The following is a 56,104-nucleotide window of genomic DNA, read 5'->3' as shown; positions in this document are numbered from 1 at the left end:
GACGGCGTGGGAGCGGTACACGCTGTTCCTGCGGACCGTCCTCTTCCCCGTCGTCAACGTCACCTTCGTGACGATCCTCGGCTCGGTGCTGCTGATCGGCGGCTACTGCGTGCTGCAGGGCTGGATGTCGGTGGGTCAGCTGACCACGGGCGCGCTGCTGGCGCAGATGCTGGTCGATCCGATCGGCCTGATCCTGCGCTGGTACGACGAGCTGCAGATCGCCCAGGTGTCGCTGGGCCGCCTGGTGGGTGTGCGGGAGATCGAACCGGACGCGGGGGACGCGAAGGTGGCGCCCGACGGCCGGGACGTTCGGGCCCAGGAGGTCCGCTTCGGCTACCGGGAAGGCGTGGACGTCCTGCACCAGGTGTCGATGGCGGTGCCGTCGGGCACCCGGATGGCGCTCGTCGGTCCTTCGGGCGCGGGCAAGTCCACCCTCGGGCGGCTGCTCGCGGGCATCTACGAGCCCCGTGCCGGCGAGGTCACCCTGGGCGGGGCCCGGCTGTCGCGGATGCCGGCGGAACGGGTGCGTGAGCACGTGGCCCTGGTCAACCAGGAGCACCACGTGTTCGTGGGGTCGCTGCGCGACAACCTCCGTCTGGCACGGACGGGTGCCGAGGACGCCGAGCTGTGGGCGGCGCTGGGCGCGGTGGACGCGGACGGCTGGGCACGGGCGCTGGAGGACGGCCTGGACACCGAGGTCGGCTCCGGCGGTACGGCGCTCACCCCGGCGCAGGCTCAGCAGGTGGCGCTGGCCCGGCTGGTGCTGGCGGATCCGCACACGCTGGTGCTGGACGAGGCCACCTCGCTGCTGGACCCGCGGGCCGCACGGCATCTGGAACGCTCACTGGCCCGGGTGCTGGACGGCCGTACGGTCATCGCGATCGCCCACCGGCTCCACACGGCCCACGACGCGGATGTGATCGCGGTGGTCGAGGGCGGCCGGATCAGCGAACTCGGCTCGCACGACGAGCTGGTCGCGGCGGACGGGGCGTACGCGGCCCTGTGGCGGTCCTGGCACGGCTGAGCCGACGTCGCAGGGCCGTCAGCTGGTCCAGGCACGTCGTACGGCCTCGATCATCGGGTCACGGAGCAGTGCTTCGGCCAGGTGCTCGGGGCCGACGACGTCGTCGCCCACAGGCCGTAGTCGGTGCACAGGTTCCACGAGCGGGCCTCGGGCCACAGGTTCGACGGGCCGAAGCCCACGTCCCGGGGCGTCGCACACGGCGTGGGCGTCGGTCGCGGAACCCTAGATGAAGCCGAGCGCTGAGGCGCCGCCGAAGCCGCCCAGCAGGATGAAGACCGGCATCAGGACCTTCAGCTCCACCCAGCTGCCGGCGCGGAAGCGCATCGGCTTCGGCGGGCCGATCGGGTACCAGCGCTTGCCGGCGATCGGCAGGGGCCACAGGACCGGGCAGCCGGAGACCGTCAGGGCGTCGCCGATGTCGTGGACCAGGGCGCCGAGCACGATGGGCAGACCGAGCCAGAGGTACTCCTGTCCGGGCCCGGTGAACAGCCAGTTCGCACCGTTTCCGGGCTGGTCCAGCACCCCGGCCATGATCCACGCGCTGGTCGCGCCGAGCAGCCAGACCAGGACGTCGCTGGACATGCGGGCGGCTCGCCACAGGAGGCCCTCGACCGCGAGCACCAGGTGCACGAAGAGCAGCGCGAGCACACCCCAGCGGTCGGCGGTGACGGCGAGCGCGGAGGCGCCACCGCCGATCAGGACGGCCCAGAGCCAGGTGTGCGTCAGGGTGCGGTGGCCGCCGGAGCGGCGGGCGTCCTTCGTGGAGCGGGTGGCCTTGTAGACGGCGTAGGAGATCTTGTCGACCACCTCGCACAGGCCCTTGGACAGCGGGCCGAAGGCGCGGGAGATCGTCGCCGACTTGTGGTCGAGGTCCGGGGCGAGGGCGGCGCCGGCGCAGATCAGCGCGCCGACGACGAGGACCGGCCAGGGCATGGGATGGCCGGCGGCCGTAGTGGCCGCTCCCACCCCCAGCCAGGCCGCCGCCCCGGACAGTGAGTGCGCCGGACCCATCATTGTCGTTCCCCGCCCCGCTGATGTGTATCGGGCCCTGTTGACCGGTTCGTTCGGGCCGCATCGACGGCACAGCGTACAGTCGGTGATCTTCGTTGCGTCCTCCGGTTCCCGGATCCGGGGGGAAGCCAGGCAAGATGGGGGCGTGACCCTCATTGATCAGCTCCCGCCGACCGCCGACCCCGACGCCCTCTTCGAGGCTTTCTCCTCGTGGGCGGAGGACCAGGGCATCACCCTGTACCCGGCACAGGAGGAGGCGCTGATCGAGGTCGTCTCCGGGGCGAACGTGATCCTGTCCACCCCGACCGGCTCCGGCAAGAGCCTGGTCGCGGCGGGTGCGCACTTCACTGCCCTGGCCCAGGACAAGGTGACCTTCTACACCGCCCCGATCAAGGCGCTGGTGTCGGAGAAGTTCTTCGACCTGTGCAAGCTCTTCGGCACCGAGAACGTCGGCATGCTGACCGGCGACGCCTCGGTGAACGCGGACGCGCCGGTGATCTGCTGCACCGCCGAGGTGCTGGCCTCCATCGCGCTGCGTGACGGCAGGCACGCCGACATCGGCCAGGTCGTGATGGACGAGTTCCACTTCTATGCCGAGCCGGATCGCGGCTGGGCCTGGCAGATCCCGCTGCTGGAGCTGCCGCAGGCGCAGTTCGTCCTGATGTCGGCGACGCTCGGCGACGTGAAGCGTTTCGAGGACGACCTCACCCGGCGCACCGGCCGGCCCACCTCGGTGGTCCGCTCCGCGACCCGGCCCGTACCGCTGTCGTACGAGTACGTGACCACGCCGATCACCGACACGATCACCGAGCTGCTGGAGACCCGGCAGGCCCCCGTCTACATCGTGCACTTCACGCAGGCCCAGGCGGTCGAGCGGGCGCAGTCGCTGATGAGCATCAACATGTGCACCCGCGAGGAGAAGGACAAGATCCAGGAGCTGATCGGCAACTTCCGCTTCACCACCAAGTTCGGCCAGAACCTCTCGCGCTACGTGCGGCACGGCATCGGCGTCCACCACGCCGGCATGCTGCCCAAGTACCGGCGCCTGGTGGAGAAGCTCGCGCAGGCCGGTCTGCTGAAGGTCATCTGCGGCACGGACACGCTCGGGGTCGGCGTCAACGTCCCCATCCGCACCGTGCTCTTCACCGCGCTCACCAAGTACGACGGCAACCGGGTCCGCACGCTGCGCGCCCGGGAGTTCCACCAGATCGCCGGCCGGGCCGGCCGGGCCGGCTTCGACACGGCGGGCTTCGTGGTCGCCCAGGCGCCCGAGCACGTCATCGAGAACGAGAAGGCGCTGGCGAAGGCGGGCGACGATCCGAAGAAGCGCCGCAAGGTGGTCCGCAAGAAGGCGCCCGAGGGCTTCGTCGCCTGGTCGGACACCACCTTCGAGAAGCTCATCGCCGCCGACCCGGAGCCGCTGACCTCGCGCTTCAAGGTCACCAACATCATGCTGCTGTCGGTGATCGCCCGGCCGGGCGACGCCTTCCAGGCGATGCGCCACCTCCTGGAGGACAACCACGAGCCGCGCAAGGCCCAGCTGCGGCACATCCGGCGGGCCATCGCGATCTACCGCTCGCTGCTGGACGGCGGCGTGGTGGAGAAGCTCGACACCCCGGACGCGGACGGCCGCACCATCCGGCTCACCGTCGACCTCCAGCAGGACTTCGCGCTCAACCAGCCGCTGTCCACCTTCGCGCTGGCCTCCTTCGACCTGCTGGACCCGGAGTCCCCCTCCTACGCGCTGGACATGGTTTCGGTCGTGGAGTCCACGCTGGACGACCCGCGCCAGATCCTGGCCGCCCAGCAGAACAAGGAGCGCGGCATCCAGGTCGGCCAGATGAAGGCCGACGGGATCGAGTACGAGGAGCGGATGGAGCGGCTCCAGGACGTCACCTATCCCAAGCCGCTGGAAGAGCTCCTCTCCCACGCGTACGACGTCTACGCCAAGAGCCACCCATGGGTGCGCGACCACCCCGTCTCCCCGAAGTCGATCATCCGCGACATGTACGAACGCGCGATGACCTTCACCGAGTTCACCTCCTTCTACGAGCTGGCCCGCACCGAGGGCATCGTGCTGCGCTACCTCGCCGGCGCGTTCAAGGCGCTGGACCACACCATCCCCGACGACCTCAAGTCCGAGGACCTCGAGGACCTGATCGCCTGGCTCGGCGAGCTGGTCCGCCAGGTCGACTCGAGCCTGCTGGACGAATGGGAGCAGCTGGCGAACCCGGAGGTGGAGACGGCGGAGCAGGCCCAGGAGAAGGCCGACCAGGTCAAGCCGGTCACCGCGAACGCGCGCGCTTTCCGCGTCCTGGTCCGCAACGCCATGTTCCGCCGGGTGGAGCTGGCCGCCCTCGACAACGTCGACGCGCTGGGCGAGCTGGACGCCGAGTCGGGCTGGGACGCCGACGCCTGGGGCGAGGCCATGGACGCGTACTGGGACGAGTACGACGACCTGGGCACCGGCCCGGACGCCCGCGGCCCGAAGCTGCTGCAGATCGAGGAGGACCCGGCGCACGGTCTGTGGCGCGTCCGCCAGACCTTCGCCGACCCGGGCGGCGACCATGGCTGGGGCATCAGCGCCGAGGTCGACCTGGCGGCCTCGGACGAGGAGGGCCGGGCCGTCGTCCGGGTCACCTCGGTCGGCGAGCTCGGCGCCCTGTGACCTGAACCGGAACGCCGCCGGACCGCCCGGACCGCCCGGACCGCCTGGACCCGACAGTGGAGATCCTCTGATGACGAATCCCGCCGAGAGACTGGTCGATCTGCTCGACCTGGAGCAGATCGAGGTCAACATCTTCCGCGGCGCCAGCCCGCAGGAGTCCCTCCAGCGCGTCTTCGGAGGCCAGGTGGCCGGCCAGGCGCTGGTGGCCGCGGGCCGCACCGTCGAGAGCGACCGCCCGGTCCACTCGCTGCACGCGTACTTCCTGCGCCCCGGCCTCCCCGGGGTGCCGATCGTGTACCAGGTGGAGCGGGTGCGCGACGGGCGGTCCTTCACCACGCGCCGGGTCACCGCGGTCCAGCAGGGCAAGACGATCTTCAATCTCACCGCCTCCTTCCATCATCCGGAGGACGGCAGCATCGAGCACCAGCTGCCTCCTCACCACGTCCCCCACCCCGACACGCTCCCCAAGGTCGCGGACGAGATCCGCGAGCACCTGGGGGCTCTGCCGGAGGCGCTGGAGCGGATGGCCCGCCGCCAGCCCTTCGACATCCGCTACGTGAACCGGCTCCGCTGGACCCCTGAAGAGCTCAAGGGCGCCGATCCGCGCAGCGCGGTGTGGATGCGCGCCGTCGGCCCGCTGGGCGACGACCCGCTCGTCCACACCTGCGCCCTCACCTACGCCAGTGACATGACCCTCCTCGACGCCGTGCGCATCCCGGTGGAACCCCTGTGGGGCATGCGCGGTTTCGACATGGCCTCGCTCGACCACGCCATGTGGTTCCACCGGCCGTTCCGGGCGGACGAGTGGTTCCTCTACGACCAGGAGTCACCCATCGCCCACGGCGGCCGGGGCCTGGCCCGGGGCCGGATCTACGACCTGGAGGGCAGGCTGCTGGTCTCCGTGGTCCAGGAGGGCCTCTTCCGCCCGTACCCCGCCGAGCCGAGCCGCCCGGACCAGCCCGGCCGGCCGTCCGACACCGCACCGGAGAACTGAGCAGCCCCATGCCCACGCCTGCCCTGCCCTGCCCCTGCGGACTGCCCGCCGCCTACCCGGAGTGCTGCGGCCGCTTCCACTCCGGTGACGGCCGGGCGCCGACCGCCGAACTGCTGATGCGCTCCCGCTTCAGCGCTTTCGCCGTCGGCGACACCGCCTACCTGCTGCGCTCCTGGCACCCCTCGACGCGCCCGGCCCGCCTGGACCTGGACCCCGGGCAGCGCTGGGAGCGGCTGGAGATCCTCGCCACGGAGCGCGGCGGGATGTTCGAGACGGAGGGCTCGGTGGAGTTCCGCGCGCACTACCGCGAGGGCCGGCACACAGGCTCGCTGCACGAGCACAGTGCCTTCTCCCGTGAGGGCGGCGCCTGGGTCTACGTCGGCCCCCTCTCCCCCGTCGACTTCGACTGAGCCCGCGCCCCGGTCAGGGCGAACTCCAGGCTGGTGCGGTACCAGTGGACCTCGTCCGGCGGCCCGGCCCGCAGCAGCCCCTCCGCCACCGCCGCGGCGGCGGGGACCTGCGGGTGCCCGTACGGCGGGGGCGGGGCGAGCGCGGCCAGGACGATCCGTTCCGCCGGATCGGGCACGGCTCCGCGCAGCTCGTCCTCGGGGAGCACGCCGGCCAGTACGGCCGCGCGCGCCCATGGATCGGCGGTCCGTCTCAGGAGTAGCCCCACATGCCGCCCGCGCCATGTACGCGGCCGCAGGTCCCCCTTGGCCGCCAGCAGTTCCCGGTCCTCCGTGGGCGCCGTCCCGCGCAGCATCATCGGCTCCCGACGGGCGAACTCCCGTAACTCCGCGGCGAGATAGAGCCACACGACGGCGCGGTAGCGATTGATGCGGTACCCGACCGGGGTGAGGTGCCCACAGCGCGCGAGCCGGGTGAACCTGCTCGGGCCGACCCCCAGCACCTCGGCCGCCGCCTGGGCTCCGGCCACCGTCTCGACCTGGCGGCGCAGCGCGTCCGGCGGCCCGGCGACCGCGCCGCGCACCCTCGCCAGCTCCGCCCGCGCGAAGCGCGCGGCCCCGCCGGCCGTCGGCGGCCCGGCCCGTACGATCCCCAACTGGACGGCCCTGGCCAACTCACCGCGACTCAAGCCCAGTTCTCCGGCGGCCAGTGCGCTGCCGACCAGTGCGCTGCCGACCAGTGCGCTGCCGACCAGTGCGCTGCCGACCAGTGCCTGCACGGCGCCGCCGGCTCGGACGGCCGCCACCTCCTCCTCACGCACGGCCATGTCCCCCGGCGGCGCGGTCACCATCTGCGTCATCACGGTCCTCCCCCACGAGCGATGATTACTCTGTGTGAAGACCGTAACTCGCTGCGACGACATCCCGCGAGGGCTGTGGACAACTCCGCCCCGCCCGACCACCCGACCTCTGCCACCCGGCCCCCGCCGGGCACTGCGCCGCCGGGTGTTCAGCCGCCGGTGATGCGCCGCTCCGCGACGCCCAGGTGCTCGCCCACCCGGTTGACCAGCAGCGTCATCTCGTAGGCGACCTGCCCGATGTCCGCCTCGGCCGCGCTCAGCACGCACAGGGAGCTGCCCGCACCCGCCGCCATGACGAAGAGGGCTCCGTCGTCGTATTCGACCATCGTCTGCCGGACCTCTCCGGCCCTGAAGTGACGCCCGGACCCCTTCGCCAGACTCTGCAGCCCGGCCGCCACGGCCGCCAGATGTTCGGCGTCCTCCCTCGGCAGCCCCGCGCTCGCCCCCGTCACGAGCCCGTCATTGGACAGCACCACCGCATGCCGCACTTGCGGGACCCTGCGTGTCAGGTCGTCCAGCAGCCAGTCCAGTTGCTTGTCCAGTGCCATTCCAAGCCCCTCCCCGTCGACGCCGCCCGCTCGGCCGCGCCCCACCCCGCGTACTCGTGCCGCAAGCCTTCCCCACCAGCGCCTTTCCGGCAAGGAGGATGTGCCCATGGCGAAGAAGATGACTCAAGAGGAATGGCGGGCCTTCGTCTCCCATTCCACCCGCACCGGAAAGCTCTCCACCGTCCGCGAGGACGGGAGTCCGCACGTCGCTCCCATCTGGTTCGTACTCGACGGGGACTCCTTCGTCTTCAACACCGGTAAGGACACGGTCAAGGGGCGCAATCTGGCCAGGGACGGCCGCGTCGCGCTCTGCGTGGACGACGACCGGCCGCCGTTCTCCTACGTCGTCCTCCAGGGCCGCGCCGAGATCAGCGGATACGCCGACGACGCGGACGAGCTGCTCGCCTGGGCGACCCGCATCGCCGCCCGCTACATGGGCGAGGAGGCGGCCGAGGCCTTCGGCCGCCGCAATGCCGTCCCGAGCGAGCTCCTGGTCCGCGTCCCGATCGAGAAGGTGATCTCCGTCGCCGGGGTGTCCGACTGACCCGCCCGCGCGGCCTGGCCGGCTCACACGGAACCGGCCTGCGGCCCCACCGAGTCCAGCAGCCGGGCGGTGTGCACCCGCCCGGCGTACTCGACCAGCCTGATCAGCACTTCCTTGCCGGAGTCCTTGTCCCGTGCGTCGCACAGCACCACCGGAGTCCCCTGTTCCAGGTCCAGGGCGCGCGACACGTCGTGCGCTCCGTAACGCCGTGCCTCGGTGAAGCAGTTGACGGCGACCACGAAGGGGATGCGCCGGTGCTCGAAGTAGTCGACCGCCGGGAAGCAGTCCTCCAGCCGCCGCGTGTCGGCGAGCACCACCGCGCCGAGCGCTCCCTGTGCCAGCTCGTCCCACAGGAACCAGAACCGGTCCTGCCCGGGGGTGCCGAACAGGTAGAGGGACAGCCCGGAGCGGATGGTGATCCGCCCGAAGTCCATGGCCACGGTCGTGGTCGTCTTCTGGTCCACGCCCCCCGTGTCGTCGACCAGTTCGCCCGCCTCGCTCAGCTGCTCCTCGGTGCGCAGCGGCCGGATCTCGCTCACCGCACCCACCAGAGTGGTCTTGCCCACCCCGAATCCGCCCGCCACCAGGATCTTCAGTGCGAGCGCGGCCAGTTCGCCGTCCTCATCCCCCGTTTCCGGGTCCGGTTCCGTTTCCGGTGCTGCTCCGGCCGGTCCGGAGGTCCCGGAGGCTCGGTTGTCGTGGTGTCCCATCACAGCGCTCGCAATCCCTCGATGACTTCACGCAGAATCCGCTCGTCCGGCAGTCGGGCGGGCGGTACCGGGCGGCTGACCTTGACGTGCCCGCCCTCCAGCAGGTCCCCGAGGAGCACCCGTACGACTCCCACGGGCAGGTCGGCGTCGGCGGCGAGCTCCGCCACCGACTGGGTGTCGGACCGGCACAGACCCAGCAGTGCCCGGTGTTCGGGGCCGAGCAGCGACTCGGCCGCCTCGTCCGCGCCGCCCTGCGGATCCACCGCGACCAGGGCGATCAGGTCGAAGCGGACCCCGTGCGGTCCCGGCTTGGTACGTCCCCCGGTCATGGCGTACGGGCGGACGAGCGGGCCCGCCTCGGCGTCGTACCACTGGCCGTTCATGTGCCGGACCGCCGCCCTCAGCCGGCGGCCGGCGGCCGCGCCGCGAACCGCGGCGGGGTGTAGAGGTGCTCGCCGACCCGCTTGACCAGCCGGGCCATCTCGTAGGCGATCAGCCCGATGTCGGCGCTCGCGGCGCTGAGCACGGCCAGGCAGGAGCCGTCCCCGGCCGCCGCGACGAAGAGGAACCCCTCGTCCATCTCGACCATCGTCTGGCGTACGCCCCCGGCGCGGAAGTGCCGGCCCGCGCCCTTGGCCAGGCTGTGGAAACCGGAGGCCACCGCCGCCAGGTGCTCGGCGTCCTCCCGGCTGAGCGCGTTGGAGGCGCCGACTGCCAGGCCGTCGTTGGAGAGGACCACGGCGTGCCGGACATCGACGACCCGGTGCACCAGGTCGTCCAGGAGCCAGTCGAGTTCGCCCGACCTGCGGATGCCGTCGTGGCCGATCCTCTGGTGCTCGATCATCACACTTCTCCTTCGCTGCCTGCGTGGTGGGAGCTGTCCTCGGCGCCGCGGGCCCATCCGGCGCGGTAGGCCGCCATCCGGTCCCGGGCCTGCTCCGGGCTGCGTCCCGGCGGGTCCTCGGGCGCCCGGATGCCGGCGGGCCCCTGGGGCGTGGGGGCCTCCCGCAGCTGCGGGACGAGGCTGGCCTGGCGCACCCGCCGCGGCAGTTCCGTCACGGAGGCCTCGGGGGGTGCGGCGGGCTCCGTACGGGTGCCCCCGCCACCGGCGGTGCGCCGCCGGAGCGGGGCAGCCGGTGCCGGGCGCGGCTCCTCGGCGGGGGCCGGGTCCGGGCCCCTGGCGGGGATGCCGCGCGCGTCCTTGCGTACCGCGGCCGGGCCGCGCACGTCCTTGCGTACGGCGGCCGGGCCGCGCGCCCCGTCCCGTACGACGGTCACGGCGGGCGGCTGCTGCGCTGTTCCCGCCGCTTCCCTGGCCGGCACGGGAGCCCGGGCCGGGGCACGGCCGGCGTCGGCCGACTGCTCCTCCCGGCGCCCGGGGCCCCGGTCCGCGTCGGCAGGGTCCGCGGCAGCGGCCGGGTCCCGGTGCGGGTCGGGGACCGGCTCCCCGACGGTGATGGCGCCCTGGAGCATGGAATGGGGCAGCAGCACCACGGCGGTGGTGCCGCCGTAGGGCGAGGTGCGCAGGTGCACCTTCACGCCGTGGCGGGCCGAGAGGCGGCTGACCACGAAGAGGCCGAGCCGGTCACTGTCGAAGAGGTCGAGGTCCTCGGACTGCTCGATGCGCCGGTTGGCGTCGCCCAGGGCTTCGCGGCCCATGCCCAGTCCGCGGTCCTCGACCTCCAGGACGTAGCCGGTGCCCACCGGTTCACCGCTGACCCGCACCTTGGTGTGGGGTGGGGAGAACTGGGCCGCGTTCTCGATGAGTTCGGCGAGGAGGTGGGTGAGGTCCGCGACGGCTCCGCCGACCACCGCGGCCTCGGCGAGCCGGCGGACCTCGACGCGCGGGTAGTCCTCGATCTCCGAGACGGCGGCGCGGACGACGTTGGTGAGGGGGACCGGCATCCGCCAGGCGCGGCCGGGGGCCGCGCCCGAGAGGATGATCAGGCTCTCCGCGTGCCGGCGCATCCGGGTGGTGAGGTGGTCGAGGCGGAAGAGGTCGCCGAGCTCGTTCGGGTCGTCGGCGCGCCGCTCCATCGAGTCGAGCAGGGTGAGCTGTTTGTGCACGAGGACCTGGCTTCGGCGCGCGAGGTTGACGAAGACGCCGGAGACCCCGCTGGCGAGCTCCGCCCGCTCGACGGCGGCGCTGAGCGCGGCCCGGTGCACCGTGCCCAGCGCCTCGCCGACCTGGGTGATCTCGTCGTCGGCGGGCGCGCCGGCCGGGGTCTCGGCGGCGACGTCGATCTCCTCGCCCGCGCGCAGCCGCTCCATCGCGTCGGGGAGTTTGCGATGGGCGATCTCCAGGGCGGTGTTGCGCAGCGAGACCAGTTCGACGACGAGGACGCGGCCGATCCGGACGGAGATGACCAGGGAGGCTGCGACGGCCGCCAGGCCCAGCAGTACGGCGGCTCCGGCGGGGCTGAAGGCCCCTTCGGCGACGGGGTCGGCCCGGTGCGCGGCCGCGGTGTGCGCGGCCTGTTCGATCTCCCGCATCGAGGCGCTGATGCCGCTGTGCGCGGCCTCCCATCCTGCGGGCGCGCCACGGCCGTCACGGGAGGTGCCGGCGGCCAGGGCCCGGTCCTCGGCGCCGGTGAGGTCGGCGTAGGAGGCGCTCTTGGCCACGGACTGCCAGGCGTCCTGCTGGGCGGCCGGCAGGTCGCGGGCCGCGGTCTCGGTGAGCGCGCGCCGGGACTCGATGGCGCCGGTCAGCTGCCGGAGCGTCTCTGCGCTGCGCTGGCCAGGCAGGGCGAGTAGGGCGTCCTCGCGGGACAGGAGTTCCGCGGCGCGGGCGAAGTCGAGCAGGACCCGTGCGTCGGGGCCGAGTTCGGGGTGCTCGGCCCCGGACAGGGAGCCGTTCACGGCGAACGCGGCGTCGACGACCCGGGTGTAGATCGCGAAGGCGGCCTCGGGGGTGGCGCGGCGGTCGGTGATGTCCTTGCGGGCCGAGCCCAGTGCTTCGGCGGCGACGACGAACGCGTCCAGTCGGATCACGGTGTCCGAGCGGTAGTCCCCGGAGTCGGCGACGGTGTGCCGGTCGCCGAGCCGCAGGCTGCGGACGGCGCTGTCGGTGCGGCGGGCCTGCTGGTCCAGGGCGCCGGGGTCGGTGGCGGGGTCGGCCAGGAGTCGGACGGCCGCGCGCCGTTCGGCCTGGAGCTCGGTGACAGCGGCTGCGACGGGGGCGCGTATCTCGGAGTCGACCTGCTGGACACGGGCCAGCCGGGCTATGTCCTGGGCGGTGTTGACGGTGGCGAAGGCCCAGAGGGCGAGAAGCGAGACGACCGGGACCATCAGCAGGGAGACGATCTTCGCGCGGACGGTGGCGGGGCGCAGCCGCAGTCGCAGCCGGGGACCGTCCTCGCGCGGTGCGGCGGAGCGGGGCGGGCGGGTGTCGTCCACCTGCCGCGGCTGCTGCCGTACCCGGTCCTCCGCCGGTTCCTCGGCCGGTGGCCCGGCATGGGCCCGGCGGCCGCGTGCCGGCGGCGCGGGCAGCCTCGGCGCCGCTGCTTCCGGTCTTCTGCGGGGTGTTCGCATGGGCTCCTCGTTCCGGGCGGTGCCTACCGGTGCGGTCGGCCGACGGTCGGACGGACGGTCGATGGGGCGGACGGTCGATGGGGCGGACGGTGGACGGACGGTCGATGGGGCGGACGGTGGACGGACGGTCGATGGGTAGGACGGTCCATCAGTCGGACGGTCCACCGTCAGGCGGTCCATCGGACGGACGGGCGGGCGCACGCGCGCGGCGCGTGATCGCGAGGACGGCGGCGCCGTCAGTGCGCGGCCGCGGTGCGCTCCCCCAGGTGCCGGGCGGAGGCGGAGGCGGCGCGTTCGTCGGCCGTCGGGGAGAGCGCGACGAAGGCGGCGGTGATGAACAGGTAGGAGCCCAGTCCGACGGCGAGCGGGAAGATGAACTGCATCGCGGTGGCCCCGGGCAGGGCCGCGTCCGAGGGGCTGACGCTGACGGCGACGGCCGTCATCCCCGTGTAGTGCATGCTGCTGACGGCGGCGCCCATGACGAGGGAGGCGGCGGCCACGGCCAGGGGAGACCTGATGTTGAGGGCGGCCCAGAGGGCGGCGGTGGCGGCGACCACGGCGATGACGACGGAGAGGCCGACGACGAGCGGGTCGTAGGAGACCTGACCGTGCAGGCGCAGGGCCGCCATGCCCAGGTAGTGCATGCTCGCGACGCCGGTTCCGGTGGTGAGCCCGCCCAGCACGAGGGCACGGCCGCGCGCCTTGCCGTAGCCGACCGCGAAGACTCCGGCGCCGACGACCAGCATGGCGACGAGCAGGCTCAGGATGGTGAGGGGCACGTTGTAGTGGATCTCCGTCCCGGTGACCTCGAAGCCGAGCATCGCGACGAAGTGCATGGTCCAGATGCCGGTTCCGATGGCGGAGGCCGCGGTGAGGAGCCAGTTGCGGCGGACGGCTCCGGTCGCGGCGAGCGCGCGGACGGTGCAGCGCAGCCCGAGGGCGGCGCCGATCGATGCCATCACATATGACAGCACGGGTGTCAGCCAGCCGTATGCGGCGTGGTCCAGATGTCCCAGGTGTCCCATGGCCACCGGACGCTAGTCCGGGTGAGGGCGCGAACAGGGGGCGCATTTCGAAAGCAGCTGTAAGTGCTGGAATATGACAGAGCTACGTTCACCTTCGATCACCCCGCGCGCCACCTTGCGCACGGTCCGCGGACACCCGACGGCGCGGCGGTGGGGGAGCATGGACCCATGAGCGAAGACCACACGCACGTGCAGGAGTTCTTCGGGGCGCGGGCCGACGGCTGGGACCGCAAGTTCCCGGAGGACGGGGCCGCCTTCGCCACCGCCGTGGCGGAGTTCGGACTGCGGCCCGGGGACCGCGTGCTCGACGCGGGCTGCGGCACCGGACGGGCCCTGGCCGCGCTGCGGGCCGCGGTCGGACCCGCGGGCACCGTGCTCGGCGTGGACCTCACCCCGCAGATGCTGGCCGCCGCACAACGGGCCGGGCGCGCCTCCGAGGGCATGCTGCTGCTCGCCGACGTGGCCCGGCTGCCGCTGCGCGACGAGGCACTGGACGCGGTGTTCGCGGCCGGGCTCATCGCGCACCTGCCCGATCCGGCGGCGAACCTGCGCGAACTGGCGCGGGTGGTCCGCCCCGGTGGCCGGCTCGCGCTCTTCCACCCGATCGGGCGGGCGGCGCTCGCCGCGCGCCACGGCCGCGAGCTGACCCCGCAGGACATGCGGGCCGAGCACAACCTCGGCCCGCTCCTGTCCGCCTCGGGCTGGGACATGACCTCGTACGCCGACGAGGACCACCGATTCCTGGTGCTGGCGGCACGCCGGCCCTGACCCCCGCGCACACGTTCTTACGTCGCCGCCGTACCCGGTGACCGCGGAGGTGGCCGGGATCAGGCCGGAGGCTGGGCCTCGGCTCCGGCGGGCCGGCGTGGATGCGGTACGGGGCAGCCGCCCGAGCCGGGCACGGGGAAGGTGCCGAGCTCGCCCACGTCGTAGCCGCGGGGGTAGCCCTTGATCTCCGGGTTCTGGCGGGCGTAGTGCGGGGCCCGGCGCGGAGGCAGCAGGCGGACCGCGCGGCCCCGAAGCCGCAGGGCGCCCTGCACCAGCTTCCGGAGGCCGGCGTTGGGGGCCTCGTACCGGAAGGCGTCGATCAGCGAGTCGTCGAGGAGGGCGAGTCCCCCGCGGCGCACGGCGGGCGCGAGCGGCGCCGGGTACCAGGAGGCCATCAGGTCGAGGGTGGAGTCCGCGACCTTGCGGCCGCCTTCGTCCCAGCCGAAGTGGGCCGCCTCGTAGGCGTCGAGGGTGGCTTCGAACTCCTCATAGGAGCCCGGGATGTCCGTGATGCCCAGGTGTCGACCGAGAGCGGTGTAGTAGTTGGCACTCGCCCGGCGCTCGTGGTGGGTCATCGGGCGCCAGCCGTAGGCGTCCAGCCAGCGTGACGGAATCACCACGAACGTGCACAGTACGTAGCGCATGTCGTCGTTGGAGATGTCGTAACTGCGGTGCATCTGGTTGACGCGGCGGATCGCCGTGCGCGCGGTGTCGCTGTCGAAGCCGTGCTCGACGACCGCGTCAAGGAGCAGCGCGGTGTCGTCGTAGCGCTTCTGGGTGCGCTCGGTGAACTCGGCGGTATCGGCCAGCAGGCCGCCGATGCTGGGGACGGCGTACGTCCGGAACAGCGCGAGCTCCAGGGCGCGGGCGAAGTCCCAGGGGAACTCGTAGGTGGCGGTGAGCCGGTAGATGGCGAGGAAGTCCTCGTCGGGATCGAGCCGGAGGATCTCCTTCAGCCGGTCGTAACGCTGCACCGGGTGTCCCTTCTGTGGCGGGCCCCCAACTCTACGTGCAGGTAGCAGCCTTGGAAATCATGGCCCGCAAGCTCTCGACGCGCGGGTTACCGAGTAGTTAAGGTGCGCCGACGAGAGAGCAGCTGGAGGCCAGGTGTCAGACGACGAGGGTGGCGGCTCGCTGTACGTGCTGACCGCCGTACTCCTGACCCCCGCGCAGTTCCCCAGCTTCCTGGGCGACGACTTCCCCGAGGCCTGCGCCCTGCTGGGCGTGACGCCCAGGAGGGAGGGGTACGGGCTGGTGCTCGGCCAGGACGAGGAGGGCGCCCGCTGGACGGTCGTCGTCGACGACGTCTCGCTCGTGGCCGCCGCCATCGCCTCGTGGGACTGCGGGATGGAATACGACCTGTCGCCCGACGAGCGGACCATCGTGGTCTCGCTGGCGGGCTGGCCGGTGGACCTGTCGGTGGCCGCACCGGGGATCCCGGAGCCGCACGACCCGGAGCAGGGCGCGGACGGTACGGGGCGGGTGCCGCTGGCGCCGCCCTCGGCGGAGGCGTGGGGCCCGGTGCAGCGACGGCTGGGCGCGGACCAGATCGCGCGGGAGTGGGCCGACTGGCGCGAGCGCGTGGCCACGGACGGCGGGGCCGCGGCCGCGGCGCATCCCGGACTCGCGCGTGCGCTGGAGGAGGCGCTGGAGTACACGCGGACCGCGCCGCCGCCCGGCCGGGTGCGGTCCTCCTTCGCCGGCGAGGGGGCCCGGACCCTGCGCGTGGACGGTCCCGGCTGGTCGTTGGTGGCCCGCACCGGCGAGGCGGCCTTCGTCCTGCTGGACGAGGAGCCGGGCGAGGTGCTCACGGTTCCCGGGGAGGGCGATCCCGACCTGCCGGAGCTGCTGGCGGCGCTCGACCGCGTCGCGGTCCGCCCGGCGTGACCCCCGGTGTGCCGGGTGGTGACGGCGGACGGACCGGACGTCCGCGCGGAAGGGACTCGACGCCGTCGACGGCACACCGGTCCTCGGGCTGAGGCCCTGCACCGTCGAATTCGGGCCACCCGGGGAGCTCAGGCAGCCGGAGTCGACGACGGCCCGAATGGTTGACCATTATTGATCGCCCCGATGACTGAAAATACCTATTACCGTCGGTAGTTGAACGCTGAAACCATAGGGATTCGGACACGGCGACTGAAAATCGCTCTGGATCCCCCTCCTCCGGAATGATCGAATCGGCCAGTCACGCGGCTCGAAGGGTGCGCACCTCACCCCCACGCTCATTCCACGATGGAGGCCACTCTTGAATTCCATGTCGTACCTGGACCTGCACCGCGAGGTCGCACAGGACATCGATGCGGAGATCGAAACCGCACTGGGCCGGCTCGGCCCGATCGCGGCGACCACCAGGAACTCCGTGGCCAAGCTCTTGGAGCAGCGCAAACTGAGACATCCCCTGTCGGTGCTTCCGCTGCTCGTACACGCCATCGAGACGGGCAATCCGGGCCCGGCCGTGCCGCTGTCGGCGGTGCACCTGCTGTGGTGGACCTCGGCCTGCTATCTCGACGACCTGGCCGACGCCGACGGCGCGTCGATCTCCGGCGAGCTCACCGAGGACGAAGCACTGCTCGCCGCCGTCGTCACCGGAAACGCGCTGCCCATTCAGATCATCCTGGCGCAAGATCTCCCGGAGGCGGCGCACGGCGCCCTGATAACCGAGATCCTGAACGGCTGGATCATCGGCGTCGACGGCCAGATAGACGACATGCGCGGGGACATCCGCAGCGCCTCCCGGAAATCGGTGGTGGAGACGTACCGCGGGAAATCCGGCGCCCCCTTCGGCATGATCACGGCAATGGCCGCCATATTCTCGGGCACCACGGACGAAAAGGTCGAGCTGTGGCGTGAATTCGGCTACGTCTTCGGAATCCTGTGGCAGATCTTCAACGACCAGGAAGACATCCTTTCCGGCCGCGACGAAGACCTGGTCAACGGCACGGTGACGTACCTGCTCGCCTCCGTCCTGGAGGACGCGTCACCCCTTTTCCGGGAACACATCCAGGGGCTGTGCGCCGCCGCGAGCCGGTCACATCAGGCCAGGACGGAACTCGCGGCCATCCTGCGGACGCCCCTCGCCCTCGACCGCTACCGCGCGGAGATCGACGCGTTCCGCGCCGAGGCCTACCGGATCCTGGACGAACTGGGCGGCGACGAGAGCTACCAGCCGGTGCTCCGCAACCTCGTGGACCACGCCTCCCAGATGCTGCTCAAAGCCGAACTTCCTCCGGTCGTCGTGAGCGGCGCAGCCTGATCCGGCCACCGAGGGCGCACCGGAGGCATCCACACCCGCACCCGGCGCCCGCCCCGCATCCGGCTACCCCGCTCCCCGTTCCGCGGCCATGCCTGCCGGGCTCCGCACACCTGCCGGAGCCCGGCCACGTCCAGGAGCGGGCCTCACCCGGCTCCGCGCACCGCCGCCGCGGTCAGCGGCCTATCTGCTTCCGGGACAGGCCCCGCAGCCGACGCCGCTGGGAGGAGTCCAGCAGGAGGTAGGCCGCAGCCGGCACCCCGATGAGGACCAGCAGGCCCGCCCAGAAGCCCACCGCCCAGAACAACACGATGGCTGCCACGACTCCGGCAACCGCGACCTTTCCGCTCCTGGACATCTGCGGACACCTCCTTGTGCCGTCGACCGTTACCCCCTCAACGCGCCGTCACGACCGCGCGTTCCCGGAACTCGCGCGGAAGTCGGGAGCAAGTAGGGGCTGCGAGGCCCGGCGCCCCGCCCTCCAGGTCCCGCCGAGGGCGGTTCGGTGCTGGTGTTCACGCAGTACGTGACGATGGCCCGGCTCATCGAGCGGCACCTGTCGGCCAGGGGGATCGCCACGCAACTCCTGCACGGCGGCACCGCGGTCGCGCGCCGTGAGAAGCTCGTCGACCGCTTCCAGGCCGGCGAGGTCCCCTGCTTCCTGCTGTCCCTCAAGGCGGCCGGCACCGGCCTGAACCTCACCCGCGCCGGCCACGTCATCCACTTCGACCGCTGGTGGAACCCGGCCGTCGAGGAACAGGCCACCGACCGCGCCTACCGGATCGGCCAGACCAGCCCGTCCAGGTCCACCGGATCATCGCCGAAGGCACCGTCGAGGACCATCGCACACCTCCTGGAACGCAAACGGGTACTGGCCGACGCGGTGCCCGCGGGCGGCGAGGCGCTCCCGCAGGGGCGCTGATGGCCGTACCACCGCGAGGCGGGGCGGTGGATCCCGTCGGGCCCGCCGGCCCCGGACCCGGCATCGGCCCTGGAGGTCCTGCGACCCGGCGGACCGAGACGGCGAACGCCCAGCACGCCGCTCCTGCGGCGCGCGGACCGGACGGTCCGGGCCGGTGTCAACGGGTACGGAGCCGAGGCGGTGAGCGGCGGTCCTTCGCCGGAGTGACGATGGAGATACGCAGGCAGGGCGTGGGCCCCGCCGCAGGCCCTGCTTCCGGGGTGAGGAGGTCGCATCGTGTTCTTCGTGGATCGGCGAGATGCCGGCCGCAGGCTGGCCAGCCGGCTGAAGCAGCTCAGGGGTTCCGACATCGTGGTGCTGGGGCTGCCGCGCGGAGGGGTTCCGGTCGCCGAGGAGGTCGCCCGCGTGCTGGGCGCCCCCTTGGACGTCTGCCTGGTACGGAAGCTGGGCGTGCCGTTCCAGCCGGAGGTGGCCATGGGGGCGATCGGTGAGGGAGGCGTCCGTCTGTTCAACGACGAGGTGGTCCGCGCCGCGGGCGTCACCCCGGACGAGCTGGCCGCAGTGGAGGCGCGTGAGAGGAAGGTGCTCGAGAGCCGCGCACTCCGATACCGGGGCGGGCGGGAGCCGGTCCGGCTCGACGGCCGGACGGCGCTGGTGGTCGACGACGGCGTGGCGACGGGGGCGACGGCGCGGGCGGCCTGCCGGATCGCCCGGGCCCGCGGCGCCGCGCGGGTCGTCCTGGCGGTGCCCGTGGCGCCGCGGGACTGTGCCGCGCGGCTGGGTTCGGATGCCGACGAGTTGGTGTGCCTGCACACTCCGTACGACTTCTACGCGGTCGGGCAGTCCTACGCCGACTTCTCCCAGGTGGACGACGATGAGGTGGTCGCCTGCCTGGAGGCGGCCTCCAGCGGTCCGGTCAGCACCCGCCGGACGCCACCGGGCCCGGCATGGCCGGAGGACCGGGAAGCGGATGTGCGGGCGGGCCCGCTGATGCTGCGGGGCCGGCTGACGGTGCCCGAGAGCGCGATCGGGGTCGTGCTGTTCGCCCACGGCAGTGGCAGCAGCCGGCACAGTCCGCGCAATCAGTACGTCGCGGCGGGCCTGAACCGGGCGGGGCTGGGCACCTTGCTGTTCGACCTGCTCACCGAGGAGGAGGAGACCGACAGGGCCAATGTCTTCGATACGGGTCTGCTCGCCCGGCGGCTCGCGGACGCCACCGCCTGGCTGCGCGAACAGCCCGAAGCCCAGGGGCTGGCCTTCGGATACTTCGGCGCCAGCACGGGCGCAGCCGCCGCACTGTGGGCTGCAGCCGAGCCGGACGCACGGATCGCGGCGGTCGTCTCCCGCGGCGGGAGGCCCGATCTGGCCGGGCCACGGCTGCCCTCGGTCACGGCGCCCACGCTGCTGATCGTCGGCGGTGACGACCGGCTCGTGCTCGACCTCAACCGCCAGGCACAGGCCAGGCTGCGCTGCGAGAGTGAACTCGCGGTCGTCCCCGGAGCCACGCACCTCTTCGAGGAGCCCGGAACCCTGGACGAGGTCACCGACCTCGCCCGCCGCTGGTTCGCCGACCACATGGCACCCGCCGCTCGCCCGACGCCCCGGTTCTGACCGCACGGGGTCGGCTCGGGACACCCGCCCCCGCACCGCCCCGTTCGGCCCCTCACCTCGGGGCGACGGACGGCGCAGGGCCGACCCCGGCGGCGACCCGTGCGCCATCGGCCCACACGATCGGACACGCTTGCCTGCGAGGCGGCCGGTCGCGTGGCGGCCCACATGCGCGCCAGGACGATCCGGGGTACTCCTCGGAGATGAGGACGCGGCGTGCTTGTGCTGTCAGGTGTCGGCGTCCGCAGGGCCATCACGGCGTCGTACGACACGGAGGCAGTCGCCATGGAGCCAGTCGTCTTGGAGCCAGTCGTCACAGCCGGCCTCGACGGCTCACCCGAGAGCAAGGCTGCCGCTCGACGGGCCGCCGACGAAGCAGAACCCCGCAAGGTCGCGCTCCGCCTGCTGTGCCCGCGCACGCCCGGTCCGCCCGTCTGAACACCCCCGCCGCCGGAGCGTCCCGCGCCGGCCCTCCTCACCCTGTCAGGAAGGTGACCCGTCATGCCCGAGACCGTCGTCCCCGACGAGCACGAGAGGCTGCGCATCCTCGAAGCCCAGGTGCAGGTCCTCGCCCAGGCCGTCAGAGCACTGGCCGAAGGGCTGGAGGACATCCCCTCTCAGGACCCCGAGCGGGACAAGCAGGCGGCTCGCGGTGCCCGGCTGGCGCACGAGCTGCTCCTGTCCCAGGGACTGGGAGCCGGCGGATGACGGGCACCGCCGGATGACCGGTCCGACGGTGTCCGCGCTCCGGTGAGGACGTCGTAGCAGCACGTCGCGCGCGAGCGGGGCCCCGCGCCGGTGTCCGACCGGCCCGGTTCGCGCCTACGGTGGAGGTGTGGATGCGAGCGGTAGCCGGGGGTCGGACCGCGAGGTCACCGTCTGCCTCGCCGGCGACGTGATGCTCGGCCGGGGCGTCGACCAGATCCTGCCGCACCCCGGCGACCCGCGGCTCGCCGAGCCCTGGGTCACTGACGCACGGTCGTACGTCGACATGGCCGCGGCCGCGCACGGACCGGTACCGCGGCCCGCCGGTTACGCCAGGCCGTGGGGGGACCTGCTTGAGGAGCTTCAGGCGGCCCGGCCGGACGCCTGGCTTCTGAACCTGGAGACCAGTGTGACGCGCGCGGACGCCTTCGCCCCTGACAAGAGCGTCCACTACCGCATGAATCCGGCGAACCTGCCGTGCCTGGCCGCCGCCCGGCCCGACGTGTGCGTCCTCGCCAACAACCACGTCCTCGACTTCGGCCGGGACGGGCTGGCCGAGACCCTCGAAGCCCTCGACGCCGCCGGGCTGGCCACCGCCGGCGCGGGCCGTGACGCCGCCGAGGCATGGCGGCCGGCCGAGGTCGCGCTACGGCCTCCTCCGTCTCCTCCGGGAGCCACCTCAGGCCCTGGGCCTCGGCTACTGGTCTTCTCGGTGGGACTGCCCTCCAGCGGCATCCCCCTCGACTGGGCGGCCACCCCGGAACGCAGCGGCGTCGCCCTCGTGTCCGCACCCTCGCCGGCTGCCGCGGCCGAACTGGTCGCCCGCACGGAGGCCGTCCGCCGGACCGGTGACCTGGTGGCCGTCTCGATCCACTGGGGTTCCAACTGGGGCTACCGGATCCCGCCCGCGCACATCCGCTTCGCCCACGACCTCGTCGACGGCGGCGCGGACCTCGTCCACGGCCACTCCTCACACCACCCCCGCCCCTTGGAGGTCTACCGCGGCCGGCTGATCCTCTACGGCTGCGGAGACCTGGTCAACGACTACGAAGGGATCACCGGCCACGAGCAGTACCGCGACGACCTCCGCCTCCTCTACACCGCCCGCCTCGACGCGGCCACGGGCGCACTCAGAGAACTTCGCCTGACCCCCTTCCAGGCCCGCCGCCTCACCCTCCGTCGAGCCCCCCTCCGCGACGCCCACTGGCTGCGCGACTGTCTCAGCCGGCAAGGCGCCCCCTTCTCCGCGGCGCTCACCGTCGGCAGCGACGCGGCGCTCACCCTTGCCCGGGGGAGCCAGGAGGTGTGAAGCGCGGCGCGGCGTCCCGCGCGATCCGGAACCGGTGCCGCTGCGGCGCCCGGAACACGTCGGCAGCGTCGAAGGTGACGGTAGATGCCACAGGCACGAGACAGGAGCGGCGGCCTCCTCCGGGGCGCCGGACCGGGCTGGCTCTGGTGGCTGTTCTCCGGGATCCTCGTGGCGGCGGCTGTCCTGTTCGCACTCTCACGACGGGCCGAGATCGCAGAGGCCTACCACCTGGTCACCGCGGTCCGGCTGGCTCGCCTGCCCCTCCCCCTGGCGTGTGAGGTGCTGTCGGTCGTGTGTTTCGCCGCGGTGCCGCGTTGGCTGCTGCGCGCGGGCGGCGTCCCGATGGGCCTGGGCAGGATGACGTGCACCACCGTCGCCGGCAACGCCATGGCCGGCCTGCTGCCGGGTGGGGCTGCGTTCTCCGCCGCTTGGCTGCTGCACAGCCTGTCCCGTCGCGGCGCGGGCCAGGTGCTCGCCGCGGCCGTCCTGGTCGCGTCCGGGATCGCCTCGGCTTCGAGCCTGATCCTGCTGCTCACCCTGAGCACCCTCGTCGCCGGCCCGTCGGGACCGGGTGCCGCCGTCCGGCCGGTGTTCCTCTACGTGATCCTGCCGGCCTTCGCCGCAGCGGCGGTGCTCCTCGGGCTGAGCCGCCTCTCCGGCGTGCGCCGCCTCCTGCGGCGCCTTCGGACCCGTTCGGTCGGACGGTCCACGCGGCTCAGGCAGGTGGACGCCGATCTGACCGACCTCGTCGGCCAGGCGCGCAGGATCCAGCCCCGCCCCCTTCCATGGCTTTGGCCACTCGTGTTCGCCCTTCTCAACTGGGTGTTCGACCTGGGGTGCCTGACCGCGTGCATCTGGTCCCTCGGCTTCGCAGTCCCCTGGCACGGGCTGCTTCTCGCGTACGCGCTCACGCAGATCGCCAGCAGCCTCCGTCTCACGCCGGGCAGCCTGGGGATCGCCGAGGCGACGCTGTCGGCACTGCTCATCGCCTATGGCATGCCTCCCGGACAGGCCATCGCCGCGACGTTCCTCTACCGCATCATCGGCTTCTGGATACTCCAGCCCGTCGGCTGGACGTGCTGGGCCGCCCTCACCCTTGAGGAAGCACACGCGCAACGACAGTGATCCGCAGACCGAGGCCCCGTTTCACGAGGCCCCGTTTTCCCGAGTACGAGGTGATCCGCGGCTGCCGCCTCGGACGGTACGCGCCGGCTCCCGGCCGGCTGGGCCTGCCCGCTGCCTCGCCCCGCGGCCCAGCCACGTTCTCCGCGGACCGCCCGAGTCACGGACGGTACTCCACCCGCCGGCCAGTGAGCCGGTGCGGAGCGATCGTCATCCAGTGGGTGCGCTCTCCGCCCGCCCAGGGCGTGGCGTGGGCGGAATCGGCCCGGCGCCCCAGCGCGGCGGGATGGGGGGCCGCCTCGATCACCCCCACAGCCAGTACGCTCCACCCCCTCGCCGCCACCTCGTCGATCTGCTCCGCCTCGAAGGCGGCCTCGGTGCCGGCGGCCCGGGCCAGCACCGAGTCGGCCCCGGTCCGGAAGGCGATGCCGTCCTCGGAGATCAGGTAGTTGACCGGGTGGACGGCCGGGCCGTCCGCGGTGAAGACGGCAACCCGGCCGATGCCACGGACGCCGAGCAGCCGTCGGCACTCCTCCTCGTCCAGGACGACCGGCTGGGCGTCCGTGCGGGGCCGCGTGACCGGCCGCCCAGGATCGTGAGCAGCGCGGGGACCGGCCAAGGCGTCGACGGTGGTGCCGAGCACCTCCGCGAGGCGGACGAGCACTCCGGCCGTCGGGAGGACGGCGCGGTCCTCCAAGGAGGCTATGTAGTGTGCGTCCGCCCCGCAGCGCTCCCCCAGTTCCTCGCGGCTCATTCCGGCCGCGGTTCGACGGGCGGCGAGCCGCCGCCCCAGGTCGGTGGTCATGGTCAGCCCTCCTCAAGCGGCCGGGTCGCCGCGTCGCACTGCGTTCCGGCGGGACGCGGCCGTTCCCTTCCCGCTACAGCCAGGCTGGCCCCCTGCCGGGCCGCTCCGCATGAGCCGATCGGTCCCCTCCACGTGCCGTGTGGAGCGCCGAGCCCGGGAGGAGGCCGCGGTGGCCCGTCACGTGAGGAGGGGGCGCCAGCGGTCGGCGGAATCTCGCATGTCGTGGATGACGCGTTCCAGGAACGCTCCGCCCTTGGCGAGCCGATGCCCCGCCGGACTGTCGGGGCCCAGGGCCTCCGCCACCTCCATCGCGGCCTGCGCCGCCTCCAGGGTCTGCTGAGCGCTGATGACGATCGAGTGGTACCAGGCCTCGCCGTCGACGACGTAGACGTCGCGCCGCCCTTGCGGCTCGCGTTCACGACGCACGTATCCGTGCTGGACCAGGGAGTTCACGGCCACTGATACGGAGGCCGGACTGACCTGTAGCCGTCGGGTCAGCTCGGCTGCGGTGGGCCTGCCGTCCGCCGACAGCAGCAGGTCGACGTGTACGCGAGCGGTCATCCTCGGCATCCCGGACCTGACTGCCAGCTCGACGATCTCGTCCCCCGTCGTTCCGCCCGCCGATCCGCCCGCGCGTGGGGGCTCCAGGGCACCACGCCGTGCCCGCAGGGCGGTCGCCTGGTGGGCTTGCTGGGGCCGGTAGCCCGCGGGACCGCCGTTGCGTGAGACCTCCCGGCTGACCGTCGAGGTCGGACGTTCGAGCCGCCTCGCGATCTCGGCAGAGCACGCTGATCGAGAGCTGCGCCGCCGCCCCGGGCCGACCGTACCGAGGGCCAGCATGGCCCTCCTCCCAGGGCCGCCCCGCAGCCGAAAGGGCTCGGATTCTTCTAGAGTCTCCGGAGTGTCGACGGAGAGTGATGAGGCGGCGATGAGCGAGCTGGCGAAGCCCGAGGTCCACGTTCCGGAGGGTGACGCTCCTACCGAGCTGACCGTCCGGGACCTTGTGGTCGGGGACGGGGCCGAAGTGAAGCCGGGCATGGTGGTCCGGGTCCACTACGTGGGGGTGGCCTTCGAGTCCGGGAAGGAGTTCGACGCCTCCTGGGACCGGGGCGAGCCGTTCAAGTTCGCCCTGGGAAGTGGCAAGGTCATCAAGGGCTGGGACCGGGGGGTGCGGGGCATGAGGGTCGGCGGTCGGCGCGAGATCATCGTTCCCCCGCGTCTCGGCTACGGCAATCAGTCGCCCTCGCCGTTGATCCCGGCGGGCTCGACCCTGGTCTTCGTGGTGGACCTGCTGGACTCGTATTCCGGCACGGCCGGGTGGAGCAGCGCCGCCCGGTAGCCCTGGCCGCTCCTCCCCCTCACCTCACTGCCCGTCATCCGCACGACCCTGCGTACCGGGTGCCGGCTGGCCGCGGGATGTGGAGCGGGCACGGTGGATGCGGATCGCGTGGCCCGCGAGGACCGCGAGGAGGGCGGCCGCGTACATCACGGTCCCGGCACCGGGCAGCGCACGCGAGGTGAGGTAGGCCGCGGCGCCCGCGACGGCGACGCCGAGCCATTCCCAGCGGCCGTCGAGGGCCACCAGCGCGACCAGGAGCAGGGCGTACCAGGAGTACCCGGGTGTCGTGAGGAGGAAGGCGGTGCCGGTGACGAGGAGCGCTGCGGACCAGGGGCGTTCGGGGTCGCCGCGGAGGATCGCGTACAGGCTGACCGCGGCCGTGCCGACGAGGACGGCCGGCAGGGCCCAGGAGTCGGGCAGGACGAGGCGCAGCAGGGCGTAGCGGTTGCCGGAGGCGGCGTCCTGGTAGCCCTCCTCCTCGGCGTATCCGCCGAGGTATCCCAGGACGGAGGCGTCGGAAAGCAGGACGTACGGCAGGTACAGCGCCGTCAGGACGGCCGCGGCGGGGAGCAGGGTGGCGGCGAAGTCGCGGGGCCGCCGTACGCCGGACAGCGCGCCGGGGAGCAGTACGGCGGGCAGCAGCTTCGCGGCGGTGGCCAGGCCCAGCAGCGCGCCGCCGGCCGCCCGGTGGCGGACCGTCAGGGCGAGGGCGGCGACGGACAGGAGCACGGCGAGGGCGTCGGCATGGGCGTTGTTGACCGCTTCGACGGCCACGGCCGGGCACCAGGCCCACCAGGCGGCGTTGCGCGGGTCGCCGCGGCGGCGCAGGACGCGCAGCAGGACCAGTGTGGTGGCCACGGCCAAGGCCGCACCGCCCGTCTGGAGCGCCTTGTGGCGGACCCCGTCCGGGGAGAGGGTGTGGACGAGGAGGAAGTACGCCTCGCCGGCGGGCGGATAGACGGTGTGGACCTGGGGGCGGTTGATACGGGTGCATCCGCCGCCCGGCAGCGACGAGAGGTCGGGCCGGGCGCAGTCCTCGCGGGGTGGGAAGAGCCAGCCGTCCCGGAGGCCGGCGAGGGCGGGGTCCGCCGGGGCGTGGTCGTACGGGGAGATGCCGGCGGCCTGTACGCGGCCGTCCCAGGCGTAGCGGAAGGAGTCGGTACTGGTGCGGGGCGCGGCCGTCAGACCGGTGGCGGCCACGGCGATGCCGCCGGCGAGGACGAGGGCCGCGACGTGCCGGGCGGGCGCACGCCGCAGTGTCCACGCCGCCGCCCCGAAGAGCGTCCAGCACGCGGCGTACCGCCAGGAGAGCCCGGCCGGGTCGGCGAAGTACCCGTCGTGGCGGACGGTCGCGACGAGCGCGGCGGTAAGGGCGGCCAACAGGACGGCGGTGCCCGCGGTGGCGCGGACGGTTCCGGACCGGCCCGGACCGGTGACACCTGCGGCGCGGCCGGCGGTGGGGAGGGGGCGTGCTGGACGGGGGTGGGTCACGGGCCCACCCTGGCACCGGGCGGGCCGTCGGCGGCACCGGCAGGGCGGGGCGTTCGTGTTCCGTAAGGTGTCCGATCTGCCTCCCGGCCGTCCCGGGACGGTTGCCTGGGGTCGTGGAAAAACCTCCCCCGGCCGACGGCGTCCGGCCGTTCCGCGGCTGCTGCCCACCCCTCGCCCTGCGGCTGCGCGCCCTCCGTCCGCCCTCGTTCTCCGGCCGGTTGCACGGCCCGCGCACGGCGACGGTGTTCGGGCGGTGGCTCGGAGCGGCCCTGGCGGTGTGCTTCCCGACCGGGCTGGTCAGCCACTTCCTCCGGCAGCCGCCGACTTGGCTGTCCGGCCACATCGCCTTCGGGCTGGTGCTGATCGGTGTCGGCGGGGGCATCCGGCGGCGCGGCCCGATCCGCGCGGGGTGCTGCTGTGGCTGGGCGGGGCTCTGGTCGTGCACGACGCCCTCGTCGCACCGCCGGCGGCCGCGACCGGCCTGCTGGTCGCGGCCGTGCCGGGCGGGCGGGCGGTCCACGCCGCGCTGATCACGGCGGGGGCGCTGGTGCTGATCGCGCTGCCGCTGCCGCTGCCACTGCGGCAGCTGCGCCGAACCCGCCGGCGCTCCCCCTGCCGTACGGCCGCGACCTGCCGCTGGTCCTGGCGGCGGTGGCGGTGGTCACGCTCGCGTCGGTGCTGCTCGTCCGGCGGCGGCGCGGGAAGGAGCGAATCCGAGTTCGGTGAAGGTCCGTCCGGACAGGGTCCAGTGGTGCAGGGGCGTCCAGCCGGCCCGGCCGGCTTGGCGGCTGAGGGCCTCGGGTCCCACCCGGGCCCAGGGGAAGGGGACGCCGAGGGTGCCGCGGCCGTCGTCGAGGCGGACCTCGCACCGCTCGTCCACCTCGACCGGGGCGGCTTCGGCGATCACCCGGCCGCCGGGGGCGAGCAGTTCGGCGGCCCGGCCGAGCAGGGCCGCCGGGTCGCCGCCGATGCCGATGTTGCCGTCGACGAGCAGGACCGTGGTCCAGCGTCCCTCGCCGGGCAGCGGTCCGAAGACCGACCTGCACAGTGCCGTGCCGCCCCGCCGGACGGTGCTGGTCACCGCGGCCGGGCTGACGTCCACGCCCAGGGCCAGGTGGCCGCGCTCGGCGAGGGCGGCCACCAGCCGGCCGGGGCCGCAGCCGACGTCGAGCACAGCGCCCCGGCAGCGGGCGAGGACGCTCTCGTCGCCCGAGTCCGCGTCGGCGAGCCACCGCTCCACTTCCAGCGGCATCAACCAGCCGTCCGTACGGCGCAGGAAGAGGGGGCCCTGCCCGGCGCGCAGGGCCGTGGCGTACGGGTCGTCCCGCCAGGGCCTGCGGGCCGCTGTCCGCGGGGCGGTCTCGCCGGGGGCGGTCACCGTACCGCCTCGGGCGACGCGGTCAGCCGGGCGTGCAGGGCGGCGAACCGGCCGTGCGGTGGCGCGGCCGCGACCTCACCGGCGTCGGCGGCCGTGTCCACGTCCCGCAGCACCGGCAGCAGTCCGATCCGCAGCCCGGCCGCGCGCAGCCGCTCGTACTGCACCGCCCCGGTCTCGGGCACCGACATGGGTACGCCCAGCAGCAGGGCCGGGTCCGGGTCGGCCAGCCCCAGGGCCCAGAACCCCCCGTCGGCCGCCGGGCCGAACCAGGCGTCGTACCGGTCGAATCCGAGGGCGGGTCCGAGGAGGTCCGGGGTGACCTGGGGGGTGTCCATGCCGATGAGCAGGGCCGGGCCGCCGCAGTCGGTGAAGGCCGCGGCGAGGCGTGCGTCCAGTTGTCCGGAGCTCTGGGGCCGGACTTCGAAGCGGGGCGGGAGCCACGGGCCGGGGGAACCGTCGAGGAACAGGAGGTGCCGGGCGGCCGGTGTGGCGGCCGCCGCTTCCAGGGTGTCCGCCAGTGCGGCCTCGGCCAGGGCCGCCGCCTCGTCGGGGGTGAACGGAGGGGTCAGGCGGGTTTTGACCCGGCCGGGCACGGGCTCCTTGGCGATGACCAGCAGGGCGGTCACCGGGCGCCCTCCGCGGGAGAGACCGCGGAGGCGGTGCGGGGCGGTTCGGCGAGTACGGCGCGCATGTCGCGGACCGCCTGCCAGGTGCCGCGCCAGGTGCCGGTCACCTTGGACTTCCCGGACCGGGGCAGGTACGGGACGTCCTCCTCGCGGATCCGCCAGCCGGCGTCGGCGGCCAGGACGACCATCTCCAGCGGGTATCCCGAGCGCCGGTCGGTGAGGCCCAGGGCGAGCAGTGCCTCGCGCCGGGCGGCCCGCAGCGGCCCCAGGTCGTGTAGGCGCAGGCCGGTACGGCGCCGCAGCATCCGGGACAGGGCCAGGTTTCCGGCCCGTGCGTGCGCGGGCCAGGCGCCCCGGCCCTGCGGCCGGCGGCGTCCGAGGACCAGGTCCGCCCCGCCGTCGGCGATCGTGCGGACGAAGCCGGTCAGCAGCCCGGGGTCGAGGGAGGCGTCGCAGTCGCAGAAGCAGACGAACTCGGCCCTGGAGGCGAGCAGTCCGGCGTGGCAGGCTGCGCCGAAGCCGCGCCGGGCCTCGGTCACGACGGTGGCCCCGAGGGAGCGGGCGATGTCCGCCGATCCGTCGGTGGAGCCGTTGTCCACGACCAGGGCGCGCCAGCCGGCGGGGATGCGGGCGAGGACCCAGGGCAGTGCCTCGGCTTCGTTCAGGCAGGGAAGGACCACGTTCGCTTCGCTGCCCACGGGGGGATGATCGGTCACGCCTGCCACCGTAGGAACCCGACCGGGGAAACGGGGCCACCGACTCCTTACGAAACACGGACGGCACAGAGGGGTCCGGCCGCCGGGGAAGACGGTGCCCGGCCGGCCGTACGACACTGGGGAGCATGAGCACGCCTGCACCCCCCGCCCGGATCCTCGTCGTGGACGACGACCCGACCGTCGCGGAGGTCGTCACCGGATACCTCCGCAGGGCCGGTCACCGCGTCGACCACGCCGCCGACGGCCCCGCCGCCCTTGTCCTGGCCGCCCGCGGTGTACCCGACCTGGTCGTCCTCGACCTGATGCTGCCGGGCCTCGACGGGCTGGAGGTGTGCCGGCGGCTGCGTGCCGACCGGCCCGTGCCGGTGATCATGCTGACGGCCCGCGGGACGGAGGACGACCGGATCGCCGGCCTCGAACTGGGCGCCGACGACTACGTCACCAAGCCGTTCAGCCCGCGCGAGCTGGTCCTGCGGGTCGAGTCCGTACTGCGCCGCAGCCGGCGCGGCGCGGAGGGCGGCGAGGGGAGGGAGCGGCGGGCCCCGCTGCGCGCGGCGGGAATCGTCGTCGACCCGGCCGACCGGCGGGCGTCCAAGGACGGGCGCGAACTGGCCCTCACCCTGCGCGAGTTCGATCTCCTGGCGCACTTCATGGCCCGGCCGGGCCGGGCGCACAGCCGTGAGGAGCTGATGCGGGACGTGTGGGGGTGGGAGTTCGGCGACCTCTCCACGGTCACCGTCCACGTCCGCCGGCTCCGCGCCAAGATCGAGGCCGATCCGGCTTCGCCGCTGCTGATCCAGACCGTGTGGGGTGTCGGGTACCGCTTCGAGGCCGGGACGCCGGACGCCCCGGACACGGCTTGTCCCGACGAGGCGGAAGGAGTGCGGCCGTGAGGGACATCCTGCTCATCGCCCTCTTCGCGCTGGGTGGCGCGGTGTGCGCCGGGGCGGCGGGGGCGCTGGTCCTGCGGCTGCTGCGGCGTAGGTCGGTCGCCGTCTCCCTGACGGTGGTGGCGGCCGTGGCCGTCACGGCCATGCTGGCGGGCACCCTCGCCGTGGCGTGGGCGATGTTCCTGTCGCCGCACGACCTCACGGTGGTCACCCTGGTCGTGGCGATGGCGGCGGTGGTGTCGCTGGCCACGGCCCTGCTGATGGGTCGCTGGGTGGTGGCCCGCAGCCACGACCTCGCGCTCGCCGCCCGGGACTTCGGGGAGGACGGCGATTTCACCACGCCGTCCGCCCCCGCGACCGCCGAACTGGCCGGTCTGGCGGGCGAACTCGCGTCCACCAGCGCCAGGCTGGCCGCCTCCCGGGAGCGGGAGCGCGCCCTGGAGACCTCCCGCCGCGAACTGGTCGCCTGGATCTCCCATGACCTGCGCACCCCGCTCGCCGGGCTGCGCGCGATGGCGGAGGCCCTGGAGGACGGTGTCGCCTCCGACCCGGCCCGCTACCACCGCCAGATCCGCACCGAGGTGGAGCGCCTCGACACCATGGTCGGGGACCTGTTCGAACTCTCCCGCATCCATGCCGGAACCCTGGCCCTGACGCCCAGCCGCATCTCTCTGCGGGACCTGGCGGCCGATGCCCTGCTGGGCGCCGATCCGCTCGCCCGGGAGCACGGTGTGCGGCTGCGCGGCGAGGACATCGCGCACGTGCCCGTCGAGGTGGACGGCAAGGAGATGACCCGGGTCCTGGCCAACCTCATCGTCAACGCCATCCGCCACACACCCGCCGACGGCACCGTCGCGGTGGCCGTGGCCCGCCGGGAGGACTCCGCGGTGCTCTCCGTCACCGACGCGTGCGGAGGCATCGCCGAAGACGACCTGCCGCGCGTGTTCGACACCGGCTGGCGGGGCAACCCGGCCCGCACCCCGCCGTCCGGGGCGGGGCTGGGGCTGGCGATCGTACGGGGCATCGTCGAGGCCCACGCCGGCCGGGCCGACGTACGCAACGTCCCCGGCGGCTGCCGCTTCGAGGTGACCCTGCCGCTCGCCTGACCGGGACACGGCCGCGGGACCGCCTCCCGGGCCCGCGTCCCCGCACACAGGACGACGACGCCCGCCTCACCGGACCCGGGACGACGACCGTCCCGGGGCCCGGGACGACGCCCGCCTCACCGAACCCAGGACGACGCCCGCTCCACCGGGCCCGGGACGACGCACGCCTCACCTGAGGCTTCACCTGACCCCGGACGACGCCCGCTGCCGCGTCGCGGCGAACTCCGCCATCCCCTCGGCGAACCCGACCTCCGGCCGCCAGCCCAGCTCCCGCCGCAGGCGTGCGGAGTCGGCCGTGATGTGCCGGACGTCCCCGAGCCGGAACTCCCCCGTCACCACCGGCTCCGGGCCGCCGTGGGCCCGCGCGAGCACCGCCGCCATCTCCCCGACGGTACGCGGTTCGCCGCTGCCCGTGTTGTAGGCGGTGTGCCGGCCGCCGACGTGTTCGGGCGACGGCGCCGCCAGCGCGGCCAGCGCCGCCGCGTTGGCCCGCGCCACGTCCCGTACATGGACGAAGTCCCTGCGCTGGCCCCCGTCCTCGTAGACCCGGGGCGCCTCGCCACGGGCGAGGGCGGAGCGGAAGAACGAGGCCACGCCCGCGTACGGGGTGTCCCGGGGCATCCCCGGACCGTAGACGTTGTGGTAGCGCAGGGAGACCGCCGAGCCGCCCGTGGTCCGCGCCCAGGACGCGGCCAGGTGCTCCTGCGCCAGCTTGGTCGTCGCGTAGACGTTGCGCGGATCCAGCGGGGCGTCCTCCGCCACCAGTCCCGGCACCAGTGCGGCGCCGCAGCACGGGCAGCGCGGCTCGAACCGGCCCTCGCGCAGGTCCCGGGCCGCGCGCGGGCCGGGCCGGACCACACCGTGTTCGGGGCACTCGTACCGGCCCTCGCCGTACACCACCATCGACCCGGCCTGGACGAGCCTGCGTACACCGGCCACGGCCATGCCCGCCAGCAGCACGGCCGTACCCAGGTCGTTGCACGACACGTAGTCCGGGGCGTCCGCGAAGCCCTTCCCGAGGCCCACCATGGCCGCCTGGTGGCAGACGGCGTCCACCCCGCGCAGGGCGCCGCGTACGGCGTCGGCGTCCCGGACGTCTGCGCGGAGGAACTCCGCGTCGGGGAGCGCGGGCTCGACCGGATGGGCGGCCGGCAGCAACGCGTCGAGCACCACCGGCTCGTGCCCCTGGTCCCGCAGGACGTCCACCACCTGGGCGCCGACGAACCCGGCGCCTCCCGTCACAAGTACGCGCATCCCCGCACGCTACGCACCCGGGCGGTCCGCCAGGGGCTCCCACACCGTCCCGTAAGGCTTCCGTCATGCCCACCGGCACGCGACCGCGCAGGGAGGCGCGGGGAGGCCCGGTCAGGTTCTGCGGGCGTGGAGGGTGTGGGCGCCGAGGGCGAGCGGGGTGTGGCCGACGAGGGTGAGGCCGCAGTCGTCGAGCAGCCGGGCGTAGTGGCCGGCGGTGCGTTCGCGGCCGCCGGTGTTGCACATCATGTGGAGGTCCCACGCGGTGGCGAGGGAGGCTCCGGCGTCGGTCGGCAGGAGGCGTTCGACGATGAGGAGGTCGGCGTGGCCGGGCATGGCGTCGGCGCAGTGGCGCAGGATGCTCCGGCAGCGGTCGTCGTCCCAGTCGTGCAGGACGCGGGACAGGACGTAGACGTCGCCGCCCGGGGGGACGTCCGCGAAGTCGCCCGCCCGGAAGCCGCAGCGTCCGCCGGCGGGGGTGGCGGCCAGCCGCGTGCGGGCCGCCGCGATCACCTGGGGGCGTTCGAGGAGGATGCCGCGCAGGGCGGGGTGGGCGGTCAGGATGCGGGCGAGGAGTTCTCCGGTGCCGCCGGCGATGTCGACGACGGTACGGGGGCGGCCGGGGGCGGTGGCGGCGGCGGTGAGGACCGGGTGCGCGGGGAGGGGTGTGAAGATGGGGGCGCTCGACGCCATGGACTGGTCGAAGAGTGCGGCGAGTTCGGGGTCGCGGGCGAAGTGGTCGAAGTGGTTCTCGCCGTAGAGGTGCTCGAATCCGGGCTGTCCGCTGCGGACGGTATGGGCGAGGTGCGCGAAGGACTGGTAGAAGGGGCCGCCGTACATCAGTGCCAGGGGCCGCATCGAGCCGGGCGCCTGCGCGTCCAGAAGTGCGCCGACGCCGGTGAGGCGGAAGCCGTCCGGGCCGTCGCGTACCACGCCCAGCATGGCGAGGTACCGCAGCAGGGTCGCCAGGCTCTCCGGGTGGGCGCCGACGGTCCGGGCGAGTTCCGCGGTGCCGGTTGCGGTGTGGCGGTCCATGGCCTCCGGGAGCCGCAGCTGTGCGCACGCGGCCAGGGCCTGGGTGGTCCAGGCACCGGTCAGCAGCCGCAGGAGCGTTTCCGCCGGCTGCGGCTCGCCCTGCTGCCGTGCGGGGTTCGCCGCGCCGTCATGTCGGCCGAGGTGCTCGGCCAGTACGTCGCGGTGGTCGCCGCTCGCGTACAGCTCCACGCGCCGGTACGCCGTCTTCGTGTCGGCGGGGGCGGTGAAGTAGAAGACGGTGCCGTCCTCGTGCAGGTTGTAGCCGCCGCCGTCGGCGGTCGCGCCCTGCCACGCGAAGCTCGCCAGGAGCCCGCGCAGCACCAGCGGGTCGGGCCGTACGACGTCGAAGGCGAGGTGCGCCTCGTGTTCCCGGCGGCGTTCGTCGGCGGCGATCGGGGACAGTCCGCTGCCGGGCGGCACGGTCAGAGCGAACACCTCGACCGCCCGGTGCTCTCCGGCGGGGCCGCGGACCTCGGGGCGGAGAATCCTTACGTCAAGATCGGCGAGGTCGCGGCGGTGGCGTGCGGCGAGGCGTTCGCGGACGACGACGCTGGGCCGCGCCGGAGCGTCGGCGGGCAGCCCGCACGCCGCCAGTTCGCTGCGCAGCGCGTCCTCGTCGGGCGGGAACACGAGGACGGCGGCGTGCGCGAAGCGGCACTGGTCCGCCAGTGCCCGCAGTTCGGGACCGCCGAGTCCGGGCAGCACCCGGGAGAGCAGGTCGCAGGTGTCCTGTTCGCGCACGAACGCGGCCGTCGCGCTCAGCCGCCCCGCGTCGTCGACGGCGGCCGCCGTCATCGTGGCCGTGGGCATGGTGAAGGGAGGTTGGGAGTGCATGTCCGTGTCCGAATGTGAGGGGGAGGACCGTGTGCGGGCGCGGGCAGCCGCCGGCCCGGGCCCCGGGAGGGATGAGGCGGGGAGAGGACGGGGAAGGGAGAGGAAGCCCGTCAGATGCCGACGTAGTTCTCGGCGAACCAGTCCTGCTGGCTGGGCGAGGTACGCAGCGAGGCGATCCGGGAACGGCGCAGGCGCTCGTGGAAGAGCGAGGTCCCTTCGGCGTCCGAGGCGTCGTGCAGGAGGCGGACCATCCAGTGCGAGAACTCCTGCGCGCGCCAGATGTGGACCAGGCACCGCTGCGAGTAGCGGGCGAGCTGCCCGGGGTCGCCGTGGACCAGCGCGTCGGTCAGGGCGTGGGCCAGGATCTCGGCTTCCAGCACCGCGAGGTTGGCGCCCTTGGCGGCGGACGGGCTGATCAGTGCGGCGGCGTCGCCCACCAGGAACAGCGAGCCGTGGCGCAGCGGTTCGAGGACGTCGGACTCAAGGTCGACGACGGTGCGCTGGAGGAACGGGCCGCGCCGCAGGAGTCCGTACTCGGCCGCGCGCATGCGCAGGGCGAGTTCGTCCCAGATCCTCTCCTCGTGCCAGGCATCGGCGCGGGTTCCGCGTTCGCACTGCAGGTAGTAGCGGGTGATCTCGGCGGATCGGGCCATGTGCCCGGCGAATCCGCCCGGGTGGAGCGCGTAGCCGACGGCGTCCAGGCTCGGCGGCGCCTCGGCGAGCAGGCCCAGCCAGGTCACACCGTGGTCGCGGTGGTGACGCTGGACCGCGCCGGGCGGGATCGAGCGCCGCCCCGCCCCGTGGCGGCCGTCGCAGGCAGCGACGAACCGGGCCCGCCACCGGCCCGGGCGCCCGTCGCCGTCCCGCACGGCGACCGAGGGCGTCGGGCCGTCGGCGTCGGCCACGGCGACCGCTTCGGTGTCGAAGAGGATGGTCCCCCCGGAGTCGAGGAACTGCGCCTGCAGGTCGGCGACGAGTTCGTGCTGGGGGTAGACGGTGTGGGGCTCGCCCCGGCCGAGGTGGCGGTAGTCGAGGCGGAAGCGGCCGTCCTCGGTGCGGAATTCGCACACGCTGTGTTCCTGGCCGCGGCGGCGCAGTCCCCCGTCCAGACCGTTGCGGGCCAGGATGCGTACGGTGTTCGCGGCGAGGAAGCCGGCCCGTGCGCGTTTCCGGATGTCTTCGCGACCCGCGCGTTCCAGGACGACGCAGTCGATACCGCGGCGGAGTAAGAGGTTCCCCAGCACCAGGCCGGCGGGGCCGGCCCCGATGACGACCACATCAGCCGAGTCCAGGGCGACTGCGGCATATTGACTCTCTGTCACAACAGTGGATCTTAGGCACTGCAAAGTTCGAAGATCGTCCAGAATCACCCGTATGGTCCGCACGATGAGAAAAGGATTCTGCCGCCACCGCCGCACAGGCGGGATCGGGGGGATCGGGGGGAACGGGGGGATCAGGGGGCGATCTCGAACTCGGGTGCCTTCAGGCTCTTGAGGCATGCGGTGTCCGGTGCCTGGGGGTCGTCGAAGAACGACACGGTGATCTTCTGCGCGCACTCCGACGTCGCGAACACCACGTGCGGCTCGTACGGGACCGTGACGGCCTTGGCCCTGTCCAGCGTACGGGCGACGTACTCACCGTTGTCCGCACCGGTCTGGGAGTCGAAGCCGCCCGACAGGGCGAGGGTGGGGATGTCGCCGCGTGTGGCGTCACGGATGGAGCGCGGCGCCGCCGGGACGTTCCAGACGTCGCAGTCCGGGCGGAGGAAGGTGAGCTGCGGCGCCTGCGCCTGCACCGAGGGCGGGAAGGACGGGAAGGCGTCCTGGCCGCCCCGGAGCGCCTGCTCCTGGGTCTCGTACGGTGTCCACTCGCTGCAGAACACGCCGTAGACGAGACCGTGCGCGACCCTGCCCATGGCCTCGGGGCTGAGCTTGCCGCCCGCCCACTGCCGGGCGATCCGCTCCGGCTTGCCGTTGGCCAGCTCGTCGAGGGCGGCGGGCACCTGGGGCGCCACGTGGGTGGCCGAGGTCATCCAGTTCACCAGGGCTCCGCCGTCGAGTAGGACCTTGACCGGCTTGTCGCTGCCGGGGAGCGTGACGGTGGTGGTGACCGGCTCGGCCTCAAGTCGGCGGACGAGCTTGTCGAAGGTGGCCGACAGGTTCGGATAGCGCTTGTTGCACGCGGGCTGTTGCGCGCAGGCCTTGAACAGGCCGTCGAATCCCTGCCGGGCGCTGCTCCAGGTCGCCGCCGAGCCGGCCCTGGACGGCGGGAGGATGCCGTCGATGCCCACCGCACGCAGTCCTTCGGGGTGCAGGCGCATGTAGACCAGGGCCAGGTGGGTGCCGTAGGAGATGCCGAAGAGGTTCCACTTCTCGATGCCCAGCGTCTTGCGCAGGTCCTCGTAGTCGGCGGCGCTCTCGGTGTCGTTGTAGGCGCTGAGGTCGATCCCGCGGGCCACGAGCTTGTCGCGGCAGGCCTTCGTGGCCTCGACGTGCAGGCGCTCGGTGGCCGGTGCGTCGTAGGCGAGGCCGACCGCGCGTGCGTTGAACTCGTCGATCCCGGGGCACAGGAGGTTCGGGTCGGCCGAGTACGTTCCGCGCTGGGACATGAAGATCACGTCGCGGTCGCGGTTCAGGCCGCCGTCGATCGCCAACTTCGCCTCACCCACCGCGTCGTCCCCGGGGCCGCCCGCGAGCCAGACGATCGGGTCGGCCTTCGGCTCGTCGGTCGCCGCGGGCACGATCGCCACGCCGAGCCGGATCGAGCGGCTGTCGGGCTTCCCGCGGTTCTCGGGCACGGTGAGCGTTCCGCAGCGGGCTCCTTCGAGGGCCTCAATCGGCTCCGGTGTCTTCGGGCAGGGGCCCGGTTCGAAGGCGGCGTCACCCACTGTCCGGGCGACGGTGCCCGTGGGCGCCCCCGGAGTGGGGTCGGTGCCGGTACCGGCACCGGAGGCGGTCTGCGCCCCGGCGGGCGCCGCGAGCAGGCCGGCGACGAGGAGGGCGGCCGCCAGACCGGCCGACGAGGGGGCCAGGAGTCTTCCGGCGGAGCGGCGACGGCGGAGCGCACGGGCGTGGGTCATCTGCCCTCCCGGTCATTCGGGGATGATCGTGAACGGTTTGGGCTCCACGTCGTCCACGCAGCTGGTGTCGGGCGCGGTCGGGCGGGCGAAGAACGAGGCCAGGACACTCTGCGCGCAGGGCGACTGCGGGACCACCCAGTGGCCGATGCCGGGGACCAGGACGGAGGTCGAACGGGACAGGTTGCGGGCCACGTCCTTCGCCCAACTCGCCCCCGTCTTCACGTCGAACGTGCCGGAGACGACGAGCGCGGGCACCGAACTGACCGTGGGCTGCCGCTGGGCGGCCGCGCGGTCCGCGACGTCCCAGATCCCGCACGCCGGGTACTGGAAGGGAAGTTGCGGCACCTCGGCGAGGACCGTGTCCGGCCACTGTGGATAGACCTTGCGCCCGGCGGTCAGCACGTCGGTCTCCGAGTACCCCGGGGCCCATTCGCCGCAGACCACGGACTGCGTCAGGCCGTGTGCGAACTCGCCGGTCTTCTGGACCGATCCGGCCGCGCGGGCCTTCGCGAAGCGCTCCGGGTTTCCGTTGGCGAGTTCGTCGAGCGCCGCCGGCAGGTCCTCTGGCCGGGGGGTGAGGGCGACGATCAGGTTCAGGAGGGCTCCGCCGTCGAGGACGACCGTGACGGGCCGGCCTCCCCCGGGCGGCTCGACGTTCAGCGTCAGAGGACGGGCTTGCAGCCTGCGCACCTGCTCGGTCAGCGTCCGGCGGAGGTCGGGGTAGCGGTCCTTGCAGGCGGGCTGTGCCGCGCACGCCTCGATGATGTTGTCGATCCCCTCGGCGGTGCTGGCCCATGTCCACGGCAGGGTCACGTGCTGGGGAGGCGTGACGGAGTCGATCGCGAACGCGCGGATGCCCTCGGGGTGCAGGCGCAGGTAGGTGAGGGCCAGGTTGCTGCCGTACGAGTACCCGTAGACGTTCCACTGACGCAGGTCCAGCGCCTTGCGCAGGTCGGCGAAGTCGGCCGCGTTCTCCGTGGTGTTGTAGGCGCTCAGGTCGACGCCCTGGGCGGTGAGGCGGCTCCGGCAGTCCTTGACGGCCTTCAGCATGAGCTGCTTGGCCTGGTCCGAGTCGTAGCCGAGGCCGACGGCCTGCTCGTTGAACCGGTCGATCTCCGGGCAGGCGAGATTCGGCTGGTCGTAGAGGTTGCCGCGCTGGGCCATGATGATCAGGTCGCGGTCCTTGTTCAGGCCGGAGTCGACGAGGAAGGGGATGTCGTCGAACGTGTCGGCGCCGGGGCCGCCCGCCATGAACACCACGGGGTCCTGCGCGGGCTTCGCCGGGCTCACGGCCGGAATGACGGCGACGGCCAGTCTGATGGTCCGGCCCCCGGGGCGGGAGCGGTTCTCGGGAACCTCCAGGTGGCCGCAGCGTGCGTCGCCCAGCGCCTCGATGGGCTCGGGCGGCTTCGGGCAGGGGCCGGGCACGAACCGGGGCGGGGCGGCGGGGCTGGGGCCGGCGGACCGGGAGTCCGGTGACGTGGTACCGCCGGGCGTGGGCGCGCCGGGTACGGGGCCGAAGGCGGTCAGGCTGACCAGCGCGACCGCGGCGGTCACCGCGTGGAGGGTGTGCTTGGGCATGGGCTTCGTTCCCCTGCCGGCATCGGCGGCGGACCTGTTGGGCCAGGCCGCAGCGGTTTGGGCGGAACGCTCTTTGTCGACGCTACCGGCTGCACCCCGCGCCCGCACGCGGAGCCGGCGCCCGGTGCGGACAGGGCGCGCGGGACGGGCGGGACGGGCGGGACGGGCGATCTTGGCCCGGCGAGCAGACAATGAGCTACGAGGCGCCCGGCGCGGTGGGGGTTACGGGCGCTCGACGCCACCGGCCGGAGCGCCGCGGGTCCAGCGAAGGGCTGATGGATGATGTCGGACGAGAGAGCCGAACGCATCGCGGATTTCATCGAGCCGCTGCGGGTGAAGCCCGGGTCGCGCGTACACCTGGGCCGGGACTTCGATCCCCGCTTCAAGGCCGGCCTGAAGAAACGGGACGGCGTCGAGCTGCTGCGTACCGGGGTGTCGTTGCTGGCCGAGTACCAGGACCGGCTGGCCGCCCAGGACACGTACGGTGTGCTGCTGTGCCTCCAGGCCATCGACGCCGGGGGCAAGGACGGGACGATCCGTCATGTGATGAGCGGCGTCAATCCCCAGGGCGTCAAGGTCAGCAGCTTCAAGGTGCCCTCCGCCGAGGAGCTCGACCACGACTACCTGTGGCGGTACGCCTGTCGGCTGCCGACGCGCGGCGAGATAGCCATCTTCAACCGCTCGCACTACGAGGAGGTCCTCGTCGTACGGGTGCACCCCGAAAACCTCGCCCGGCAGAGGCTGCCCGAGGAGTCCAGTGGGCCGGACGTGTGGGACCGCCGCTACCGGGAGATCAACCGCTGGGAGCGCTACCTCACGGACAACGGGTTCAAGGTGCTGAAGATCTTCCTCAACCTGTCCGAGGAGGAGCAGCGCGCCCGCTTCCTCAAGCGGATCGACCGGCCGGAGAAGAACTGGAAGTTCTCCGCGGCGGACGTCCTTGAGCGGCGCCGGTGGGACGACTACCAGGACGCGTTCTCCGCGATGCTGTCGGCCACCAGCACGAAGTGGGCGCCGTGGTACGTCGTGCCGGCGGACCGGAAGTGGTTCGCGCGGATCTGTGCGGCGGCGGTCCTCGTGCACACCCTGATGGACATCGATCCCCAGTACCCCGACGTGGGGGACGAAGCGCGCCAGGCCCTCCTCGCCACCCGGCGCGACCTGGAACGGGAAGCCCCCGCAGGGGCCCCGGCCGATCCGTACTCCGAATCCGCCTCGCGGCGGCACGGGAAGAAGAAGCACGGGAAGAAGAAGCACCGCAAACACAAGCGCGGCTGAGGCCGGAGGCACGACGATGACAGTGCAGGCGCAATCCGCGGGAGAGCAGCCCCCGGCCCCGGGGGACGGCTGGTACGCGCGTGCTCCGCAGGAGGTCGCGGCCGCGTTCGGCGTGGATCCGGCGGTCGGTCTCGGCGCGGCGCGAGCCGCGGAGCTCCTGGCCGCGCACGGGCCGAACGCGCTGCCGGAGGAGAAGGGGATCCCGCTCTGGCGGCGGTTCCTCGCGCAGTACCGCAGCTACATGCAGCTCGTGCTGCTGGCCGCGGCGGCCGTCTCGCTGCTGATCAGGGAGTGGACCACCGCAATCCTGCTGCTCGTACTCACCCTGCTGAACGCGGTGGTGGGCCTGCGCCAGGAGGGCAAGGCCGAGAGCGCGATGAACGCGCTGCGGTCGATGATGAAGGCGACGGCGCGGGTCCGCAGGGACGGGTCGGAGGCCGAGGTCCCCGCGGAGCAGCTCGTCGTCGGCGATGTCGTGCTCATCGCCGCCGGGGACCAGGTGGGAGCGGACGGGCGGATCATCGAGGCCAGCGCGCTGCAGATCGACGAGTCGGCGCTCACCGGCGAGAGCGTTCCCGCCGCGAAGGACTCCCGGACGCTCACGGGCTCGCTGCCGGCGCCCGGCGACCGGACGAACATGGCGTTCATGAACACGCCGGTCACCCACGGCAGCGGCGTGCTCGTCGTCACCGCGACCGGCGCCGGCACGGAGTTCGGCAAGATCTCCGGGATGCTGTCGGCCACGGAGAGGGAGGTGCCGCCGCTCACCAAGGAACTCGACACCCTGACGCTGTGGATCACCGCCGCCGCGGGTCTGACCATGATCGTGATGTTCGCCCTGGGGCGGCAGCGGGACCAGGCCTGGGACGCGCTGTTCGTCAGCGCGGTCTCGCTGGCCATCGCCGCCATCCCCGAGGCCCTGCCGACCGTGACGCAGGCGATCCTGTCCGTCGGCAGCCTCAACCTGGCGAAGCGGAACGCCATCGTCAAGGAACTGCCGTCGGTCGAGACCCTGGCGTTCACGTCGGCGATCAACTCGGACAAGACCGGCACCCTGACGATGAACCAGATGACAGCCGTCGAGGTGGTGAGCCCCACCGACCGGTACACCGTCTCGGGCACGGGGTACGGGCTGGCGGGAAGGGTCCACCACGCGGCGGGCTCCTCCGCCGGAATCGAGGACGCGATCCTGCCGTACGTGGTGGCCAGCGACGCGAAGCTGGTGGACGGCGAGGTGGTGGGCGATCCCACCGAGGGTGCGCTGCTGGTGCTCGCACACAAGGCCGGGCTGGACGTCGACGCCACCAGGGAGGGCCTGCCACGGCTGGCCACGCTGCCCTTCGACCCCGGGTACAAGCTGATGGCCACCTTCAACGAGGCGCGCGACGCCTCCGGACGGCGGGTCGTGCGGTGTCACGTCAAGGGCGCGGCCCCCGCGGTGGTGGCGCGGGCCGCCACCGCGCTCGCCGCGGGCGAGACCGTCCCGTGGGACGCCGCGCTGGCGGCGCGCGCCCAGAAGCAGACCGAGCGAATGGGCGGTGAGGGGCGCCGGGTGATGGCCGCCGCCACCCGGGATCTGGACCCGGCCGCTTTCGATCCGGAGGGCGACCTGCTCGCGTACGTCACGGAGCTGCGGATGACCAGCCTCGTCGGCATGGTCGACCCGCCCCGCGAGGAGGCCAAGGCCGCGGTGGCCGACGCCCAGGCGGGCCACATCCGGGTGCGCATGGTGACGGGTGACGACGTCACCACCGGTGCGGCCATCGCCCGGCAGCTCGGCATCCCCGGCGAGGCGATCCTCGGCGCCGACTTCGCCGCCCTGAGCGAGGAGGAGCAACTCGCCCGGATCGACGGCATCGGTGTGGTGGGGCGGGTCGCGCCGGAGCACAAGGTGCTGCTCGCCGACACGCTCAAGAAGAAGGGCGAAGTGGTGGCGATGACCGGGGACGGCGTCAACGACGCGCCCGCCATCAAGTCCGCGGACATCGGGATCGCCATGGGCAGCGGCACCGACGTGGCCAAGAACGCCGGCCGCATGATCCTCTCCGACGACAACTTCGCCACGATCGTCTACGCCGTGGAGCAGGGTCGCAGGATCTACGACAACCTCACCAAGTACATCCGGTTCGTGCTGCTCCTGCTGGTGGCCTTCGTGCTGACCTTCCTCGGGGCCACGGTCTTCAACATCGCCGCCGGCGAGCCCTTCACACCGCCGCAGGTGCTGTGGATCCACTTCGCCGTCAACGCCTCCTTCGGCTTCGCGCTGGGCTTCGACCGGGAGAGCCCCGGGCTGATGCGGCGCAGGCCGCGCCCGCGCGGGGAGTCGGTGCTCACCCGGCCCGTGCTGGTCACGGTCGGGCTCGGCGGCCTGGCGATCACCGTCCTCCTGCTGGGACTCATCACGCTCGGCAAGGCCCACTTCGGCAGCGTCGCGACCGGCCAGTCCATCGCGTTCACCGCCTTCGCGCTGTGTCTGATCGTGGCCGCGTTCGAGTGCCGCAGCGAGACGGAGTCGGTGCTGACCCCGTCCACCTTCGACAGCCGGCAGATGAACCGGGTGGCGCTGGTTCAGTTCGTGCTGGCCGTGCTGGCGACCCAGATGGACGTCTTCCGCAGGCTCCTGGGGACGACGCAGATCGACGCGCGGCAGTTCGGCTGGGCGGTGCTGGCCGCCCTCGCCCTCCTGCTCCTGTGGGAGCTGGGCAAGCTCGCGGCCCGGCGGTCCCGCGGCACCTGACGGCGGGTGTCGTACCCCCTGACCCCTGACCACTGACCGCTGACGGCTGACCGCTGACCGCTGACCGCTGACCGCTGACCGCTGACGGCTGACCGGGCAACGCAGAGGAGCGGCCCTCCGTTGTGCGGAGGGCCGCTCCCGACCGGTCTGCCGAAACGTTACGGCGCGACCTTCAGCAACTTGTTCGCGGTGCCGGAGGACGGGTTCTTGATGGCTCCCTCCGTCGCGGCCCCGGTCAGCGCGGCGGCCGTGGCGGCCGGCGTCGCGGACGGGTTGGCCGCCAGGTACAGGGCGGCGGCTCCCGCCACGTGCGGGGCGGCCATCGAGGTCCCGGAGATCGTCTTGACCCCGGTGTCACTGTCGTTCCAGGCCGACGTGATCTCCGAGCCCGGCGCGTAGAGGTCCACCACCGAGCCGAAGTTGGAGAAGTCCGACTGCTGGTCGCCCTCGGTGCTGGACGCGACCGTGAGCGCTTCGGGAACCCGGGAGGGAGAGCCCTGGCCGGCGTCGGAGGACTCGTTGCCGGCCGCCACGGCGAAGGTCACACCGGCGTCGACGGCCCGCTTGACCGCGGCGTCCAGCGCCTCGTCAACGCCGCCGCCGAGGCTCATGTTGGCGACCGACGGACCGGAGTGGTTCTTCGTCACCCAGTCGATGCCCGCCACGACCTGCTCGGTGGTGCCGGACCCGTTGTCGTCCAGCACCCGCACCGCGACGATCTTGGCCTTCTTGGCGACGCCGTGCGCGGTACCGGCGATGGTGCCCGCCACGTGCGTCCCGTGGCCGTTGCCGTCGTCGGCGGTCTCGTCATTGTCGATCGCGTCGAAACCGTGAGCGGCGCGGCCGCCGAAGTCCTTGTGCGAGACGCGGACTCCGGTGTCGATGACGTACGCGGTCACCCCCTCGCCGCCGCCGTCGGGGTACGTGTACTTCTGGTCGCCGGCCGTGGCGGCCTGGTCGATCCGGTCCAGGCCCCAGGACGGGGGCTTCTCCTGGGTCTCGTTGATGGTGAAGCGCTTGTTCTGCACGACCGTGCCGACGGCCGGGTCCGCGGCGAGCCGCTTGGCCTCCTTCTCGGTCAGGCCGGACGCGGAGAAGCCGTTGACCTTGGAGCCGTAGGAGCGCTCAAGCTTGCCTCCGTACTTCTTCGCCAGGTCCTCCTTGTTCGCGGCTGCGTCGAGGATGACGACGAAGCTGCCGTCCACGGCGCCTTGGACGCCGAGGCCGTGCACCATCCCCTCGGCCGGTTCGGCCGCCCCCGCGAAGGGGCTCGCGAACAGGGCCCCCGCGACCGCTGTCGCGGCTCCCGCGGCTATGGCCGTGTTGCGAAGGGCTTTGGATCGCTTGTGAGTTGCCATGTAGAGGGTTCTCCTCGTGTTGACGTGTGGGGCGTCAAACGTTCTGAAGAACCCTGTTCCGATTGACAGGAGCAAATCAAGGGCGAACCGGGGGTAAGGACTTGTTCAACAAGGTTTCTCAAAAGGCTCTCCACACCTCCTCCACCTCGCACACGCGTTCTCACGAACTCCCGCGTGTAATAAGCACGTTCTTTGCAGGAGCATGCGCAACCAGCCGGCGACGGCCGCCGCGTACGAGGCGAGTCCCTCCACGGAGGACCCGGACCGTACGGACCGCCGCGAGCCCGGCGCACGTGCGCGCCGTCCCCGGCGGGCGGGGCCGTACGCACACCCCTGGAAACCGCGCAGCGGCCCGGAAACGGCAGAGCGGCCCGGGAGGCGAGTCCCGGGCCGCTCCGCCGACGTCACGAGCGCGGTGTGGTCACCGGCTCACGGCTCAGATGACGCCCTGGGCCAGCATCGCGTCGGCGACCCGCTCGAAGCCGGCGATGTTCGCGCCGGTGACGTAGTCGCCCGGGGCGCCGTACCGCTCGGCGGTCTCGCGGGCGACGGCGTGGATCGACCGCATGATGGCGGCGAGTTCGTCCTCCACCCGCTGCGCGCTCCAGGCCGCCCGGCCGGCGTTCTGGCTCATCTCCAGGGCGCTGACCGCGACCCCGCCCGCGTTGGCGGCCTTGCCGGGTCCGAACGCGACGCCGGCCTCCTGCAGGATCCGTACGGCCTCGGGGGTGGTCGGCATGTTGGCGCCCTCGGCGACCGCCTGGACCCCGCCCGCGACGAGCGTACGGGCGTCCCGCGCCTCCAGTTCGTTCTGCGTGGCGGAGGGGAAGGCGATGTCGGCCGGCACCTCCCAGACCCGACCGCCGGGCACGAACCGCGCCGAGGATCCGCGGCGCGCCACGTACTCACTCACACGCCCGCGCTCGACCTCCTTGACCTGCTTGAGCAGCGCGAGGTCGATGCCCTTGTCGTCGACGACGTAGCCATGGGAGTCCGAGCAGGTCAGCGGGTTCGCGCCGAGCTGCTGGAGCTTCTCGATCGTGTACAGCGCCACGTTGCCGGAGCCGGAGACCACCGCGGTCATCCCGTCCAGCGACGCGCCGCGGACCTTCAGCATCTCGGCGGCGAACAGCACGCTGCCGTAGCCGGTCGCCTGCGGCCTGATCGCGGAACCGCCCCAGCCCTGCCCCTTGCCGGTCAGGACGCCGGCCTCCCAGCGGTTGGTGATGCGCCGGTACTGGCCGAAGAGGTAGCCGATCTCGCGGCCGCCGACACCGATGTCCCCGGCGGGGACGTCGGTGTGCTCGCCGATGTGCCGGTGCAGCTCGGTCATGAAGGACTGGCAGAAGCGCATGACCTCGCCGTCCGACCTGCCCTGCGGGTCGAAGTCGCTGCCGCCCTTGCCGCCGCCGATCCCCAGGCCGGTCAGGGCGTTTTTGAAGACCTGCTCGAAGCCGAGGAACTTCACCACGCCGATGTCCACGGACGGGTGGAAGCGCAGGCCGCCCTTGTAGGGGCCGAGCGCGCTGTTGAACTCGACGCGGTAGCCGCGGTTGACCTGGACCCGGCCCCGGTCGTCCTGCCACGGGACACGGAAGACGATCTGCCGTTCGGGCTCGGTGAGGCGTTCCACCAGTGCCAGGGCCGGGTCGGCGTACTCGGGCCGGGCGGTGAAGACGGGGACCAGGGTTTCGAGGACCTCCCGTACCGCCTGGTGGAACTCGGGCTGTGCGGGGTTGCGGCGCTCGATCTCGGCCCGCAGTGTTTCCAGCCTGTCCTTCGAGTCCTTCACGTGTGTCCTTCCAGGTCGGTTTCCGCGTGCGGCGCGCCACGAACACGCGCTATCGGAAGAGTTCTTCCAGAGGGCGGCCCTTTCGCGGAGGCTACCGCGCACGGTGCTGCTCTGGGGAAGGCTGCTGCCCTGCGGACAAAAACCGGCGGACAGCAAAGCCAGTCGGCAGCCAGTGGACAGCAAGCGCCTCAGCCCTCGCTTCCGGTGCCCCGATCGGGTGTCCGCGCTGCCGGTCGCCTACCCGGCCGGAGGCGTGAGCCTGAACCGGGCGCCGCTCTCCGTAACCGCACGCGGACCGGGCGGGGATCACGGCCGCGCCGATCCGCCCCGACGGCCGCGCGGCCCGGGCCGGCGAGGACCCGGACGCCGATCCCCGGACGCCGATCCCCGGCCGGCCGTGGCCTGGCGGTGGGGGTGACGCCGTCCGCGTCCGTCAGGCGTAGCGGAAGGTGGTGACCACCGCCGCGTGGTCGGAGGGCCAGTCGTTGGCCGCGACGTCCGGCCAGGGGTCGATACGGCCCGTGGCCAGGGTGGCGCAGTCCAGGACGGTGAGTCGGTCGCCGGCGTACAGCACGAAGTCGATGCGGTCCTGCGGTTCCGGGCGGCCGCTCCCGTCCTCGTGCCACGGGTGGACGGGCGACCAGGTGGCGCCGGGGGCAGCCACCGGGTCGGGGTGCGCCTCCCGGTAGGAGTCGCGCAGCCCGGCCCGCTCGGCGGCACGGGAGACCGGCCAGTCCACCGGGCCGTGCCCGCCGTGCAACGGGGCGGCCGCGGCCGTCCAATCGAGGTGGGAGGGCGCGTTGAAGTCGCCGACGAGCAGGACCGGGGTACGGTCGGCCGCGGCCAGCTGCGGCGCCATCCCGGCCAGGATCGCGTCGATCCCGCGGACCCGCCCCGACTGCCGCTCACGGTCGGCCAGTTCGCATCCGGAGAGCCCGTCGAAGCAGGCGTCGTAGGGGCCGTACGGCGTGTGGTCGAGGTGGGCGCTCCACAGCACCAGCTCGTGCGGGGCACCGTCGGGGTGCTCATCGAGCCGGATCCGGGCGCCTGCGGCACCGTAGAAGCCGACGCCGGGGTCACCGAGGGTCTCCACGACGGGGTGGCGGCTGAGGATCGCGAGGTTCTCCCCGGCTCGGTGGTGGAACCAGCCGAGCGCGTCGGCGAGTTCGGGCGCGGCGTGCACAGCGGTCTCCTGGAGGCCGACGACGTCGACGTCCGCGGCGAGGAGCACGGACAGCTGCTTGTCGCGGTGGTCGTCGACGGGGCTGCCGCCGAGCCACAGGTTCCAGCTCATCACCCGGACCCGGTCGAGCGCGGGCGCGTCCGCGGCGGCCACGGGGATGCGGACGGCCAGGTGGGCGGTGGCGCCGCGCGCGTCGAGCGCGGTGACCGTGGCGACGGCGGTGTCCGGGCCGGCCTGGGGACCGGGGGTTCCGGTCAGCGTGCCGTCGGCGTGGACGGTCAGCCAGTCGGGGCCGTCGGCGGCGGCGAAGGTGACGGGACGGCCCGCGCCGCGCAGGAGGCCCGCGACGCGGGCGGTGAACGGCCGGCCGGCGCGGGCCCGCCCGGTGGTGAGGTCGGGGACGAGGAACCGGGGGGCCGGCGCGTCGGCGACCAGGGCCCGCAGCCGCTCCGGGGTGGCCTCCTCCAGGGAGCCCAGCACGGTCAGGCCCGGGGCGGGGTCGATCCGCGCGACGGAGGGCACAGCGAGGACCCGGCAGCCGGCGGCTTCGGCCGAGGCGACACCGGTGGGGGTGTCCTCGACGGCCACGCAGGCGGCGGGCGGGACCCGCAGGGCGCGGCAGGCGGCGAGGTAGGGGTCCGGGTTCGGCTTGGTGAGGGCGGTGTCGTCGGCGGTGACGGTGACCGTGAAACCGCCGTGGCCCGCCTCCGCGAGGGCGGCCACCACGGTCTCCGCGACCTCTCGGGGGGAAGCCGTGACGAGGGCGGTGGGGACGCCCTCGTCGTGCAGGGCGCCGAGCAGGGCCAGCGCACCGGGCAGGGGCACGACCCGGGTACGGACCCGTTCGGCGAAGGCACGGTGCAGCTCGGCTGCGATCACGGCGGCGGGGGCGCCGCTGCGGGCGGCGAGGACCCCGGCGGTGTGCTCCACGGACCGGCCCAGCACGTCCGGCTGGTCGGCGTCGACGAGGACGTGCCCGAGCCGTTGGGCGGCCTCCGCCACGGTGTCCCACCACAGCTGCTCGGTGTCGACGAGGGTGCCGTCCATGTCGAAGAGGACGGCTCGCAGTGTCGACGGGGCGGGAGAGGGGGAGGACGTCACGAACGGGGCCTCTTTCCTGTGCGGGGCGGTGGGTCGGCGGGGCGGAGGGCGGTCAGGAGGGGGGCGCCGGGACCGCACCTCGCAGCGGGGGCGCCGGGGTCGGAGCCGGGGCCGGGGCCGGGGGCGGAGCCGGAGCCGGGCTCGGGGCCGGGGGGCCGGGGCCGGGGCCGGGGCCCGGGGCGGAGCCGGAGCCGGGCTCGGGGCCGGGGGGCCGGGGCCGGGGCCCGGGGCGGAGCCGGAGCCGGGCTCGGGGCCGGGGGGCCGGGGCCGGTGCCGGGGCCGGACGGAAGCGGAGCCGGGGCGGGCTCGACGGCGCGGACGGGCGGACTGGGGCGGGGGCGGCGAGCTCCGGCGTGTCCGGTTCCGCGCTCGTCCGCTCGGCGGTGAGAGCGGGAGCCGGTCCTGCTGCGCGGGCCCCGCGGATCAACTCGGGCGCGGAGCGACCAGGACCGGACGGTCCGGCAGCGACAGGTGGACGGGAGCGCCCACGACCAGTGCGCCCGCGTCGTGCGCGGGGACATCGGCCTTGACCCGGGTGCCGTCGGCCAGGGCGACGGTCACCCGGACGGTGGCGCCGAGGAACGACGCGCCGAGGACCCGGCCCTGCCCGGTCTCGGCGTGGGTGACCACGAACGACTCCGGCCGTACGAGGACGTCGACGTCGGTGCCGGCTGCGGTGCTCGGCGGGGTGCCGTCGACGGCGAGGCGCCGGCCCAGCACCTCGACGGTCGCGTCGTCGGGGCGCAGCCGGCCCGGGATGCGGCTCATGGTGCCCACGAACTCCGCGACGAAGGCGGTGGCGGGGCGGGCGTACAGCTCCGCGGGGGCCGCGCACTGCTCCAGGCGGCCGGCGCGCATGACCGCCACCCGGTCGGCCATGGACAGCGCCTCCTCCTGGTCGTGGGTGATGAACAGGGTGGTGATGCCCAGTTCCTGCTGGAGGCGGCGGATCTCCTCGCGCAGCGTGAGACGCACCTTGGCGTCGAGGGCGGACAGCGGTTCGTCCAGGAGCAGGACCCGCGGGCGCAGGGCGAGGGCGCGGGCGAGCGCGATGCGCTGCTGCTGACCGCCGGAGAGCTGGTGGGGGTAGCGGTCGCCCTTGTCGGCGAGGCCCACGAGGTCGAGGAGCTCCGCGGCGCGGGCGCGCCGCTCGGCGGTGCGCACGCGGCGCATCCGGAGTCCGAAGGCCACGTTGTCGAGGGCGTTCAGGTGGGGGAAGAGGCTGTAGGACTGGAAGACCATGCCGGCGTCGCGGCGGTGGGCGGGGACCGCGGTGACGTCCTTGCCGTCGACGAGGATCTCGCCGGAGTCGGGGTGTTCGAACCCGGCGAGCATGCGCAGCGCCGTGGTCTTGCCGCAGCCGGACGGGCCGAGCAGGGCCAGGAGTTCGCCGGGGCGCACGGTCAGGTCGAGTCCGTCGAGGGCGGTGGTGGTGCCGAAGGCCCGGCGCAGGCCGCGCAGTTCGACGGTGGCCGCTTCGGCCGGTGCGGGCGTGCCGTTCGTGGCCGGCGCGGGTGCGGTGAGGGTCATGAGGGTGTCATTTCCGGTCGGTGGTCGGGGAGGGGGTGCGGCGGCTGCCGAAGCCGGCGAGGAGGAGCAGCAGCAGCCAGGTCACCAGCAGGCTCATGACGGAGACGGCCACGGACATCTGGGCCTGCGAGCCGCTGATGTTGACGATCCAGACGGCGAACGGCCGGAAGCCGAGGAGCTGGGCGGTGGTGAATTCGCCGAGGACCAGGGCGAGGGTGAGGAAGGAGGCGCTGAGCAGCGCTCCGCGCAGGTTCGGCAGGACGGCCCGCAGCAGGGCGTGCGGCAGGCTCGCGCCGCAGCTGCGGGCCGCCTCGACGAGGGTGCGGACGTCGATGGCGCGCAGTCCCGCGTCCAGGGCCCGGTGGACGAACGGCAGCGCCATCACGGCGTACGCGAGGACCAGGACGAGGGGGAAGTCCGGGTTCTGGACGGCGACGAAGGTCTGGAAGAGGGGGGTGCGGGAGAGGTGCTCGGGTCCCCACTTCAACACGGTCCCGATGCCGGCCACGAAGGCGATGGGCGGGACGACCAGCGGCAGTGAGCACACGACCTCGACGACGGGCCGCAGCTTCGAGGCGGTCAGGCGCAGCGCCACCATGGCGGGAACCATGAGCAGCAGGACCACCGCGATGGTGGCTGCGGCGAGTTCGAGGGAGAGCAGCAGGCTGGGCAGGAAGCCCTCGGTGTCCAGGATGCGGGTGTAGGCGTCGAGGTTCACACCCTGGCCGGGGCCGTCGACGCTGAAGACGACGGAGGCGGCGAGGGGCACCAGGAAGTACTGGGCCGCGACGGAGAGGACGAGGGCGCGCCAGGGGGTGGCGGTCGGGGTCAGGCGAGCCATCGGGCGCTCCGTCGTTGCAGGGGCAGGTGGACCGCCGTCACCAGGCCTGCGACGAGGACCATGTCGAGGCTGAGGGCGAGGGCGACGTTCTCCTGTCCGATGAGCACGTTGCCGGAGATCGCGTCGGCGATCTGGAGCGTGACCAGCGGGACCGAGCTGCCGACCATCGCGGCGGCGGTGGCGTACGCGGCGAAGGCGCTGCCGAAGAGGAGGACGAGGCCGCCGAGCAGGGACGGGGCGAGGACGGGCAGGGCGACGTGCTGCCAGTACTGGCGGTGGGTGGCGCCGTTGTTCTGGGCTGCCTCCCGCCACTGGGTGCGCAGCCCGTCCAGGGCGGGGGTGATGGTGAGGACCATGAGGGGGACGAGGAAGTACAGGTAGACGAGGACGAGGCCCCAGAAGCTGTAGAGGTTCCAACCGGTGTCGGCCAGGCCCAGTTCGCGGGTGAGGACGCCGGAGTTGCCGAGGGTGGCGACGAAGGCGAAGGCGAGGGGGACGCCGCCGAAGTTGGCGAGGACGCCTGAGGCGGTCAGGACCGCTTCGCGCAACGCGCGCAGCGGGGAGGTGACGACGGCCTGGGCGAGCAGGAGACCGAGGACGGCGGCGAGGACCGCGGAGGTGGCGGACAGCTTCACGCTGCCGACGAGGGCGGTGAGGTAGGCGCCCTGCCAGGAGGCCGTCAGGTTGCCGAGGCCGTACGAGGCGGAGCCGGTGGCCGGGTCCTCGATGGTGAAGGCGCCGTCGAGCATGGCGAGGGCGGGCAGGCCGAAGGCGATCGCGGAGAACAGCAGCAGGGGGAGGACGGCGAGCGCACCGGGGCGGCGGGCCCGCCGCCCGGTCCGGGCGGCGGGGGCGGGGGCGGCCGGGGCCGCCGGGGCGGCCGCCGCGGGTGGGGCGGCCGCCATGCGGGGAGTGGTCATCTGGGTGGTCCTGGAAGTGGTGTCGGTGGCCGGTGAGGCGGTCAGCCGGCGACCGCCTTGCCCCAGCTCTGGGCGAGGACGCCCTTGGCCTTGGTCTGCTGGGCCTCGGTGGGGAAGGTCGGGGTGCCGCTGACCTGCGGGAGCTTGGCAGCGGCGGCCTTGTCGAGGGTGCCGGCGCCCTCCATTGCGGCCATCAGGACCGGGCGGGCGTACCCCTTCAGCCAGAGGTTCTGGCCCTCGGGGCTGTAGAGCCACTCCTGCCAGAGCCGGGCGGCGGCGGGGTGCGGGGCGTCCTTGTTGATGGCCTGCGCGTAGAACTGCGCGTACTTGCCGTCCTCGGGGACGGCGACCTTCCAGTCGACGCCCTTGCCCTTGAACTGGTCGGCGTAGCCGGCGTTCAGGTAGTCCCAGTCGATGCTGATGGGCGTCTCGCCCTTCTCGACGGTGGCCGGGGTGGACTCGACGGGCGTGTAGTTGCCGTTCTTCTTCAGCTGTCCGAAGAAGTCGATGCCGGGCTGGATGTCGTCGAGGGAGCCGCCGCTCGCGAGGGCGGCCGCGTACACGCCGCCGAAGGCCGAGCCGGACTTGGTCGGGTTGCCGTTGAGCGCGACCTGGCCCTTGTACTCGGGCTTGAGGAGGTCCTTGAAAGTGGTGGGGCAGTTCTTGACGCGGGCGGCGTCGCAACCGATGGAGATGTAGCCGCCGTAGTCGTTGTACCAGCGGGCCTGGTCGTCCTTCTGCGCCGAGGGGATGCTGCCGAAGGCGGCGACCTTGTAGGAGGCGAACAGGTCCTGCTGGGCGCCGCTGACGGCGAAGGAGGTGCCGAGGTCGAGCACGTCGGGGGCTCGGTCCTGGCCCTTGCGGCTGGTGACGGCGTTGATCTCGTCCTGGCTGCTGCCGTCGGGGTTCTCCACCTCGACCTTGATGCCGTACTTCTGGGTGAAGCCGTCGATGAGGGCGCCGTAGTTGGCCCAGTCGCGGGGCAGGGCCATCGCGTGCAGGACTCCCTCCTTCTTTGCCGCCTCGACGAGGGCGTCGAGTCCGCCGAAGTCCTCGGCGGAGGTCGCGGTTGCGGCGTCCTTGCCGGTGGCGGTCTTGTTGTCGGCCTTCTCGGGGGCGGCGCCGCAGGCGGTGAGGGTGAGGGCGGCGACGGCGGCGAGGCAGCCGGCGAGGGCGGCGGTTCTCGGCAGGGGCACGGTCTCTCCTGGGAGGTTGCGCGAGGGAGCGCGGGAGGGTGTGGGCATCACGGGGAGCGGTACTGCGGACTCGGAGGTTCTGAGGCCAACTTGTCTGAACAAGTTGGCCTCAGTAGGCCCGGCATCCATGACCTTCGGGTGAACGGCGGGCGACGAATTCCGGCCAATAACCTGGACACTCTTCCTTCGCTTCGGTCCGCCCCGGCCTGCGCTTACGCTGTATGCGTCACGCACTTTGCGCACAGTCAGCGTTCACGACCAGGAACAGGAGCACCGCCGATGACGGCCCGGCACGAGGAGATCGCCGAGGAACTGCGCCGGGCGATCGACCGCGAGGAGTACGCGGTGGGGGCCCTCCTGCCCGCCGAGACCGAGCTCGCCGCGCGCTTCGGGGTCTCCCGCGGCACCGTCCGCCAGGCCGTGCTCGCCCTGACCGCCGAGGGCCTCATCGGGTCCCGCCAGGGCGCACGGCGCGTGGTGCTGGCCAGCCGCCGCAGCCAGAGCTTCGCCGAACTGCGCAGCTTCGCGCAGTGGGCCGCGGCCATGGGCCGTGCGGCGACCGGCCGGGTGGTGTCGTCGGAGTACCGCCCGGCCACCGACCGGGACGTCATGTGGCTCCAGGTGGAGCCGGGCGCGCCCGTGCTGCACGTGCTGCGCGTGCGAGGGCTGGACGGCGAGCCGGTCCTGCTGGAGCGCACCGCGTACGCCGGCTGGATCGCCCCCGCCGTGGAGCGCATCGAGCCGGACTGCCCGTCGGTGACGCAGCGCCTGCTGGACGACACGGGACTGGTGTTCGCGTACGGGGAGCACCTGATCGACGCGGTCGCGGCGGGCGCCCAGGACGCCGAGCTCCTCGAAGTGCGGCGCACCAGCCCGCTGCTGCGGGTGCGCCGCATGACCACCACGCGCGAGGGCAGGCCGGTCGAGTGGTCCGACGACCGCTACCGCTCGGACGCCGTCGGGTTCAGCGTGCACAACTCGATCGGCAGCAACGCCCTGGCCCGCCGCACGGGCCCGGCCCTCACCGGGGCCTGACCGCCGCCCTCCCGCGCCGGGACGGGGTTCGCCGGGCCGCGGGACGGCGGAGCCTACGATGCCCGGCATGTCCGGTACGGCCATCGTCGATCCGCGCGTCCCCTCCGCCGGTGCGCGGCTGCGGGCCGGCGCCCGCCTGGTGATCTGCGCCGTGGTGCCCTGGTGCCTCTGCCTGTGGTGGGGCGCGAGGACGGCGCCCGTGCCGGCCGCCCGCCCTGTGCGCCATCGCCCCGCTGGTCCGGTCTGCCGCGCTGGCCCTGGACGCCGCCCTGCGCGGGGACGACTTCGCCGCCGACCTCGACCGGGCCCGCGGTCTCGACCTCGCCCACCGCGCAGCCCACCCACCCGGCACGACGCGGTCCTACGGGCCGGGCTGCACCTGACGCACGAGGTCCTCAGCGATCATCTCGCGGCCCGCCGCTGAGGACCGTACGGTCCGTCGGGACCGACCGCGGCAGCAGCACAGGGGTGGCCATGCAGAGGACACCGGCGATCACGATCGCGGCGTGGGAGCCGGTGGCGGCGGCCAGCAGCCCCCACAGGGCGGTCAGCGCGGCGATGGCGGCCTTGCCCGACACCGACCAGGCGAGCAGGGTGCGGGCGGCCCGGTCCGTCGGTGACCGCGAGGCCGGCGACCGGGTCCGCGGCCACCTTCAGGCGCGCTTCGGCCACGACCCGCTCGCCTCGGGCGGCGGCATCCCCTGCTCGACGCACGACGAGCCGGGTCCGGCCGGCCGCTACGCGCTACGGTGGCGGGATGGAACAGCGGATCAGCCTGGTCACCCTGGGGGTCGTGGACCTCGCCCGCGCGAAGCGCTTCTACGCGGCGCTCGGCTGGCGCGGCACCGAGGTCGAGGAGACCGTCTTCCACCAGGCGGGGGGTCTGGCCCTGGTCCTCTGGGACCGCGGGAAACTGGCCGCGGACTGCGGTCTCCCCGACGCCCCGCCGGCCGGTTTCGGCGGGATCGCCCTGGCCCACAACGTGCGCGCCGACGCCGAGGTCGACGCCGTCCTCGCCGCGGCCGCGGCGGCGGGCGGCACCGTCACCCGCCCGGCCGCCGTCAACGCGATCGGCTTCTACTCGGGCGTCTTCACCGACCCCGACGGCCACGCCTGGGAGATCGCCAACAACCCCGGCTTCACCCTGACCGAGGACGGATCCCTGGTCCTGCCCGACTTCGGCGGCGAGGCCGTGTCCTGGGGTCCTTGAGGGCCCTCTCCGTCGCCCGAAGCCGGGCGGGCTGCCTGTCAGGCGGGTGTGCCGGCATCCGCCGCATGAACATGCGGCCGCTGGGGCCGGTCCCCGGCGAACCGGCCCCTCTCCGCAGCGTCCTGCCGTTCGTCGAGAACACCTCTCGCATCCGGCTGACGCATCCGCGAGAGGTGGACGATCCGCGCCTGAGCGGCCGGTTGGCAGCCTGGCCGGAACAACTCCCCACGCTGGTGCGGACTTCGGGCAACGCCTTTCCCGGGGTGCGTCCTTGTGGCGGACGGGCACGGGCGCGGAACTCCGCCGGGCGGCTCGTCCGCCCTCGCGCCAGGGGGAGTTGGGTTGATTGCCCGACTCGTCCCTGTGTTGACCCTGCGGGCTTCCTTAAGGGAACTTGAAGAAGTCCCCCAGAAGGCGATTCGGGCTGGTCACGGGCCTAGGCTCGGGCGGACTCCCCTCCTCCCCTTCTCTTGCGAGGTGTTACCGGCATGAGCCGCAGCCGAACTCCCGAACCGCAGACCCGCGTCGCGGCCCGGCGGAAGAAGACGGTGCGCACGCGCATCGTGCTGTCTGTCACCACGGCCGCCGCTGTGGTGGCGGTGGGGGTCGCGGTGGCCGACTCCGGCGATGACGCGCGGACCGACCTGCGGGCCGACGGCGCCGCCGGCGCGTCCTCCGGGACGGGCGCGGGGACGGCGACCCCGACCCCCGACGCCGCCACGCCCACCACCGACGCCACGGTCTCGACGAACGCCAGCGCGTCCGCGTCGCCCGATGCCGGGGCCT

The 56,104-nt window shown here is 73.2% G+C and carries 49 protein-coding genes and 2 pseudogenes (2 of these 51 only partly in view); 22 read left to right on the top strand and 29 right to left on the bottom strand.

Annotated elements, in window-relative coordinates:
* A protein-coding gene (locus ACFWFZ_RS00495; protein WP_387114402.1) for an ABC transporter ATP-binding protein crosses the window boundary here: on the top strand, positions 1-1,024 show its 3' portion. It extends 758 nt beyond the left edge of the window; only the last 1,024 of its 1,782 coding nucleotides appear in the window; the start codon falls outside the window, past its left edge; the stop codon is at positions 1,022-1,024.
* 222 nt (positions 1,025-1,246) lie between these two features.
* Here ACFWFZ_RS00495 and ACFWFZ_RS00490 read toward each other — a convergent pair whose 3' ends face one another.
* Positions 1,247-2,038, bottom strand: coding sequence for a metal-dependent hydrolase (locus ACFWFZ_RS00490; RefSeq protein WP_387114399.1), 792 nt, complete (start codon positions 2,036-2,038; stop codon positions 1,247-1,249).
* Positions 2,039-2,180: 142 nt separating this feature from the next.
* On the opposite strand from ACFWFZ_RS00490, the gene ACFWFZ_RS00485 reads away from it, so the two are divergent.
* The 3 genes from ACFWFZ_RS00485 (at position 2,181) to ACFWFZ_RS00475 (ending at position 6,107) form a co-directional block, all read left to right on the top strand.
* Complete coding sequence (locus ACFWFZ_RS00485) at positions 2,181-4,703, top strand: DEAD/DEAH box helicase (RefSeq protein ID WP_387114396.1); 2,523 nt, start codon at positions 2,181-2,183, stop codon at positions 4,701-4,703.
* A gap of 70 nt (positions 4,704-4,773) precedes the next feature.
* Positions 4,774-5,697, top strand: coding sequence for an acyl-CoA thioesterase (locus tag ACFWFZ_RS00480; RefSeq protein WP_387114393.1), 924 nt, complete (start codon positions 4,774-4,776; stop codon positions 5,695-5,697).
* An 8-nt stretch (positions 5,698-5,705) separates the two neighbouring features.
* On the top strand, positions 5,706-6,107 hold the full coding sequence (locus tag ACFWFZ_RS00475) for a YchJ family protein (protein WP_387114389.1): 402 nt from the start codon (positions 5,706-5,708) through the stop codon (positions 6,105-6,107).
* On the opposite strand, the gene ACFWFZ_RS00470 is transcribed toward ACFWFZ_RS00475, so the two are convergent.
* Together ACFWFZ_RS00470 and ACFWFZ_RS00465 are read right to left on the bottom strand one after the other, a co-directional pair.
* Positions 6,071-6,964 (bottom strand): DUF6397 family protein, encoded by an 894-nt coding sequence (locus tag ACFWFZ_RS00470; RefSeq protein ID WP_387114386.1) that lies wholly within the window; start codon positions 6,962-6,964, stop codon positions 6,071-6,073. The two genes, ACFWFZ_RS00475 and ACFWFZ_RS00470, sit on opposite strands and share 37 nt — an antisense overlap.
* Positions 6,965-7,113: 149 nt before the next feature.
* Positions 7,114-7,512, bottom strand: a complete 399-nt coding sequence (locus tag ACFWFZ_RS00465; RefSeq protein ID WP_030657457.1) for a roadblock/LC7 domain-containing protein — start codon at positions 7,510-7,512, stop codon at positions 7,114-7,116.
* A 106-nt stretch (positions 7,513-7,618) separates the two neighbouring features.
* Here ACFWFZ_RS00465 and ACFWFZ_RS00460 point away from each other — a divergent pair, with 106 nt between their 5' ends.
* Positions 7,619-8,056: a PPOX class F420-dependent oxidoreductase gene (locus ACFWFZ_RS00460; RefSeq protein WP_387114383.1), complete on the top strand. Its 438-nt coding sequence runs from the start codon at positions 7,619-7,621 to the stop codon at positions 8,054-8,056.
* 23 nt (positions 8,057-8,079) lie between these two features.
* On the opposite strand, the gene ACFWFZ_RS00455 is transcribed toward ACFWFZ_RS00460, so the two are convergent.
* The 5 genes from ACFWFZ_RS00455 to ACFWFZ_RS00435 form a co-directional block, all read right to left on the bottom strand.
* Positions 8,080-8,766 carry an ATP/GTP-binding protein gene (locus tag ACFWFZ_RS00455; RefSeq protein WP_387114380.1) on the bottom strand — a complete coding sequence of 229 codons (687 nt, stop codon included), beginning with the start codon at positions 8,764-8,766 and terminating at the stop codon, positions 8,080-8,082.
* The gene (locus ACFWFZ_RS00450) at positions 8,766-9,149 is read right to left on the bottom strand and encodes a DUF742 domain-containing protein (protein ID WP_387114377.1); all 384 of its coding nucleotides are present in this window, start codon (positions 9,147-9,149) and stop codon (positions 8,766-8,768) included. Before ACFWFZ_RS00450 ends, ACFWFZ_RS00455 begins: the two co-directional genes overlap by 1 nt.
* Positions 9,150-9,166: 17 nt before the next feature.
* Positions 9,167-9,610: a roadblock/LC7 domain-containing protein gene (locus ACFWFZ_RS00445; protein ID WP_387114374.1), complete on the bottom strand. Its 444-nt coding sequence runs from the start codon at positions 9,608-9,610 to the stop codon at positions 9,167-9,169.
* A complete protein-coding gene (locus ACFWFZ_RS00440) occupies positions 9,610-12,297 on the bottom strand; it encodes a nitrate- and nitrite sensing domain-containing protein (RefSeq protein WP_387114371.1) in 2,688 nt (895 codons plus the stop codon). The genes ACFWFZ_RS00445 and ACFWFZ_RS00440 overlap by 1 nt, the downstream gene beginning before the upstream one ends.
* A gap of 236 nt (positions 12,298-12,533) precedes the next feature.
* A complete protein-coding gene (locus ACFWFZ_RS00435) occupies positions 12,534-13,313 on the bottom strand; it encodes an MHYT domain-containing protein (protein WP_387116223.1) in 780 nt (259 codons plus the stop codon).
* 177 nt (positions 13,314-13,490) lie between these two features.
* On the opposite strand from ACFWFZ_RS00435, the gene ACFWFZ_RS00430 reads away from it, so the two are divergent.
* On the top strand, positions 13,491-14,090 hold the full coding sequence (locus ACFWFZ_RS00430; RefSeq protein ID WP_387114367.1) for a class I SAM-dependent methyltransferase: 600 nt from the start codon (positions 13,491-13,493) through the stop codon (positions 14,088-14,090).
* A gap of 59 nt (positions 14,091-14,149) precedes the next feature.
* Here the strand turns inward: ACFWFZ_RS00430 and ACFWFZ_RS00425 are convergent, their stop codons facing one another.
* On the bottom strand, positions 14,150-15,064 hold the full coding sequence (locus tag ACFWFZ_RS00425) for an oxygenase MpaB family protein (protein ID WP_387114364.1): 915 nt from the start codon (positions 15,062-15,064) through the stop codon (positions 14,150-14,152).
* Positions 15,065-15,197: 133 nt separating this feature from the next.
* Here ACFWFZ_RS00425 and ACFWFZ_RS00420 point away from each other — a divergent pair, with 133 nt between their 5' ends.
* Together ACFWFZ_RS00420 and ACFWFZ_RS00415 are read left to right on the top strand one after the other, a co-directional pair.
* Positions 15,198-15,977 carry a hypothetical protein gene (locus ACFWFZ_RS00420; RefSeq protein WP_387114360.1) on the top strand — a complete coding sequence of 260 codons (780 nt, stop codon included), beginning with the start codon at positions 15,198-15,200 and terminating at the stop codon, positions 15,975-15,977.
* A 367-nt stretch (positions 15,978-16,344) separates the two neighbouring features.
* The gene (locus ACFWFZ_RS00415; RefSeq protein WP_387116221.1) at positions 16,345-17,343 is read left to right on the top strand and encodes a polyprenyl synthetase family protein; all 999 of its coding nucleotides are present in this window, start codon (positions 16,345-16,347) and stop codon (positions 17,341-17,343) included.
* 172 nt (positions 17,344-17,515) lie between these two features.
* On the opposite strand, the gene ACFWFZ_RS00410 is transcribed toward ACFWFZ_RS00415, so the two are convergent.
* Positions 17,516-17,698, bottom strand: coding sequence for a hypothetical protein (locus tag ACFWFZ_RS00410; RefSeq protein ID WP_053683165.1), 183 nt, complete (start codon positions 17,696-17,698; stop codon positions 17,516-17,518).
* Between the two features lie 132 nt (positions 17,699-17,830).
* Here ACFWFZ_RS00410 and ACFWFZ_RS00405 point away from each other — a divergent pair.
* The 6 genes and pseudogenes from ACFWFZ_RS00405 to ACFWFZ_RS00380 all read left to right on the top strand — a co-directional run.
* Positions 17,831-18,262, top strand: a pseudogene (locus tag ACFWFZ_RS00405) (DEAD/DEAH box helicase); the annotation flags it as partial.
* A 276-nt stretch (positions 18,263-18,538) separates the two neighbouring features.
* On the top strand, positions 18,539-19,873 hold the full coding sequence (locus tag ACFWFZ_RS00400; protein WP_387114357.1) for a phosphoribosyltransferase family protein: 1,335 nt from the start codon (positions 18,539-18,541) through the stop codon (positions 19,871-19,873).
* Positions 19,874-20,170: 297 nt separating this feature from the next.
* Positions 20,171-20,278 (top strand): annotated as a pseudogene (locus ACFWFZ_RS00395) (universal stress protein); the annotation flags it as partial.
* A gap of 93 nt (positions 20,279-20,371) precedes the next feature.
* Entirely contained in the window at positions 20,372-20,578 is a 207-nt protein-coding gene (locus tag ACFWFZ_RS00390; RefSeq protein ID WP_387114354.1) for a hypothetical protein, read from the top strand.
* Positions 20,579-20,705: 127 nt separating this feature from the next.
* Entirely contained in the window at positions 20,706-21,884 is a 1,179-nt protein-coding gene (locus ACFWFZ_RS00385; RefSeq protein WP_387114351.1) for a CapA family protein, read from the top strand.
* Between the two features lie 84 nt (positions 21,885-21,968).
* Complete coding sequence (locus ACFWFZ_RS00380; RefSeq protein ID WP_387114348.1) at positions 21,969-23,009, top strand: YbhN family protein; 1,041 nt, start codon at positions 21,969-21,971, stop codon at positions 23,007-23,009.
* Positions 23,010-23,166: 157 nt separating this feature from the next.
* Here the strand turns inward: ACFWFZ_RS00380 and ACFWFZ_RS00375 are convergent, their stop codons facing one another.
* Positions 23,167-23,811, bottom strand: coding sequence for a helix-turn-helix domain-containing protein (locus ACFWFZ_RS00375; protein ID WP_387114345.1), 645 nt, complete (start codon positions 23,809-23,811; stop codon positions 23,167-23,169).
* Positions 23,812-23,988: 177 nt separating this feature from the next.
* Entirely contained in the window at positions 23,989-24,372 is a 384-nt protein-coding gene (locus tag ACFWFZ_RS00370; protein ID WP_387114342.1) for a GbsR/MarR family transcriptional regulator, read from the bottom strand.
* Positions 24,373-24,739: 367 nt separating this feature from the next.
* On the opposite strand from ACFWFZ_RS00370, the gene ACFWFZ_RS00365 reads away from it, so the two are divergent.
* A complete protein-coding gene (locus ACFWFZ_RS00365; RefSeq protein ID WP_387116218.1) occupies positions 24,740-25,150 on the top strand; it encodes an FKBP-type peptidyl-prolyl cis-trans isomerase in 411 nt (136 codons plus the stop codon).
* A gap of 24 nt (positions 25,151-25,174) precedes the next feature.
* Here the strand turns inward: ACFWFZ_RS00365 and ACFWFZ_RS00360 are convergent, their stop codons facing one another.
* The 4 genes from ACFWFZ_RS00360 to ACFWFZ_RS00345 all read right to left on the bottom strand — a co-directional run bounded on the left by ACFWFZ_RS00360 (position 25,175) and on the right by ACFWFZ_RS00345 (position 29,361).
* Complete coding sequence (locus ACFWFZ_RS00360) at positions 25,175-26,641, bottom strand: glycosyltransferase 87 family protein (protein ID WP_387114339.1); 1,467 nt, start codon at positions 26,639-26,641, stop codon at positions 25,175-25,177.
* Positions 26,642-27,302: 661 nt separating this feature from the next.
* Positions 27,303-28,019, bottom strand: a complete 717-nt coding sequence (locus ACFWFZ_RS00355) for a class I SAM-dependent methyltransferase (RefSeq protein WP_387114336.1) — start codon at positions 28,017-28,019, stop codon at positions 27,303-27,305.
* A complete protein-coding gene (locus tag ACFWFZ_RS00350; protein ID WP_387114334.1) occupies positions 28,016-28,645 on the bottom strand; it encodes a DUF2064 domain-containing protein in 630 nt (209 codons plus the stop codon). Before ACFWFZ_RS00350 ends, ACFWFZ_RS00355 begins: the two co-directional genes overlap by 4 nt.
* Positions 28,642-29,361 (bottom strand): glycosyltransferase family 2 protein, encoded by a 720-nt coding sequence (locus ACFWFZ_RS00345; RefSeq protein ID WP_387114331.1) that lies wholly within the window; start codon positions 29,359-29,361, stop codon positions 28,642-28,644. The genes ACFWFZ_RS00350 and ACFWFZ_RS00345 overlap by 4 nt, the downstream gene beginning before the upstream one ends.
* Positions 29,362-29,486: 125 nt before the next feature.
* Here ACFWFZ_RS00345 and ACFWFZ_RS00340 point away from each other — a divergent pair, with 125 nt between their 5' ends.
* Entirely contained in the window at positions 29,487-30,254 is a 768-nt protein-coding gene (locus tag ACFWFZ_RS00340) for a response regulator transcription factor (protein WP_387114327.1), read from the top strand.
* On the top strand, positions 30,251-31,357 hold the full coding sequence (locus tag ACFWFZ_RS00335) for a sensor histidine kinase (RefSeq protein ID WP_387114324.1): 1,107 nt from the start codon (positions 30,251-30,253) through the stop codon (positions 31,355-31,357). Before ACFWFZ_RS00340 ends, ACFWFZ_RS00335 begins: the two co-directional genes overlap by 4 nt.
* 180 nt (positions 31,358-31,537) lie before the next feature.
* On the opposite strand, the gene ACFWFZ_RS00330 is transcribed toward ACFWFZ_RS00335, so the two are convergent.
* The 5 genes from ACFWFZ_RS00330 to ACFWFZ_RS00310 form a co-directional block, all read right to left on the bottom strand.
* Entirely contained in the window at positions 31,538-32,611 is a 1,074-nt protein-coding gene (locus ACFWFZ_RS00330; RefSeq protein ID WP_387114321.1) for an NAD-dependent epimerase/dehydratase family protein, read from the bottom strand.
* Positions 32,612-32,722: 111 nt separating this feature from the next.
* Entirely contained in the window at positions 32,723-34,453 is a 1,731-nt protein-coding gene (locus tag ACFWFZ_RS00325; protein WP_387114318.1) for a methyltransferase, read from the bottom strand.
* A 134-nt stretch (positions 34,454-34,587) separates the two neighbouring features.
* Positions 34,588-35,799, bottom strand: coding sequence for a 4-hydroxybenzoate 3-monooxygenase (locus ACFWFZ_RS00320; RefSeq protein ID WP_387114315.1), 1,212 nt, complete (start codon positions 35,797-35,799; stop codon positions 34,588-34,590).
* Positions 35,800-35,930: 131 nt separating this feature from the next.
* Positions 35,931-37,556: an alpha/beta fold hydrolase gene (locus tag ACFWFZ_RS00315; RefSeq protein ID WP_387114312.1), complete on the bottom strand. Its 1,626-nt coding sequence runs from the start codon at positions 37,554-37,556 to the stop codon at positions 35,931-35,933.
* Between the two features lie 12 nt (positions 37,557-37,568).
* Entirely contained in the window at positions 37,569-39,137 is a 1,569-nt protein-coding gene (locus ACFWFZ_RS00310) for an alpha/beta fold hydrolase (protein ID WP_387114310.1), read from the bottom strand.
* Between the two features lie 282 nt (positions 39,138-39,419).
* Here ACFWFZ_RS00310 and ACFWFZ_RS00305 point away from each other — a divergent pair, with 282 nt between their 5' ends.
* Together ACFWFZ_RS00305 and ACFWFZ_RS00300 are read left to right on the top strand one after the other, a co-directional pair.
* Positions 39,420-40,415 carry a polyphosphate kinase 2 family protein gene (locus ACFWFZ_RS00305; RefSeq protein ID WP_387114307.1) on the top strand — a complete coding sequence of 332 codons (996 nt, stop codon included), beginning with the start codon at positions 39,420-39,422 and terminating at the stop codon, positions 40,413-40,415.
* 16 nt (positions 40,416-40,431) lie between these two features.
* Positions 40,432-43,152: a cation-translocating P-type ATPase gene (locus ACFWFZ_RS00300; RefSeq protein ID WP_387114304.1), complete on the top strand. Its 2,721-nt coding sequence runs from the start codon at positions 40,432-40,434 to the stop codon at positions 43,150-43,152.
* Between the two features lie 158 nt (positions 43,153-43,310).
* Here ACFWFZ_RS00300 and ACFWFZ_RS00295 read toward each other — a convergent pair whose 3' ends face one another.
* The 7 genes from ACFWFZ_RS00295 to ACFWFZ_RS00265 form a co-directional block, all read right to left on the bottom strand.
* Positions 43,311-44,510, bottom strand: a complete 1,200-nt coding sequence (locus ACFWFZ_RS00295) for a S8 family serine peptidase (protein ID WP_387114301.1) — start codon at positions 44,508-44,510, stop codon at positions 43,311-43,313.
* 436 nt (positions 44,511-44,946) lie between these two features.
* Positions 44,947-46,302, bottom strand: coding sequence for an NADP-specific glutamate dehydrogenase (gdhA, locus tag ACFWFZ_RS00290; RefSeq protein WP_387114298.1), 1,356 nt, complete (start codon positions 46,300-46,302; stop codon positions 44,947-44,949).
* Between the two features lie 433 nt (positions 46,303-46,735).
* Positions 46,736-48,586, bottom strand: coding sequence for an HAD-IA family hydrolase (locus ACFWFZ_RS00285; RefSeq protein ID WP_387114295.1), 1,851 nt, complete (start codon positions 48,584-48,586; stop codon positions 46,736-46,738).
* 423 nt (positions 48,587-49,009) lie between these two features.
* On the bottom strand, positions 49,010-50,116 hold the full coding sequence (locus ACFWFZ_RS00280; protein ID WP_387114292.1) for an ABC transporter ATP-binding protein: 1,107 nt from the start codon (positions 50,114-50,116) through the stop codon (positions 49,010-49,012).
* Between the two features lie 7 nt (positions 50,117-50,123).
* Complete coding sequence (locus tag ACFWFZ_RS00275; protein ID WP_387114289.1) at positions 50,124-50,957, bottom strand: ABC transporter permease; 834 nt, start codon at positions 50,955-50,957, stop codon at positions 50,124-50,126.
* The gene (locus ACFWFZ_RS00270; protein WP_387116215.1) at positions 50,945-51,862 is read right to left on the bottom strand and encodes an ABC transporter permease; all 918 of its coding nucleotides are present in this window, start codon (positions 51,860-51,862) and stop codon (positions 50,945-50,947) included. The genes ACFWFZ_RS00275 and ACFWFZ_RS00270 overlap by 13 nt, the downstream gene beginning before the upstream one ends.
* Positions 51,863-51,918: 56 nt before the next feature.
* Positions 51,919-53,121 carry an ABC transporter substrate-binding protein gene (locus ACFWFZ_RS00265; RefSeq protein ID WP_387114286.1) on the bottom strand — a complete coding sequence of 401 codons (1,203 nt, stop codon included), beginning with the start codon at positions 53,119-53,121 and terminating at the stop codon, positions 51,919-51,921.
* A gap of 231 nt (positions 53,122-53,352) precedes the next feature.
* Here ACFWFZ_RS00265 and ACFWFZ_RS00260 point away from each other — a divergent pair, with 231 nt between their 5' ends.
* The gene (locus ACFWFZ_RS00260; RefSeq protein ID WP_387114283.1) at positions 53,353-54,108 is read left to right on the top strand and encodes a GntR family transcriptional regulator; all 756 of its coding nucleotides are present in this window, start codon (positions 53,353-53,355) and stop codon (positions 54,106-54,108) included.
* A 395-nt stretch (positions 54,109-54,503) separates the two neighbouring features.
* Here ACFWFZ_RS00260 and ACFWFZ_RS00255 read toward each other — a convergent pair whose 3' ends face one another.
* Entirely contained in the window at positions 54,504-54,686 is a 183-nt protein-coding gene (locus ACFWFZ_RS00255) for a hypothetical protein (protein WP_387114280.1), read from the bottom strand.
* A gap of 179 nt (positions 54,687-54,865) precedes the next feature.
* Here ACFWFZ_RS00255 and ACFWFZ_RS00250 point away from each other — a divergent pair, with 179 nt between their 5' ends.
* On the top strand, positions 54,866-55,318 hold the full coding sequence (locus ACFWFZ_RS00250) for a VOC family protein (RefSeq protein ID WP_387114277.1): 453 nt from the start codon (positions 54,866-54,868) through the stop codon (positions 55,316-55,318).
* 488 nt (positions 55,319-55,806) lie between these two features.
* On the top strand, positions 55,807-56,104 hold the 5' portion of the coding sequence (locus ACFWFZ_RS00245; RefSeq protein ID WP_387114274.1) for a CAP domain-containing protein. 572 nt of this gene lie beyond the right edge of the window; 298 of the gene's 870 nt are visible here — the first part of the coding sequence; the start codon lies at positions 55,807-55,809; the stop codon falls past the right edge of the window.

The sequence above is a fragment of the Streptomyces sp. NPDC060232 genome, assembly GCF_042726555.1.
Lineage (GTDB): Bacteria > Actinomycetota > Actinomycetes > Streptomycetales > Streptomycetaceae > Streptomyces.
The sequence above is the reverse complement of the archived record's forward strand: the minus strand, read 5'-3'. Positions and strand labels throughout refer to the sequence as shown.

Excerpts from the sequence above, each read along its gene's own strand:
- ACFWFZ_RS00380 (WP_387114348.1), top strand. The coding sequence starts at position 21,969 with ATGCCACAGGCACGAGACAGGAGCGGCGGCCTCCTCCGGGGCGCCGGA.
- ACFWFZ_RS00270 (WP_387116215.1), bottom strand. The coding sequence starts at position 51,862 with ATGGCGGCCGCCCCACCCGCGGCGGCCGCCCCGGCGGCCCCGGCCGCC.
- ACFWFZ_RS00490 (WP_387114399.1), bottom strand. The coding sequence starts at position 2,038 with ATGATGGGTCCGGCGCACTCACTGTCCGGGGCGGCGGCCTGGCTGGGG.
- ACFWFZ_RS00430 (WP_387114367.1), top strand. The coding sequence starts at position 13,491 with ATGAGCGAAGACCACACGCACGTGCAGGAGTTCTTCGGGGCGCGGGCC.
- ACFWFZ_RS00475 (WP_387114389.1), top strand. The coding sequence starts at position 5,706 with ATGCCCACGCCTGCCCTGCCCTGCCCCTGCGGACTGCCCGCCGCCTAC.
- ACFWFZ_RS00455 (WP_387114380.1), bottom strand. The coding sequence starts at position 8,766 with ATGGGACACCACGACAACCGAGCCTCCGGGACCTCCGGACCGGCCGGA.
- ACFWFZ_RS00460 (WP_387114383.1), top strand. The coding sequence starts at position 7,619 with ATGGCGAAGAAGATGACTCAAGAGGAATGGCGGGCCTTCGTCTCCCAT.
- ACFWFZ_RS00470 (WP_387114386.1), bottom strand. The coding sequence starts at position 6,964 with ATGACGCAGATGGTGACCGCGCCGCCGGGGGACATGGCCGTGCGTGAG.
- ACFWFZ_RS00440 (WP_387114371.1), bottom strand. The coding sequence starts at position 12,297 with ATGCGAACACCCCGCAGAAGACCGGAAGCAGCGGCGCCGAGGCTGCCC.
- ACFWFZ_RS00450 (WP_387114377.1), bottom strand. The coding sequence starts at position 9,149 with ATGAACGGCCAGTGGTACGACGCCGAGGCGGGCCCGCTCGTCCGCCCG.
- ACFWFZ_RS00370 (WP_387114342.1), bottom strand. The coding sequence starts at position 24,372 with ATGACCGCTCGCGTACACGTCGACCTGCTGCTGTCGGCGGACGGCAGG.
- ACFWFZ_RS00295 (WP_387114301.1), bottom strand. The coding sequence starts at position 44,510 with ATGGCAACTCACAAGCGATCCAAAGCCCTTCGCAACACGGCCATAGCC.
- ACFWFZ_RS00305 (WP_387114307.1), top strand. The coding sequence starts at position 39,420 with ATGTCGGACGAGAGAGCCGAACGCATCGCGGATTTCATCGAGCCGCTG.
- ACFWFZ_RS00315 (WP_387114312.1), bottom strand. The coding sequence starts at position 37,556 with ATGACCCACGCCCGTGCGCTCCGCCGTCGCCGCTCCGCCGGAAGACTC.
- ACFWFZ_RS00340 (WP_387114327.1), top strand. The coding sequence starts at position 29,487 with ATGAGCACGCCTGCACCCCCCGCCCGGATCCTCGTCGTGGACGACGAC.
- ACFWFZ_RS00275 (WP_387114289.1), bottom strand. The coding sequence starts at position 50,957 with ATGGCTCGCCTGACCCCGACCGCCACCCCCTGGCGCGCCCTCGTCCTC.
- ACFWFZ_RS00465 (WP_030657457.1), bottom strand. The coding sequence starts at position 7,512 with ATGGCACTGGACAAGCAACTGGACTGGCTGCTGGACGACCTGACACGC.
- ACFWFZ_RS00445 (WP_387114374.1), bottom strand. The coding sequence starts at position 9,610 with ATGATCGAGCACCAGAGGATCGGCCACGACGGCATCCGCAGGTCGGGC.
- ACFWFZ_RS00480 (WP_387114393.1), top strand. The coding sequence starts at position 4,774 with ATGACGAATCCCGCCGAGAGACTGGTCGATCTGCTCGACCTGGAGCAG.
- ACFWFZ_RS00300 (WP_387114304.1), top strand. The coding sequence starts at position 40,432 with ATGACAGTGCAGGCGCAATCCGCGGGAGAGCAGCCCCCGGCCCCGGGG.
- ACFWFZ_RS00250 (WP_387114277.1), top strand. The coding sequence starts at position 54,866 with ATGGAACAGCGGATCAGCCTGGTCACCCTGGGGGTCGTGGACCTCGCC.
- ACFWFZ_RS00265 (WP_387114286.1), bottom strand. The coding sequence starts at position 53,121 with ATGCCCACACCCTCCCGCGCTCCCTCGCGCAACCTCCCAGGAGAGACC.
- ACFWFZ_RS00260 (WP_387114283.1), top strand. The coding sequence starts at position 53,353 with ATGACGGCCCGGCACGAGGAGATCGCCGAGGAACTGCGCCGGGCGATC.
- ACFWFZ_RS00410 (WP_053683165.1), bottom strand. The coding sequence starts at position 17,698 with ATGTCCAGGAGCGGAAAGGTCGCGGTTGCCGGAGTCGTGGCAGCCATC.
- ACFWFZ_RS00330 (WP_387114321.1), bottom strand. The coding sequence starts at position 32,611 with ATGCGCGTACTTGTGACGGGAGGCGCCGGGTTCGTCGGCGCCCAGGTG.
- ACFWFZ_RS00280 (WP_387114292.1), bottom strand. The coding sequence starts at position 50,116 with ATGACCCTCACCGCACCCGCGCCGGCCACGAACGGCACGCCCGCACCG.
- ACFWFZ_RS00325 (WP_387114318.1), bottom strand. The coding sequence starts at position 34,453 with ATGCCCACGGCCACGATGACGGCGGCCGCCGTCGACGACGCGGGGCGG.
- ACFWFZ_RS00375 (WP_387114345.1), bottom strand. The coding sequence starts at position 23,811 with ATGACCACCGACCTGGGGCGGCGGCTCGCCGCCCGTCGAACCGCGGCC.
- ACFWFZ_RS00310 (WP_387114310.1), bottom strand. The coding sequence starts at position 39,137 with ATGCCCAAGCACACCCTCCACGCGGTGACCGCCGCGGTCGCGCTGGTC.
- ACFWFZ_RS00415 (WP_387116221.1), top strand. The coding sequence starts at position 16,345 with ATGTCGTACCTGGACCTGCACCGCGAGGTCGCACAGGACATCGATGCG.
- ACFWFZ_RS00365 (WP_387116218.1), top strand. The coding sequence starts at position 24,740 with ATGAGCGAGCTGGCGAAGCCCGAGGTCCACGTTCCGGAGGGTGACGCT.
- ACFWFZ_RS00390 (WP_387114354.1), top strand. The coding sequence starts at position 20,372 with ATGCCCGAGACCGTCGTCCCCGACGAGCACGAGAGGCTGCGCATCCTC.